The sequence below is a fragment of the Levilactobacillus fujinensis genome (assembly GCF_003946335.1).
GTDB lineage: Bacteria > Bacillota > Bacilli > Lactobacillales > Lactobacillaceae > Levilactobacillus > Levilactobacillus fujinensis.
In genome coordinates this window covers 1-57,671 of the sequence record NZ_RHNX01000009.1, presented here as the reverse complement: position 1 = coordinate 57,671, position 57,671 = coordinate 1, and the positions used below count along the sequence as shown (strand labels likewise).

Below are 57,671 nucleotides of genomic sequence, written 5' to 3'. Positions count from 1 at the left end.
CTGACATTGCTGAAGCCTTAGGTGTAACGCAACGTCCATCCGTCGAGGAAACTGCACGGGCTGGTGTCGCGGTCTTACAGGACATGATCGGCCAGTTTGACCTCCCCAATCTGCAAGCACTCGGCGGTCTAAACCCAGACGAATTTGACGCGCTATCCGAAAAAGCCATGCAAAATGATTTGACGCTTGATAATTCGAAAACGATGACGGCACCCGCTTATAAAGAAATCATCGAGCAGGCCTATTCCCTCTAATTAGAAAGGAAGTTTCTCCCATGAAAATTAAACAAATTGACGACTTATCACTGGATCTAAACGACGACACCCCAATTTACCCTGGCGATCCCGAACCCCACTTTGAAGTCGCGACAACGACCGAACATGACGGCTATAATCTATCAAGCATTCACCTCGGATCACAATCCGGTTCCCACGTTGACGCGCCCTTCCATTTTCGAGATGACGGTACGCGGGTCGATGACATGCCGCTAAGCCTATTCTTCGGCAAAGCCATGGTCATTGATGCTACGACAAAAGGTGCCAATCAACCAATTACTTTGGAAGATGTCGCGCCCTACTTAGACCAAGTAGCCACTCATCCGTTCGTTTTATTTAAGACTGGCTGGACGGACAAATACATCCATACCGAAACCTACTTCCAACACCCGTTCGTTAGTGGTGACGTTGCCGAGGCCTTGGTAGCGCGGGGCATTAAATTCTTAGGAATCGACACGATCAATGCCGATCAGACCGGTGGCACGGCCTTTCCAGTTCACGATTTGTTTAGTAATCGTAACCTCATGATCGGCGAAAACTGGGGTCACTTCGACAAAATTCAAAGCGATAACTTCTACCTAGCCGCCTTCCCGATCCGCTGGCACTGTGATGGCTCACCAGTTCGTCCCGTGGCAATCGAGGTCGCAGATGATGACTAAAAATAAGATTGGATACTACGCACGCAAATGTTTAGCCGTCGTTCCGTCAGTACCAATTTGTGCTCTAGGTGTCGATTTCTTCGTAAAGGCGGGCTGGGGGACTGATCCCCTGACCATGTGGGAGTTAGCCTTATCCTCAACGTTTAACATCTCATTGGGAATGGCCTCGCTAACTTTTGAGGGTGGTATCTTCGTCTTATTTTTCTTTCTTAATCGCAAGCTAGTCAACTTTGGTTCATTTGCCTATTGTTTCGGCATTGGACCGTGCCTAGACTTGATGTCGCCGATGGTCAATGCCATCATTCCGGCAAACCCATCGATCATGGTCAAAATCTTATGTATTGTGGTTGGGACCGCCCTAGTCTGTCTGGCACTGGCCTACTATATTCCAATGGATTTTGGCTATCAAACGTCAGACATTCTCACCCTTTCCTTGGGCGAAATCATTCATAAGGGCTATGGCATCTCCCTGACCATTGTCTACGCTATTTTATTCGGCGCGGCCTGGCTATTGGGCGGTGCTTGGGGCATCGGAACGCTGGTGGCTATCTTCGGTTACGGCCCGATTGTTGATCAGTTAATGAAGCTCCTCACACCCTTCTCACTATGGGTCGCTGAAGGCAAAGCGAGTAAAGTAAGTCCTGACATGGCTAATGAGTAGTTGCCACTTCGATGTAAAAAGATAACAGCTAAGCTAGACTGCGGCCGTAACCTACGATGTAAGCAAATAAAACGAACCCGCAACGGTGGTATCTCTGGCCAATGTTGCGAGTTCGTTTTGATTTTCATAGGGGATAATTTCCGTCGCCAACCTGCTACCAACTCCGGGAAATATCGCCCCTTTAAGTCATTTCATCAGCTACCCTGTGCGACTCAGAACGTGACCAGCCACTGCAATAGTCGCTAGTCATATTTCTTCGTTATTGCCGTAAATACCTTTCACCTGTAGAATGGATTCAACACCAGCTTAGAATTTGAAAGTACGGCTGTCAGCATACCTGAGAGGAGGCGTCAACTTGACCTCAAGTAAAAATACGCCGTCGTCAAAAAACAATGACGACATGCCCGGCTATACGATTGGCACTTTTGCAATGATCAATAAGATCAGTGCCCGGATGTTACGCCATTACGATAAGATTGGCCTTTTCAAACCACAGATGGTGTTGCCCAATGGCTACCGTTATTACTCGTCTGAACAGGTGCCAACAATCTCCTTGATCAAAAAATACCAACGTTGTGGCTTTACCTTGGCGGAAATCTCAACATTGCTCGGTGCTAGCGCAACGACGATCAAATCTCTGGCCAGGAAAAAGCAGCGTCAATTAGTCCAACAGAATATTGAACAGGACCAAGCAAACGAGTTGCTCTCAAATTTATTGGGAATAGGTCATACCCCACTGCCCAGTGATAACGTCATTGCGGTCACCCAACAGCCCGCACGGCAACTTCTCTGTGGGTCCAACGTTTGTGAGGACAACGTAGATGCCGGTTTCGACGACCTTTATCGTGCGCTCGAAAACGCCCAAGTTCACCCCGATAGCCTCCCGCTGTTACTCTGTGATCCAGAAGCCGCTGTGGAATCGTATCGTGTTGCTGTGTGCGCACAGCAGGGTACCGTTCTAACCACCTTAATCAGTCACTCCCTTCCCGTGGGCACCTACATCTCCACATCTCACTATGGTAGCTACGACGGTATCGGCGTAGCCTATGATCGGCTGCTCCAATATGCACAACACCACCAGCAAAAATTGGTAATGCCCTTTATCGAACGCTATTTCTTAGATCGGACCTATACCACCAACACCAACGATTACATTACGGAAATTTCCGTCAAAATGACCCCTTGACCTTATCACAGTGTCAAGGGGTATTCTTTTTTTAATCAAGAAAGGAGGACCATGATGAAATCGTTGAAGTTGGTGCTATGCTTCATTCTACTTCTCTTGAGTGGCTGCACGATAAACAAGGAGGCAACGCCCGTGGAACACTATTATTTTCCAAGTGAAACAGCAAAACATGAAGGAACTTGGCTGACCTGGCCCCATCGCTTCACTTATGGCCGGGCCTATCAGAATGAGATTACGCCCATCTGGGTAGCAATGACCAAAGCGTTGGTTAACGGCGAAAACGTTCACATCATCGCCTACGACGTCAAGGAACAGAAGCGTATTACAACCCGCTTGACCCAGGCGAAAATCCCCATGACCAAGGTGGACTTTACCATTTCAAAAAGTGACGACGTCTGGTCACGAGATACCGGTCCCCTGTTCGTTCGCACTTCAGCCGGTAAGCTGGCCATCGCAGATTTCAAGTTTAATGGTTGGGGCGATAAAACTGCACATAAGAATGATAATCACCTCCCCGCAGCAGTCGCCAAAGCTAAGAACCTACCGCTCCTCTCAATTCCTAACTTTGTTCTGGAAGGTGGTTCGATAGAACTGGATGGGCATGGCACGGCGATGTTATGCAAAAGTTCCGTCCTGAATCCTAACCGTAATCCTGGCATCAGTCAGGCCAAAGCAGAAACCTATTTGACGAAATATTTCGGCGTGATTCACTTTATCTGGCTTGACGGTGTTATCGGTGAAGACATTACTGACGCCCACATTGACGGCATGGCTAGATTCTACGATAGTCGGACAATTCTTACTGTGTCAAAGGCCGACTTTTATCAGCTTTACGAAGGGAGTCACCGACAAGATTATACTAAGCTCCAAACTGCGACCAATGCGCAAGGCAAGCCCTATAAATTGGTTACCCTACCAATGACCGCCAAAAAGGTGCGGGGCTTAGATTATAAGGGAAGCTACCTAAATTATTACGTGGGCAATGATGTCGTCCTTGTGCCGACTTATCACGATAAAAATGACCAGACTGCCTTAAAAATCTTCGGCCGTCTCTATCCGGATAGAAAGATTGTGGGCATTGATGTGACCGCGTTATATCAATATGGTGGGATGCTGCATTGCGTGACCCAGCAGCAACCAGCGGTCTAAAATGTAGAAAGAGCCTTGTAACTTTGACACAGGACAGGCCTATTTCAGCACGCAAAATCCACGGGTAAGTTCGCGCGGAACACTCTACTAAATGGGGCTAACCATCTTTACTTGAATCCCAGCTTTTCAGTATATCATCAGTATTCTAAGGCCAAAATATTAGTACTTCAAAATACGGCTAGACTCCCATTCAGGAAATCTAACCGTATTTATTCTATCGGCCAATTCAGTCTGAACTGGCTCTTCAGATTGGTTCTGCTCCCGTTATTCTACCGGCTGTCCATTTGCTAGGTAACATTTAGCAACCACGATCAAACCGTCAGTACACCTTCCCGTACCTGTCGATCGTGGTTAAAAATCACCCGGTCACACCGCGGGTCGGCAGCGCACGCCTGGACCCAGCCTAGTGCTGCCATTTCTTGAGTGGCACTGGTTAAGATACCGGGTAAGAGGAGCTTGGTCAAATTCAACTGGTCGTAACCCACGTCACTGGCTAACAACACGTAATGGCCATCGTCACCCGTCACCTTGATCGTCATCAGCCCAGCGGAATGTCCAGGCGTCAGAATCAGTTCAATGCGACCGTCGTTGAACAAGTCCCACGACCAGCCCAACGGACCGTGGTGTGTCTGTTGATAAGGAATCTCTGTCATCCGCAAGCCCTGCCACATCCGTTTGACGTAGCGTACATTGAACCGGGCGTTACCGGCGGCCAGTTCCCGCTCACTGACGTACACCGGTTGCGTCGGATTGACGTCCAGCAGCCCGCTGACGTGATCGGTATCCAAATGGCTCATCAACACGCAGTTGAGGTCACTGGTAAGAATTCCCCGCCGCTGCAAGTGCTCGGTCACCGACCAGCTCGCGGGCAACACCGGCTTGGCGGCGAAACGCGTTAGTCCCAACTCCTGTACAGGATGCTGCCGAACTTTCTGGCTCCAGCCGGCATCTACTAAGATGGGGCCGTTGGGGTGTTCAATCAGGTAACTGGACACCGGCAGCACCACCTGATGCTCCCGACCACGTCCTAGTCCAAGAGGCAGCCGCGAAGAGTTTCTGAACGGCGTGGCTTCGTCCACCCGCACCAGCCCCGTATGCCAGATTGAAATTTTCATCATGCTTCGCCTCCTGCGCTACTTATAAATGACCCCGCCATCAGCCACAATGGCTTGCCCAGTAATATAATCGGCTTTTTCACTCGCCAAGAAGGATACGACCTGCGCCACATCCTCGGGTTTCTCTGGCCGCCGCAACGCAATTCGTTGGGACCCTCGGGCAATCTCTTCTTCAACCGTAGTGCCGTTCTGTTCGGCATAGTTTTGTAAAATGGCGTTCATCATCGGCGTTTCAACGTAGCCCGGGCAGTAAGCGTTGACGGTAATCTGGTCGGCACCCAACTCCTTAGCAGCCCCCTGTGTCAGCGAGCGCACAGCGAATTTTGTTGCGGAATAACCACTGTGTTTTTCAGCCACGGAATAAGCCCCAATCGAGGCGGCGTTAATGATTTTTCCGTGGGAACCTTGCCGTTTAAACTGGGCAGCAGCGGCTTGAATACCGAACAGTACACCCTTCACGTTGACATCGAACAATGCCTGAAAATCATCCCCCGCCATGTCTTCCAACAAAATTTCCTTGGTGATTCCGGCATTGTTAATCATGACATCCAGCTGGCCAAAGTCCCGGACAACTTGGTCAACCAACTGGAACACGGCGTCGTGATCCGCTACGTTGACGCGATAAGCCCGCGCATTGGCCAACTCATCAGCCGTCGCCACCGCACTAGCGTAATCCATATCGGCAATCGCCACTTGAAAACCATCTGTAACCAGCTGACTGGCGATTGCCTTGCCAATTCCCTTACCGGCACCCGTAATAATCGCAACTTTTGTCATTTGAAACATCCTCCTTTAAAACTCACGTGACCTAATAATCTACAGTTGGCGCCAATCTACAACGCCAGATTCATAACTACCCGCTTCCAAAAAATGACTCAGTGGTACTTGTTTCAACGACGCAGCATAGGCGTCGTGAGCAGTCGTGAACGCATCCACCGCAATATCTTCGCTACGTTGAATGTGGGCAGCATCCCCAGGGAAAATTTTTGCTGCCAGATGAAGCGTCGGCAACGTTAACGTGTCCAGGTCGTCCAGCGCTGCACAAACGTCGTAGAGCGTGATGTCCGCCACACTCTTGTGAATGATGAAACCGCCATCCTTACTGGCAACCGATTCAATAAGACCAGCCGTCACCAGTTTGCGCAAAATCTTTTTCAAATAGGAATCGGAAACTTCCAGGCGCTGACTCAACAGTTGACTCTTCAGTGGCGCATGCGCCGTTTGGACAGCCATCATCAAGATGACGTAGATACCCTGTTCAATACTCTTACTAATTTTCATAATAGCCTCACTATTTCGCTAATAATTCATTTAATAAACTCGTCACGACGGTGTCCACTTTCACCGGCCTGAGATTGGGAACAATCACGCCTAAGACCCGTAGAAGGGGCACAAAGCGGGTCATCTGATCCTTGCGTCCGGCACCATAGACCAGCGTGGGTTCGACGAAGGCCAGTGGCGTGACGCTAGACTGAAGCTCCTGAATCAAGTCCTTTTTGATGGCAACGAACGCCTTGGGACCCAGTTTGCCGCCGATGAAACCCATAGCGGTTGGCTGGTATTGGTCCGCCAGCCGTTGCATCAATTGCGCGGGTAGCCGGTTGAAGTCCGCCAACTCTTGCGGATCATCCTTCGGACCACCGACCAGGTCGACGATATAATCAATCCGGGCCGGCAACGCGTCATCGGCTAGCTGCGGCCGTAGCAAATCCACCGCAACCCCGTGCACGTCGGAAAGATCTAAGCGGGTCGCTCCCGAGCGCGAGAGCAACCAGAATTCTGTGTCGGCATCGCGGGAACGCCACGCTTTAACGAGCTCCCGACCGATATAACCACTGCCGCCTAATAAAACGATATTTGTTGTCATGAACAGGCCCTCTTTTCTAAGACTTTTATTATCCACGGATAGTATATATCCATGGATATGGTAAGTCAAGGGATTCTTTCCTCGCAAATAAGTTTCCCTATAACTGACGGAACACGTAAACATAAGGCTAAGACAAATCTTAGTGTCACTAATTTTCAAGTGATAACTAAGCATTTTGCTACTCACCAATTTTCTACTAAGCTCACCGAAGCATTTTTTCTTTAATTCCCTAAAAGTGCTTTTTCGAAGTTCCTTTGAAAATCACCTACACCACAGCTGGTAACCTCTTTTCACTAGTGTTTGCCAACGCGTACTGGAACTCAACGACATTCAGCATCGGGCCAGCAATGAACAATGTCTTATTCATTGCTCATGATTACGAAAAACTCCCGGTCAAATACAACTGATTCTTTGGAAGGTTGCGCACTCACCCTTATTTCCATTAACCGGCTCACTTATGACTAGCTTTTTCTGCCGGTTAACGTCGTTGATAAGTCCGTAAAGATTTTTCCGTACGTTTTGGAGCGTCCTTTTTCACCATAGTATGCAAAAAATACGCTGTCCTCCCAAAGTGGGGGTCAACGTCTCTTGATTAACTTCTTGATACTTACGCAACTTCTACTCTTACCAGTACGCCAAATCCACTAACTGTGCCATTTCAACCGGTGTTTCTTGACAATCATCTTTTAACCATTGTCGCATCATCGCCCCAACCCCAGCCGTCAAAAAAGCCATCCGGTATCGGCGTTGGACAGGATTATGGGGCAGTCGCACTGCTATTTTTGTCATAAGCTTTTGAAATTCTGTAGAATCGAACAGGAAAATACCTGAGTGGCGTTGCAAGTACACTTGGTAGAAATAACGATTTTTATACACAAACTCAAATAAGCGCGTCATGACGAAAGCTAAGTTGTCCGGTGCTGCGACAAGTGCGTGATCTAGTAATTGAATCACCTGGGCCTGCTGGTCTAATTGAATTTTTTCGGCTAAATCATAAATGTCCTTGTAATGAACGTAAAAAGTACTGCGATTAATGTGCGCATGCACACATAGCTGCTTGACGTTCATTGGTTGCCGTACCGTTCGTTGTGCTAGCATTGTTAGAAACACGGATTTAATGTGCGCTTCAGTCTCTTGGGCGCGTTGGTTGTGTGCTGTATTCATGGAACCGTTCCTTTCTGATTTCAGGCATGCTATTGTCGCTTTGACTGGCTCCTCAATCTCTAGTCACGACTGCCATTATCCCAACACCCGTTGGCAGATTGTTGATTGCTTTTCCCCGTCACCAGCGTATACTACCACTCCGAGCCTATTGAGAGAAGGAGTCTTTTAATGACAAATCGTCAACGCACGTTAATTTTTCTAGATATCATGGTTACAGTCGTCTCGGGATCGGCTTTAGCCACTGCCTTAAGCACGGCCCTGCCCGTGATGATCACCCAATTTCACGTTTCAGTCACCACGGGCCAATGGCTGACTAGTGGTTTTTCCCTCGCGATGGGGATTGTGATGCCATTAACCGCATTCTTAATTACCCGGTTCCCAACGAAACCGCTCTTCATTTCCGGGATTTCCCTGTTGATTGCGGGGATGGTCGTCTCGGTGATTGCTCCTAATTTTACCATTATGATGATTGGCCGGGTCATGCAAGCACTCGGTACCGGTCTCTTGAGTGCAATGGCGCAAGTCATTCTACTGGCCATTTACCCGCCAGAAAAGCGTGGATCAATTATGGGCTGGTACGGGCTGTCCATCGGGGCGGCTCCCGTCCTGGCACCAACCCTGGCCGGAATCCTCGTCGACACCTGGGGTTGGCAATCTATTTTCTACTTAATTATTGGTCTGTTAACGGTTGCGTTAATCATGGCGCTGCTCGTCTTTAAAAATGTCTTGGACGTCCGCAAGCAGAAATTTGATGTCAGCTCATTTGTGATTAGCGCCATCGCCTTTGCCGGCCTCACCATTGGCATTGGCAACGTCGGCACAGCGAAGTTTGTCTCCGTCACTGTCCTGTTACCCATTGTTCTGGGGCTACTAGCTGGTGTGCTTTTTACACGAAGACAGCTTAAACAAACCGATCCTTTTCTGGACTTAACGACCTTCAAAAACCGTAATTTCAGTCTCGCCGTCATCGGTAGTGTCTTACTCTACTTTGCAATGATGGGGTCTTCAATTATCCTACCGTTAATGGTCCAAACCGTGCAAGGTGCTTCCGCCACGGTAGCCGGACTAGTCACACTACCAGGTTCCCTAGCAATGGCCATCATTAGTCCCTTTGTCGGCCGAATCTATGACCGTTTCGGGATGCGACGGCTGTTTATTGTGGGCGGAATCAGCCTGGTTCTCAGTAACCTGGGCATGGTCCCACTTGGTGTCCACAGCTCACTGATTACTTTTGCGGCCTGGAACGTGCTCCGAAGCGTCTCTATTGGCTGCCTGATGATGCCACTGGTGACTTGGGGGATGGCTAGCTTTACGCCAACACAAATGGCCCACGGCACTGCACTAATCAATGCACTCCGAACGATTGGTGGCGCCATTGGTTCCGCAATCTTTGTTGGCGTCATGAATTTCGTCGCTAAAAATACGAGTCAGTTGGCCGTCAGTTCCGCTCTGATGCGTGGGGTCAACGTGGCCTACCTGGGAATGGCGGTGGTGTCAGTCGGGTTACTGGTCGTTGCCTTCCTAACGCCCAAACGTACGTCGACAACGGCACCGTTAGATTAATTTTTCATCTGCAAACAGTCAGTTATTGGGTGCTTCCCCTTAACCACGAAAGGACTTCACTTGTGCATTGCACCCCTCAAGGATTGGCCGTTCTTTTTGAAGATATTCGGGTCTAGTATTAGTGACTGATTAGCCGGCGTCGGTATTTTCCGTTAAAAAAAGCCAGCCGGTATCGACGTTGATCAGACAATTAAGGGACTGGACCGATGAGGATTTCCTCAAAGGCCCAGTCCCTTAGTTATTCGGTAACATCATCATTCAATAATATAATCTAAAATAGCAAACAATGCCCGTTCATTTTTTCCAGACACCGTTACCCGTAAAATATCTTCGGCGGTCTGATTCAGCACCGATCCCTTGATATAGGGAAAATCATTGACGACCATCTCGCGCACATTGTTCTGGCGGGGTTCAACGTGAAACTGAAGCCCCACAACCCGGTGATTCAGCACAAATCCCTGGTTACGAACTGCCGCACTCGCAAATAGCCACGTCGCCTCGGTCGGAATCTCAAACATCTCTTCGTGCCAATGCAACACATTTAGATTGTCTGGTAGATTCGGAATCACTGACGATTGCCGATATACCGGCACCCAACCGACTTCCTTAGTCGGCGCTTTGCTGACCGGATAACCCAGGGCTTTCGTAATTTGCTGCGCACCGTAGCACGCGCCAAACATGGGGACATCGCGCGCCAACAAGTCTTGAATGAGCACCCGTTCGGCTTTGATCCACGGCAAATCATCGTTAGGACTCATTGGCCCACCCAAAATAATCAGCATGTCTGTTTCTACTGCCGTGGGAAGTTGGCCGAACTGATAGGGATGATACGTAAACAACGCATGACCGTGCAATTCGGCCCAAGTCGCAATGCTCCCGGGACCTTCATTTGGTGTATGTTGCAAAACATTTATGCGCATAAAGAACCTTTCCATCACCGGCAATGTTGGTCATGGGTATCGCCTGCAAATCCCCAAGATACAGGTATTGTACCACGCTCTTTGGAAGAAAGACAGATTACTTTTAACTTTGCATGGCGTTAACTTGCCCATCACAAAAGGCTAGATTCCCAACAGGAAATCTAGCCTTATTTGTTTGCTTATTATTTTGATAGTCGATTGACTGTAATCAACCGGTAATTGTGGGAATTGACTGTCAGTTGGCTTTTCCTCCTCTGATTAGCCACGTAATAGTTCTTACCACGCTGCTCAACCAAAGAGTCCGGATCACGTAAGATGGCCTGTACCCATGCCTCAGTCTCACTGTGTGACCAGTCAACTGAGAGCTTCTTGTTCACCCGCTGATACACCAACTCGGTATAGCAGACGTTCTCACTGATTTTTACCAGTAAGGCCCTCTGGCTAGCTGGCGTCCGCATTTTCCGTCACAAACGTATGCTTGTCATCCAGCACGTACTGGAACTCCACAGCGTTCAACATCAAGCTAGCCTTGAACAACGCCTTGATGCCCTGCTCATTACTCATGACCACAAAGAACTCCCGGTCGGTGCCACTCACGCGTTGGAAGGTCTCATACTCCCCCTTGAAACCTTCCTTACGAAACAGCGCGATAATCTTCATCATTTCAATCTGGGTGACTTCTTTTTCTGCCAATGCAATCTCTTTTCTTTATGCTAAATTTTCGGTCAAAAGTGGCCCGCCTAGTGACCGCTAGTGACATTTTTCCCCATGAAAAAGCCGCCTCTACATTCAAGGCGGCTTCAACGAATCAGGGAATTACTTACCCATCTTCGTCTTGCTAGTCATGTTTAACTTATCATCGAAGTCGTAGACAACTGGTTCGCCGGTTGCCATTTCAAGATCCATGATGTCATCATCAGAGATCCGTTCGATGTATTTGCTTAAGGCACGTAATGAGTTACCGTGAGCGGCGATGATGACGTTCTTGCCATCAAGCAACTTTGGGGCAATTTCATCTTCCCAGAAAGGCATAACGCGTTCCAGGGTAACCTTTAAGTTTTCACCACCGGGCACGATGTTAGGGTCCAAGTTAGCGTAACGTGGGTCCTTAACGGCTGAACCTTCAGCGTCTGCATCCAAGAGTGGTGGCAAAACGTCGTATGAACGACGCCAGATGTGAACTTGGTCGTCGCCGTACTTTTCAGCGGTTTCCTTCTTGTTCAGGCCTTGTAAAGCACCGTAGTGACGTTCGTTCAAACGCCAAGTCTTGGTTTCTGGAATCCAGAGTTGGTCTGATTCTTCCAAAACGTAGTGTAACGTCTTGATTGCGCGCTTGAGAACTGACGTGTAAGCGTAGTCGAATTTCATGCCAGATTCCTTGATCTTTTGACCAGCGGCCTTGGCTTCTTCAACACCCTTTTCACTTAAGTCAACGTCAACCCAGCCAGTGAACTTGTTTGCTAAGTTCCATTCACTTTGGCCGTGGCGAATCAATACTAATTTTGCCATCACTGATAACCTCTTTCTGTCGTAGAATACCTTGTCATTTTACACCATCTGTCGCTAAATTTCAGCTCAATTGTGCAGTTCTTTACATGTAACCGTTTTCTTCTGTGAAGACTCCCATTTTAACCGCAAAAGCGGCCTAACCACATTGGCTAGGTCGCTACATCTACTACTCATCTTTTTCGTTGCCCTGACCGTGTTTCTTGCGGTATTCTCGCAACTTCTGCACATCCACGTGCGGCGTTGGGTGCAGGCCATGAACCGGCCGAACGCCCAGAATATCCAGGAAGAACGTGAAGATTGGGACCCCGACGATCAAGCCCCAGACGCCAAATAATTGTTCGCCCGCCAACAACACGACGAACGTATAGAAAATTGGCAATTCCGTTCTGCTCGACATAAATTTCGGATTCAACACGTAGGCTTCCAACGCATGGACCACCACGATCATAATCAAAATATAAATAACGTAGCGCAGGCCGCCGACCGAGTACCCCAAAATGGCTAACGGGATGATCGACACGATGACCCCGGCCACTGGAATCAGGCTCAGCACGAAAATCATGATGCCCAACGTTGCTAATTGCGGCATCCCCATAATTGCCAGCACAATCGTCGTAATGACCGTGTTGCACAGTGCAATGAAGAATTGCGCTTCCAGAACAACCCCGAACGTGTTGACAAATTTCGTGGCAAAGAAGCTCACGTCGGAGAAGAACCAGCCATAGGTACTGGTCAGGAACCGTTTGGAGAACTCACCCATCTGCTTACTTTCAATAGTGAAAAAGAAACTCAAGATCATCGACATGAAGAGTGTGACCCCAAACGACCCAATTGTCGAAATGTAGGTCAGCACCAATTTTGCCCCATTTTGTAGTTGACTAACAATATCTGATGTCTTGATATAATTGGTGACGTAACTAATAACCTCGTTGCCATCATTCGCCGGATTCTGATAGAACTTGTATAAACTTTCAATCCCGGTAATCGACGACTTCAAAATCTGTGGTAAATACGTCGTCACCGCACCATAGAGAAGGCCCAGAATCAGAATGTACGTGACCGCCACGATAAGTGTAGGTGGCAGCTTCACAAACTTTCGAATTCCCTTAACCAATTGTAGGACTAAAAATGTAAAAATAAACGTCAACAGAATCATGTTCATTTCGGCTCTAATCAGCCACAACACGAAGATAATCAGCGCCAACACGGTAAAGCGCCGGAGCTGAACATTTTCAACAAAGCGTTGCCATAAACTCACTTGTGAATCTCCCCCATCCAATTATCTCAGCAATAGCTTCATTATACCCTATGCCGTCCGTTTTCCTTAGTGTTTTCATCGGTCAGTTAAATCTAAACCAGGCTAAAGGTTGAAAGCCAAAATGTTTGCGTTACTCTTGCGACAGTAGAAATTGTCACGGCTAAATTAGTGAGAACAGCCGCACTCCGGCTATCGGCCATATCAGACGGTCGGTCCTAACAGGGCTTATAGAAAAAAAGAACCCAGCCACCGCCAGGTTCTTCCGCATGTTTAACTATGATTCGACTCCCTCTAAAACTGCCGACCGCTGATTGCCGAACGTCAACTGTAAGTCGTCCAGTCCCAGGGCCTTGTGGATGATGGCCGAAGCCCCACCCATTAAGGATGCTTCCTTCGAGTTCTTCGTTAAGAGTAACGGCGCTTTCCGTAAGATAGCCATTTGGCTCACGTAGTCGCGAACCTTATCCATCAGTTCTGGCAACAGCTCCAAGATTGGCGCGTTGACCACGATGGCGTCTGGGGCAAACGTATTGGAAAGATTCCCCAGCACCTTGGCTAAGTAGTACGTAAATTCATCTAAAATGGACAGGAGTTCTGGTCGATGACCTAAATAATCCCGGCGAATCCGGTTCACATCTACGCGGTCTAGCTTTTGATAGGCCATGATCCGCTGGAGCACTGCTCCCTCAGCCACATAATGGTTGACTGTCTCTACATTTTCCTCACGGTAACGGTCGGCCATTGGACAGGTTCCAATGTTACCTGCTTCACCGTTATGCCCACGATACAGCTGTTCTTCCGTAATGATCCCGGCTGAGACTTGGTCGCGAATCGTTACGGAAATGAGGTTACGATACACGCCTTCGCCGGCAAAGTCCCGTTCATAAATGGCGGATTCATTTGCTAAATTTTCCAAGACAACTGGCACTTGGAACTTGTCGCTAAAGTACTTTGCGAGATCAAAGTTCTTAAACCCTTTCAATGAGGCGGCTAAAATCTGATTTTCATAAATAACACCGTCTAGTCCAAAGGCAATCCCTAGCAGCCGTGAATCACTGGCCGCCATAGTATTCGCGATTCGTTCATCAATCATGTCGAGCACCGTCGCGAGATCTACGTCGCGGGTCGACACACTCTCATAATTTTCCGACCGGCCATCCAACCGACTCGTCACGACTGAAAATCGTGACCGTAAAATATTGATGCTGATAACATAGCCATACCCCACGTTTAGCAATGCCATCACTGGTTTCCGTCCGCCGTTACGGGTGCTGACACCGTGACCAACCTCACGGATCAGCCCTTCATGTAGTAACTGGCTATAAATATCAGAAACCGTCACCTTGTTCAAACTCAGATTACGCGAAATTTGACTACGCGAAATGGGTCCGGCGTTGACAATCTGCTATAAAACTTGTTTCTCATTGGTTGTACGCATAATGTGTTTGTTGATAATCATAATTTTCTTGGTAACGCCACGCCCCCAACAGCTTCGTGGTGATTCGGGAATCAAATCAGTTTTAGGTCGCCCCATCCCCCAAGATTGGTGCTCACCCGCTATCGGGAAGGCTGCGTTACCTGACCCCCCTTGTAGAATTTCTGATTCTACATACATAGTAAATCACCCTTACCAATTTGGGATAAATAACGACTCGTGAAATTTATGGTCGTTTTTAGCCTAAATATTCGGGAAATCGTTGCTATTAATGGTTTTATCCCGTCAAAATCATACACATACCAATTAATTTTATTGTTAAGATTATTAATCTATTTGTTTGCTGACTTTACCTTCATGTCAAATTTTGTGACCATTTCGTTTAATATGGTTAGTTCGCCTTCCTAATTACAACTTTATCTGGACTTTTAGGGGTGATTTATGTTGTGGGCAATAATCTTTTAGACAAGCTGTGGAAAATTCTAGGTTAATACCAGCTGATTCGCACTATTTTACCAAGGATCACACTTGCTATGGGAGACAAGAATGTCCGGCTTCTCGCGCACTTTTAAACCATCCATGTTGATAGCTCCCACTATTTTCATAGCCGCCGCCCTCCTCCAGCGCTACTTATTTTCCCGCTGATATCGATTGGACGTCCTAATTCTCCCATCTATCTGTAAGGACTGCTATGAACATCACGCAGCCGTCACGAACCGTTTTACCTGCACCACTCTCCAGATTTCATAGCTAATAAGGCGTCGAGGCTCTGGCAACGCAACCCCAAGAATCGATTGTCAGCCACTCCCAACCCTTTAAAACTTTCAATCTAAAAAAACAAGCCCACCTGCTCAGTGAACTTGCTTTTCAATTATCCTACTTCAAATACTGAGCCGTGTACTTCGTCAGTGACATGTCCTTCTTGTTCGCTTGTTGAATGGCAACCCGAACGTCTTGGTCACTCATGGCATCGGCTTGGCCACCGGCTGCGTTGATCGTCTTTCTTGCATTGTTGATCTGTGCTGCCGTGATCGTCTTGCCGTTCAATTCCTGTTGGCTCTGCGTCACAGTGTATTCGTTGCTACCAGAGTATGCACTCGCCGCTGACTGTTCGGAAGAGGTCAGTGAGGCGCTCGAACTACCGCTCGTTGCGTTATTACTACTAGAGTCATCACTACTGCTACTCGTCGAGGAATCACTGCTGCTGGCTTCCGTGACCGAGCTGGATTGTCCGGCATTGTTAGCCTTCCGTAATTGCAGTGCTTGATCATACAACCCCTTGTAGTAGACTTCACGGAACTTCGCGTTCGTAAAGAGTTCGTCCAGCGTCGTGTTGGATTGTCCGTAGTTCAACGCCTTATTTTGCCCTTGCGCCTTGGTCAGGATCTTCTTGAACTGCTTGTAGTTGGCCCGAATCAACTTGATCTTCTTGACTTGCTTCGTTGCCCGCGTCACTAAGACGCTGGACCCACCAGCCGTGTCCTTGACGGTTTGATAGTGCTTTTGGGCAACCGCAAAGTGCCGCGCATCCAGCGCATTTTCACCGGAAACGTAGCGTTGCGTCTGCGTTAAGTATTTTTGCGCCGTCTTATCATTTAATCGCCGTTTCAATGCATTCTGGAAATAACTTTCGGCTTGTGTGTAATGTTTACTTTCAATGGCAGTACGCCCGTTGGCCATTGCCGCTTGGTACTCTTTGGTTGTCGCGTGATGATTTGAATACGCGTAACCACCAATCAGCAGTGCCACAACGATTGTTGCCACGACCCATACCCATTTTTTCAAAGTGAAAGACCCCCACTGGTTAATTGTAGCTACATTATACCATGCCTCCTCGCCGAATCGACGATTTTAGCCACAGGGAATCGGTCAAGCGGAAGTTTAACCGCTTACATTGAAACGTCTCCTTACACTATCCCTCCTAGGAGGCGTATAATGGCTGAGTATAATTCGTTTTCTTTGTGTTCAAAATTTAACAAGAAAACCGGAAAGGACTCCTGACATGCTTGAAAAAACATTTTACAAAACGTTTCTAAGCCATACCTTCAACATCCCCGTCCGCGTTAACTACTGGGACGGCAGTAGCGATGTTTACGGGACTGGCACTCCTGAGATCACCATCACCTTTCACGAGGCCATTCCGGTCAAGGAAATCTCCCGCAACGCGTCTATCGCGCTGGGAGAAGCTATTATGGATGGCAAGATTGAAATCGATGGCAGTATTGAGGACCTGCTGACGGCTGCTTACGAAAATGCCGACAGTTTCTTCCATAATAAGAAGTTTATCAACTTTTTGCCCAAGCAAAAGCACACGGAAAAGGAAAGCAAGGCCGACGTACAAAACCACTATGATATTGGGAATAACTTCTACAATCTGTGGTTAGACGACACCATGACTTATTCCTGTGCCTACTTTGAAACGCCTGAAGATGACCTCTACACGGCACAAATGAATAAGGTTCACCATATCATTAAGAAGCTTGATCCCCAACCTGGGAAGACCCTCTTAGATATTGGCTGTGGCTGGGGCACGTTGATGCTGACGGCTGCTAAGGAATACGACTTGCACGTGACAGGGATCACGTTAAGTCAGGAACAGTATGACTATGTCAACCAGAAGATCAAAGACGAAGGCCTCGAAAATGTCGCTGAAGTTCGTTTGGAAGACTACCGTGAACTGGGCAACGAACAGTGGGATTACATCACTTCCGTTGGGATGTTCGAGCACGTTGGCCAAGAAAACTTAGGTCAATACTTCGAGTGCGTTCAGAAGTATCTGATGAACGATGGGGTCGCTCTAATTCATGGGATAACTCGTCAACAGGGTGGGGCCAACAATGGCTGGCTCAACAAGTGGATCTTCCCCGGTGGCTACGTTCCCGGCTTGATTGAAAACACCACGCATATCATTGAAAGTGGTCTGCAGATCGACGACATGGAGCCACTACGTCGTCACTACCAAAAGACCGTTGAAATTTGGGACAAGAATTTCAATGAACACCGTGATGAAGTGACCAAGATGTTCGACGATCGGTTCGTTCGCATGTGGGATCTTTATTTACAAGCTTGCGCAGCGTCCTTCAAATCTGGTAATATTGACGTGATTCAGTATTTGATTTCTAAGGGCCCTTCAGCCCGGATGTTGCCAATGACCCGTGACTATATGTATACGGACAGTCATGCCGAGGTAACTAACTAATTCAAATGAAGTCGTGCGACCGCGGATTGCGCGACGGAAAAGACACCAACTGACGGATTGATCACCGTTGGTTGGTGTCTTTTTTACGGGGAATTATAGGCTGAATAACAACATTAGCCTTCCTTTGGCACCATTCGTCCTTTATTTTTTTCTCGAATCTTAGTAAAGTCCCCAGCAACCGTTGGGGTCTGGTAAACCCAACATCGTCATGGTCCAGTACCCGCTTTAGTAGCAAACAAATTTACAGGTCTTGTAAATTCAAAAAGCTCTCCGTAGATTCCCAATCGAACCTACAGAGAGTTTTTTACTTTAGTCCAAGTCCAATTCTTTCAAAGTATCCCGCCACGACAGATTCGTCATTGGCCGTTTTGCCACGCGTTCAGTTGGCCGGCTCTCCAGGCTAACTGCAACCACCTGCTTAATGTAATCCTCATCATTGATGCGGTGCAGGCGCGTATAGCTCTCTAACCGTCGTTCTGTTTCCTTATCTAAACGAATCGAAATTGTTTCTGCCATTATGCATGGTACCTCTTTTCTGCGGCCAACCATAGGCTTTTTTATAGGATAGGTCAATTAAAAAGATTGCAACGCTGTCCTTAAAGCCAAAACTAAATTTGCTTATCGCCATTAAGAATAGCACGCATTAAATCCGGCATAGCTTGTATCTGTGCCATTAGTTGATAATTCATCATTTTCCCCAAAAAAATTTTTTTAACCTGCAGAAAACTTGCAGAAAACCTGCAGATTAAATATCTCGTTAACCCCTGGTATGACAGCTTTTAGGATATATCATCACTTCAAAATCTGCAGAAAACCTGCAGAAAACGCTCACACATCAGCAGCTAAATCGGTCAGTACTTTATATAAAAGAGCCAGACTAGATTTACTCTAACCCGACTCTACTAAATTTATTCATTTTAATCACGCAATAAACATCGATAACAGGAACACCGCAACCAACCCGGTAATCACCGAAAGCGCCATTGATCGCGTTCTGTAGGCGATAATGACCACCACGACGGCCGCCAGCATTTCTGAAAAATGGTTTAAAATCAGCGCATAGCTCGCACTGTCGATGAAGACATCTTTAACGACCAGCGCCGTAAACAGCGACACCGGCACAAACTTCATCCATTCGTTGAACCATTCGGGAATTGCCCGTTTGGTGAATAACATTAGGGGTAGAAAGCGCGGCACAAAGGCAACGCAAAAGCCCAAAATGATCAACCAAAAGTGTTGCGTACTGTTCCACGTATTAACTGCACTCATATAGCGTCTCCCGTATCCTATTCGTCCGTATTTTCAACCGCTGACTTCTTTGCGCCCGGCCCCCGTAGTTTCCACAGCCAATGACTGTCGGGTAAATGCTTCCGCAAAGTCGTCTCTAAGTAGAATCCAATCAGCGAAGCAATGATCGTCGAAATGACCAATCCCAACGTACTCTTGGTCAGCATCATACATACCGCTGCCAGCACGCCAGAAATCAGGCAGATCACAACCGTCAACCGGTTCTTGATCTGCATCACGATCATGTACAAGAAGAGCGCCGTCAGGGCAAAGTTTACAATTCCCAAGTCAATCTTCAATGTGCTGCCGATCAAGCTGCCGACAACGTTACTGACAGCCCAGAACAGTAAGGAGTAGTGTTCCACCATCAAGGCTTCCTTACCCGTCCATTTTTTATCAGTGGCGAATTTTAAGTAGTTAATCGCATAGTTTTCATCGTTTAAAGACACCGCAAAAATAAATAGAAAATGATTGGGTTGTCCCTTTAAGTAAGGCGATAAACTCGAACTCAGTAAAGCATACCGTAGCTCCAAGAAGAACAGCATCAAAACAATTGAAAGTAATGGGGAATTAATGGTCAACATCGTGGCAATTAAAAATTGTGCCCCACCTGAAAAGACCATGATTGACACTAATCCAGTCAGCAAGGTATTAAATCCTGCCGCGTGTAGCAAAATCCCACAAGCCAGCCCAATTGGGATATAACTCAAGTTAAGGGGCATGGCAACCCGCAGTGTGGACCGCCATAAGGGTTCATTGGGATCCGTAACCTGCTTGGGGTTTGGCCGTCGTTTATTCAAGAATGTTTGCCTCCGTCGAATACTCTGAGATATGAATCAGGTTAACGGGTTTACCCATTAGCCATAAAACCACACGATGATATTTTAACATGTTTCAAGTCATTTTCATATAATAAGTCTAATATTTATCAAGCTGTATCCGGGATTTAACCCGGTTTGCTTCTCCCTTTGTGAAAAAATTCAGTCCGCTTTCATAAGACCGATACCGCCTACAAATGCTTCCCGTAAACTTCTAAATCAGCCGAGAAGCCGGCCATCTCAGCGATTGCTGGTAAGTGGCCCCAGTGTGCGTACCCGGCCCTTTCAAACAATCTGCGACTTGCCTGATTATGACCAAATATCCGTGAAATTATTGTCGTAATTCCCAGCTTGGCCGCCTGATCTTCTGCCCAGGCCACCGCTTGCCGACCTAGATGTTGTCCCTGAGCGGTATGGGTCAAATAAAGGGCTATTTCGGCCGTATAACGGTACCCTGCACGATTGCTATAAGGTTCCAAGCCAATGAATCCAACGACGTTACCAGCGCTCTCAATCACCCATAACGGAAAGTGGTCATTGGAGAACTCCGCGAACCAAGGTTGGCGTTGACTAACTGTCACTGACGTCAGGTCGGCAGTGCTTCCTTTTGTGGCAATGGCCTCATTATAGATGGCCACGATACTCGCTTGATCAGTGGCGGTTGCAAAACGAAATGTTGCCAGCATACTAGTTCCTCTTTTCTCCTACTGAGTCCCATTATACGCAAAAAGGCCAAGCGCTTCCGGTCCAATTTAGTGATTTTGTCGCAAAAAAAGAGCCCGGATTTTCATCCAGACTCCTCATTACTCATTTTATGAATGGTTATGTGCGGTTGGGTCTTCAACCTCTTGTAACTTTTGGTTGTCGTCCAACTGCGACTTGCCCATCAGGTGCTTTCGTTGCAACCAAACCATCGTTGGCCATAACAGCGCTAATGACAGAATCGTGAACAGCGTCAGCATCCAAACGGCCTGACCAACTTCACCCGTCATCCCTGACGTAATGGCTTCACGGAATCCGAGGATCGAGTAAGTCATTGGCAAGAATGGGTGCACCACGTTGTAGAAGTGGTTCGTGACTTCCATTGGGAAGGTCCCACCGGAACCACCAAGTTGGAGCATCAGGAGAACCATAGCGATGAAACGACCAGGGTTATCTAGCAGCATCGACAGGAACATGACGATAAACATCGACGCCTCCGCGAAGAACACGGAAACCAGAATCATTTGACCTGGATTGTCGACCGTCAAGCCACCCAACATCATGAGTACTGGTTCGACAAGTCCCATTGCCAGTGCTTCGAAGGCACCAATAGAAACTTTACTGAGGAACCAGCCCGTAGCAGTCCCGTCTTCACGTGAGACCTTCCGAATTGGGAAGGCAAAGTTGAAGACCAGAGTCCCAACGTAGAGGGCAACGGACAGAACGTATGGTGCTAAGGCGTGACCATAGTTTGGCACGTAGCTGTAGTTTTCATGCTTCAGTTTCGTTGGTGCAGCAAACATGTCGGCCGTCTTATTTGTCAGTGGTTGGGCTGCAAGCTCATCAGCACCACTCTTCAAGGACTTCGCTAAAGTACCGCTCCCGTCCTTAAGCTTGTTCGCACCACTAACCAGCTTGGCACTGTTGGCATTTAACTTAGCGGACCCGTCAGCCAGTTGGTTAACCCCACTGGTCAAGGTTGGTACGCTAGCGTTCAACGTGGTCAAACCAGAGCTCAATTGACTTGCCCCTTGGTTCAGCTTGTTCGAGTTGCTCGTCAACTTGTTGCCGGCAGCAGTCAGCTTTGGTGTGTTGGCGTTCAGCTTAGAACCAGCAGCGGAAAGTTGACCCGAACTAGAGGTTAACTTCGAGCCAGCAGCATTCAACTTACCCGTATTGGCATTCAACTTGTTCACACCGGCAGCGGCCGTTTGTAAGCCACTGTTCAGCGTCGTTGCACCACTAGAAACCTGCTTAGAACCGCTCTTCAAAGCAGCCCCGTTCTTAGCTAATTCGGCAGTTCCGTTCAGAATCTGCGTAACCCCATTAGTTAAGGTTGGTACTTGGCTATTCAGCGTGTTCAATCCATTCTTCAAGGTCGTTGACCCGGCGAAGGCTTGGTCGACACCGGATGTGTACGCCTTAACACCGTTAGCTAATGTGTTCACACCGGACGTTAAGGTCGTTGAGCCACCGTTGACTTGGGAATTGAGTGATTGTACACCCTGAGCAAATGCTGATAATTGTTGCAGTGTTCCTGAAACATCGGCCTGGCCCAGTTCACTCATTACCTGGGTTAATCCTTCAGACACTTTGGCAGTAGCCGTAGCAAGTCCTGCCGTAACAGCAATCAACTGTGCATCCTTAGAAGTTGGCGTAGCTGCTTGAGCCGATGCCGTTGTTGTACTGGTACTCTTAGTTGAAATCGAATCTGCAGAACTCTTAGCAGTAGCCGTTTCACCAACTAGTTTATCCGCCAAAGCAGAGACTTCTGAGCTATTATCTTCCTTACCTGCCGCAGCCTTTAAAGCAGCAGCGGTACTTGAAGCTTCTGCCGCCGCATTTTGTGCAGAGTTGACAGAGTCACTATTAGCTCCAGAGGTCGTTGTTGTACTTGACTGGGATGGCGTTGCAGCGGCTGCCTTAGTTTGACTTGCTGCTAATGCCTTAGCTTGTTCAGCCAAAGTAGCAGCCGTCTTGGCACCATCACTGATTTCAGTCAATCCATTAGTCAAAGTAGTCAATTGTCCGGCTGCTCCAGGATTAGTAGCAGTACCATCACCTTGGAGTTGACTCATCATCTTATCAGCAGCTGCACCTAACTGGCTAACACCATCTGATAAAGTCTGTGCTTGCGTGGCTAATGTATTGGCACCTGCTGTTAAATCAGACGAGTTACCACTCAAAGTCGACAACCCAGAATTCAATGAAGAACTCCCGTCGTACAACTGTGAAACGCCACTAGCCAGCGAAGTTGCCCCACTGCCTAATTGCTTAACCCCAGTATTCAGCGTGTAAACCCCGTCGACGTACTTGTAGACACCAGAGTTCAGGGTGTTCGCACCATTGGCGAGCTTCTTAGTCCCAGCCGTCAGTTGTGGCATGCCAGCACTTAACTGGCTAACACCACTCGTGAATTGGTTGACACCACTGACATATTGGCCAGTTCCACTGGTGTACTGGTTAACCCCGGCAGTATATTGGCCGACACCAGACGTGTACTGATTAACCCCAGTTGCGTACTGACCGACCCCTGCCGTGTAGGTGCTTAACCCACTCTGCAGCGTCTTAGAACCAGACGACAACTTTTGAATACCAGTTGCTAAAGGCGTCACGGAGGTCTTCATTTGTTGCAGACCACTGTTCAGCGTCTTGACCCCAGTCGTGTAGGTGTTCAGACCGTCAGTCAACGTGACCGTTCCGTCTTTCAACTGGCTCGATCCTTTGGCCGCCTTATTCATCCCTTTACCGACCGCGTAGATCTGCTTAAAGGTTGCTTGGGCGTAAGCCTTCGTCACCTTCGCACGAATTTCGCTGTTCAGCTCGTCCGAACCAACATCACTCATCACCTTCGCGATGTAGTTTGCAGACGCGTTGGTTTTATAAGTAAAGGTCATTTTCTTTGGGTGCTTGTCCAAGGCCGTTGCTGCGTTGGCCGAGAAGTTCTTAGGAATCGTGATGACCGTGTAATACTTGTGGTCCTTTAATCCCTGCGCCGCCGTTTTGGCAGAAACGAACCGCCATCCCAATTGCTTATTTTTCTTCAAATTGGTGATGGTCTGGTCCCCAACATTTAACTTTTCCCCTTGGTAGGTCACAGGTTTATCCTGATTAACCACCGCAACGGGTAACTTTCCAGTCTCGCCATATGGATCCCAGACTGACTTCAGAAAGAAGATACTGTAGAGAAATGGAATAAACATAATGGCCAATACGGAGATCAAGATCAACCGATTGTGCCGAATGTAGTTCCATTCACCTTTTACCATGTTCACGAATGCCAACTCCCTTTATCCTCAAAATATCCTTAAAAATGCATGTCTTAGGCTAATATTAAAAGTATCTTCGCACATTAATACTTGACTTGTCAAAACAATAACAGGCCATAGACAATCTTTAGAAAGCGTCACCAGCCTTGTCCCCCATGCATTTAGACCACTTTGAAATTTATTTTTAATTTTTATTGCCTATCAAGTTCAACTCATATTCCGATGATATGTCCTAGCATACCGGCGAGGTCTGTACTTAGCTTTGATTAAAATCAAGTTGGGGCAACACTTTCTACCATTATACTGGGGTGCAGAAAAAAAGCCGCTACCCTTATCGGTAACGACTTACAAATTCAACTTAGAATAACGAAACGATTGCGCGCCACATCCGCACAAAGATATTGGCCTTTTCTACGGCCTTGGTGACCTTAACGGGTACCTTGGTCGTCTTAGTATTGCCTAAGAACCCTAATTGGTCGCCCTTCAGCGAGATATTGGCCGTCCCCACCTCGGTGTTCTTAGCAACTGGTGCCTCCAACGCCTTGTTCTTCGTCAATTTCGACTTTAACGTGGTCGTTGCAGAAATATTGCTGGCGACTTGGTCGTCACGAATCCACAATTTAACACTGTCTGACAACACCGTCTTGGCCGTCTTCTCTTTAGCGTCATTGGTCTTCACGGTCTTAGCGCCCTTAACTTGGTCGCCGGCCTTGTAGGTTACCGTCTTGAAGTTATTGTAGACGTAAGACATCATCTTCTGCGTCTGTTGGAAACGAGAAGCGTCAGTCTCTGACTTGTGCGCGGCATGCAAGACCACAGTCACGATACGATTCCCATTGTTGTTGGCAGTCCCGGTAAAGTTGGCCCCGGCAGCATCGGACGTTCCCGTCTTCAAACCGTCAACGTGAAGTTTTGAGTAGGATGCCGTTAAGCCCTTCAACATCCAGTTCCAGTTGTCCATCTTGGTTGCGTCCTGCGTCCCCTTTTCAAACCACATCTTAGTGATCTTCGTGGTCTGTAAAACTTCCGGGTACTTGTTCAACAGTGCGACGGCTAGCTTAGCTTGATCGGCCGCTGACCATTCATTTTCAGCGGAACCTTTAACGTTACTGTAACCGAGATTACCGACCTGTTTGTTGGTCAACCCACAAGCGTTATAAATCTTAACGTCGGTCATGCCGAGCTTCTTCGCCTGTGTCTTCATCATGTTAACAAAAGCGTGCGGCGTGCCCGCTACTGCAACTCCCAAGGCTTCAACGGCCCCGTTAGCCGAATAGATCAAGGAAGCTTGGTATAGCGCCTTGACTGTGTACTTGTGGCCCGCTCGCAAGGGAACGTTGGACAGGTTTGTGTTCTTTGCCACTTTGGCAATATCCTTGCTAATCGTAATCTTTTGGTCCCATTTCAGCTTACCGCTGTGCACCGCGTCCAACACGATGTAGATGGATAACAACTTCGTCATGGAAGCGACCGGTAACGTCTGATCACTGTTCTTGCTGTACAGAATCTGACCGGTCTGGGAATCAACGGCGATTCCTGCCTTGGCCTTCAGGTTGACTGTGGTACTGGTACTCTTGGTGCTGGCCGCGTGCGCCGTAATCGTTGACGTCACTGCCGTACTCAGACCACCTGCAAACAACGTTACCGCTGTCACTAGGCCCATCACAACTTGCTTTAAACGTTTCATTCTCGAAAACTCCTCTATCTTATGTAGTACCGGCGAACCGGTGCCTGTTTCAAAATTAAACTGGGGTTAACCTGCTGCACCGCGGCCGCAAAGGATTCCGGCTACTGTTGGGAGACACATTGGACTGAGAAACGATCCGCTCGCCCACTTTGAAGCCACGCCAAAACCGCTCAGTCTCAGTTTAGAGTTGGCAACACATACGCTATTGCTTAGTCCAAACTTCCCGGTGCCTTCAATCGTTGCGGAATTTGTAACGGCACATCGTGTTTGACTGGTAAATGAATCACGAAACTGGTCAATGCATCGTCGGACTCGACGTAAATGTAGCCACCGTGTAACGCCACAATACTCTGCGCAATGGCCAGGCCCAGTCCCGTGCCGCCGGTTTCCTTGGAACGGGACTCCTCGACGCGGTAGAACCGCTCGAAGATCATTGACAACGACTCTTTCGGAATCTTCGGGCCATCGTTCGTGACGCGAACCTCTAGTTCGGCATCACTGACTTGTTTGGCAACTAAATTAATATGCTTGCCACCATCCCCGTATTTCAATGCGTTAGAGACTAAGTTGTTAAAGACTCGGACTAATTTCTCCGGATCAGCTTCCATCATCAACGTCTCGGGGGTACTGGTTGCACCAATCGTCATGCCCTTCTTCTGGCCTTCCAGTTCAAAACTGGCCGCCAATTGTTCCAGCATCGCTGCCAGATCAATATTAGTCAGGCTCAATGGCGTATCCGTTTGCCGAACCTTCGTATATTCAAATAGATCATCAACTAACGACTTCATCTGTTTTGACTTCAAAAACGCTGTATGGGTGTATTTCAGCAAGTCGTCCGTTGAGTGGTACTGCTGGTCTTCAATCAATCCCAAATAACCAATGATCGACGTCAGTGGCGTTCGGATATCATGACTGACATTGGTGATCAGTTCGTCCTTGGACTTCTCAATCGCCCGCTCCTCATCCATTGAATGAATGACGGAATCAACCAGTGCGTTGACCGAATCGACCACGCGTTGCACGTCGCCACTGACCCGAAACGGAATTCGATGATCAAAGTGGCCGTTGGCAATGTAGTGCAGCTCTTCAATAATATGATGCAGCTGCATTTGCCGGTAGCGCCGAATCAGCCGCCACCAGACGACTAACGCATCACCGATGACCATCAGCCCAATGAAGAGATTTTCCCAACTCCATAGCTGAAAGTGATTGGGACCGAAGACGACGGACCGTTTGATAATGAAAATCCCGTCACGTAGCCCGGGGTTACTCTCGATAGCCTGAACGATCAGGACCAGCAAGGCCAGATTTAACATGAACAATAGGATGACGGTCACGACGCCTTCCATGAACAGCGCGCTCTTCTCACGCGTGGTTAACTTCATATTGTGGCCCCCCAGCAACACTTTAACTTGTTACATTGATTAGTGTGACTCAATCTTGTACCCCACACCCCAAACAGTTTGAATGACTTTTTCACCGTTCGTGGCATCTTCAATTTTATCCCGTAAATGGCTCACGTGAACCATGACAGTTTTGGCGGAAACAATACTTTCCTGACGCCAAACGCGCTCGAAAATTTCGTCGGCCGAAAAGACCCGGTTGGGGTGACTCGCCAACAAGTAAAGAATTCCGAACTCAAGCGCCGTCAATGAGATCGTCTTACCGGCAATTGTCTTGACCTCGTGAGAATCCTTGTTGATGGTCAGTGTGCCAATGTCCAGAATATCGGGACTGTCATCGGTCACTTGGTCTTGACTCCGCCGCAACAACGATTTGACCCGTGCCATGACCTCTAAGGGGTTAAACGGCTTGGTCACATAATCATCGGCACCGGTAATCAGGCCCTGGATCTTATCCATATCGCCGGTCTTCGCAGACAGAATCAGAATTGGAATTTGGGAATCTTTCCGTACTTCCTTCACAACCTCGATGCCACTCATCTCAGGCATCATAATGTCCAAAATCATCAGGGCAATATCGGGCGTCGTGTGTAATTTGGTCAGTGCTTCCTTACCGTTGTAGGCGGTTAAGGGTTCGTAACCTTCGTTTTTAATGTAGATTTCAAGTAATTGCGCAATTTCTTTATCATCATCGACAACTAAAATTTTCATATTGTGCTAATCTCCTTTGCCAGTTAGGCAATTCCACTGGCCGTCTTCCCCGTGGGTTTAAGTTCATTTTAACAAATAACCCTGGCGATGCGGCCGGAAAACCCGAACCTTTAGTCGGGCGTAAGGCACTTTACCATTCCTTAATCTTACACTATTTATCGTCGTCTAGCCAACCTCAAGTTTAACGATGACTTAACGGGTCAGCTTGTGTTTACCAGCCCCTTACCGAACGGGGAAAACAGGCTAAAACGTAACGACTGGAATTCTGGATCCACTGGCTTAGTAGAAAACTAAACTTGACGATTCGGTATTTTCGCGGCTTCAAGTTGTGTTCGCACCGATCCAGCCCATATCTGTCGGCCGGTAAGGCGATGCCTACACTAAGTTGCCAAATTCCAGTCTCAATATCGCTGCGAAAACAGTCACAACAGGTTTTTGGGAACTTTCAGTCTTCAGACCGTCATTCAAAAAAAGCCGGCCCAGAATTAGCTTCCGTGTCGACCAAGATTAATTTATTTGTAGTTAGGTGCTGCTTTGGTGATTTGGACGTCATGTGGGTGGGATTCAATCAATCCGGCGTTGGAGATGCGGACGAATTGGGCGTTGTCGATCAAGCTTTGAATCGTTGCGCTTCCCGTATACCCCATCCCGGAACGCAGGCCACCGACCATTTGGAAGATGATATCATTGACGCTACCCTTGTATTCCACGCGGGCTTCAATACCTTCTGGCACGAGCTTGTCGGCTTCATTGACGCCACCTTGGAAGTAGCGGTCGGCTGATCCGTGAGACATGGCGGCTAAGCTCCCCATCCCGCGGTACGTCTTGAATTTCTGCCCGTTTTCTTCGATAACATCGCCAGGGGCTTCGTCGGTCCCGGAGAACATGGAGCCGAACATGACGGCGTTCCCACCGGCAGCAATCGCCTTGACGATATCGCCGGAGTATTTCATCCCACCGTCAGCAATGATGGGCTTGCCAAACTCACGCGCAACCTTCGCCGAATCATAGATGGCGGTCAGTTGTGGCACCCCAACACCGGCAACGACCCGTGTCGTACAGATGGAACCAGGGCCGATACCCACTTTAACCACGTCAACACCGGCTTCAAATAGAGCCCGTGTGCCCTCACCCGTGGCAACATTTCCAGCGATCAGCGTGGCATCTGGTAATTGCTTGCGAATTTGTGCGACCTTCCGCAACACACCAGCTGAATGACCGTGCGCCGTATCAATGATGATGGCGTCGGCACCGGCGGCAAGCAAGGCGTTGGCCCGGTCAAACGTGTCAGAAGTTACCCCAACGGCTGCGGCGACTAATAAATGATTAGTGTCGTCAACGGCTGCGTGTGGGTACTGGCTGGCATCGTTTTCGATGGCTTTCACGGCAGCAACCATTTGTGCTTGGTCCGTGGCACTCATGTTCTTGTGAATGACCCCCAGGCCCCCGTTACGCGCCATGGCAGTCGCCATCTTGGTTTCCGTAACGGTATCCATGGAAGCACTTAAAAATGGAACGTTCAACTTCAAATTTGGCGCTAATTGGGTACTCAGATCGACTTCATTCGGCAAAACGTGGCTTTCGGCTGGTATTAGCAAAACATCATCAAAAGTAAATCCTTCTTTAGCAAACTTCGTGTCCCAATTAGACATAGTTGATATCGCTCCTCTTATTTTTCAGTCTCAGGCTCGGCTAGGAATCCTGGGAGATATTGTTTCTTAATTTACCAGTCTAGGCCACTTTGGTCAAGGGCTCTCATCAAACTATAACGGTATATTGAAAATAGTTGGTGTTACGCGTCTCCTGCTGCGGTGTCGCATTAGAACTGAAATCAAGGGCAAGCTCCCCATCACGTCAGTCCTGAGAGCCCCCGCTAAACTCGCTAAACGCGGATATCACTGACTACCAGCGATGTCGCCTGCCACGACCAGCACCCCACTGGACGGCATATGTGACCGACGCAGTGATGCAGAATAATATTTCAACCAGCCCGAGACGGCCCTACGCCTTCTTTTGGAACAACCAATAAGTAACGTTGGTGCCCTCGAAGAGCTGGGTGTGATACGCAATAGCACGATAGTTACGATCCAGTGTCTTCGCCAATTTAGCCGTACCTGGATTCAGGTTACCACTGGTAATGCGCCCACTCCCGCCCTGCCACTGTTTGATCGACTTGCCAGCGGGCGTATTAAGAACGACCCATTCGACCTGATGCCGTTTAATAACGTTGGTTTGGTCACGTAATATCTGTGGGTCGGCCGACTGGGAAATGTTGTAGTTTTGAAAATAGTACGTCGATGGGACCGCACCCGACGTGGTGTAGAAGCCCATGTCGATCGACCCGTAATTTAGCAGTGTCAGTTTTTGGTCGGCCGGCGTCCGTTGCCGCATTAATTTACCAAAAACGACCTGCGCGGGCTGCTGTGGCTTAGTGGTCGCCTCTTCCGTGATCGCCGTATTATTCGGGAATAGCCGTGAATTGGTCACATTGTTGTTGACGCCCAGGACCAAAAACAAGCTCAGCGCGATCGTCCCCAAGATAGCAAACGGCTCGTCCCCATTTGGCAACGGAACCTGCCTGAAAAATACCTGGCCGAAGTAGACTAATGGTAGCACGAAGAAGGCAAAATAAATTAATTCATAATACTGGTAGATCGACCCCAACTGGTAACCGTACAGCGCCAGCAACGCACTCGCCAGGCCAACCGCCACGTAGAGTCCCCGCGTGAAATGGTGATGAAAGACCGCTGGTTGAAACAAAATCGCCAACGTGCCCAAGACACCCAGCAGAAAAAAGAGGATGTTGCTTAAGTAAAACTGCGCCAAAATCGACGTCGACTGGATCAAGTTGGCAAAGAAAGCGACCGACGAGGTGAGGTAGACGTGCGTGTTGAACAGGAAGTAGACCCGAATGAACGCGCCCAGTGACTTGGTCAACAAGAAGTACGCCAGCCACGGCCCCGTTGTCACCACAAACCCCGCGGCACTCCAGCCAATCAATTTCCCCAGATCCCGCCAGCGTTTGTGCACCAGAAAATACACGCCCATGGCGAGATAGAACATGATCCAAGCGCCCAGCAACGTGTATTTCGACAGCAGGACCACGCCGACCAACGCACCCTGTGCAAAGTACCACCAGTGATTGGCGTGAAAATTATGCCGATCCAATAGGACCAGTAAATAAATCAATGATAGTAAGAATGGCAACGTGAAGAATTCGACCGTATCGCCATAATCATAGTACGGGTGGTATAGGAACAACATTGGCGATAACAACGCCACCAATAATGCTGGCAGGGGCGCTAATCGCAACAATTTTCCCAGCCGGTATGTCAGGTACATCGCAGCAACCAGGGTAAGCACCTCGTAGCCAAAAATTAGGATAAAACTACGCGACGATACCAGATATGCCAGGCCATGCAAAAAGTATACATAAGGTCCCTTCTGTTCAAAAATAGCCTTGTAGGGCACGATACCGTTCATCATCGCCTTGCCCACCGTAAAGAACGCGTTGTTGTCCGGTGAATCGTCCACGTAAAAGGCTGGCGACGTGTACGAACAGAACAACATGATAAACGTGCCCACGATGGCCAGCAAAGCGAGGTGCTGGGCGTCACGGCTTCGTAATTTTTGACCCAATCCTCTCATAGGTGCCCCTCCTTAATTTGTTTCATAAACAATCAATCTGTGGGGATAAGAAAAGGCGTGGTCCCCGCCACGTCTTTTCCAGTCACTATTTTGTAAAATTCATCACCGGTCGGCGCTAAAATTTACACTGAGAAACGGCCCTAAAGTGTCCGCATCCAGCAGGCTGTTCAAACCGTCTCCAACTCACTGATAGGACGTCAAGCTTGGCATTTGTCAATTCAAGAATTAACTTGACGTTCAGCTGTTACGGGTTGAATACGTGCTATCCATCCCAGATTCAACGTCTTCAATTCGTAGCGGTCGTGAGGCTGTAACGACTACTTCTTGTAGATGGTATAACGAATCGTGTAAGTCTTGTAGCCCTTATCAGCTACGGCAAACTTGAAGTAGGTTGCCTTCTTAGCAGCCAGCTTGTCGGCTTCCTTCTTGGTTAATTTGATCTCGAAACGACCGGTCTTCTTAATCTTGAAAGTTAACACCTTTTTGCCCTTCTTGGTCAATAAGGTAACCTTAGCGCCCTTACGCCCCTTTTGGAACAAGATGGTGCGGCTGTACCGCGCGTAGTGTTTGCGACCGCGAAGTTTCTTGGAAGCGGCTAAGGTTTTCTTAACTGGCTTCTTGGCTGGCTTGTTAGTCGGCGTTGTTGAAGCAGACGTTGACGTTGCGGTCGAACTAGCAGAGCTACTGTTCGTTGCATCGATGACGGCACCACTATTATCAGTCGTCGTGCCGGTACCGCTATTCGTATCGGCTGACGTATCACTGGCCGTGGAATCGACAGAGTTGCTCGCACTCGTTGTCCCAGTCGTTGGAACCGTCCGGCCACCGCTCTCAGCGCCGGTCACGGAACTACTGTCGGCCGGCGCGCCAGAACCACTGGTTGAGTCGACCACCGCACTAACGGCCCCACTGCCGCTACCGCTCAAAGCGTTGGCGTTGCCGCCGTCAGCGTTTGCCGAAGTCGCAATGACACCGGCCGTTGACAGTGCCGCGACTAACCCTAAAACATACCCAAAAACGCGTTTCATACAAAATCCTCCCCACAGATCATGATAGTTTTCGTCAAATCACTAAGGGACTTGACTACTTGCTGGCATCATAGAACCGTGGTTCATGCGGGTCAAGACACCCCTTTTCATAAGTAAGTTAAATTTGGGATATAGTCTGCTGTATAAATAATTTTTATAAACGGATAGCTAGCAAACAAACTCTAGGGATTATCGTCTACTGGTAAAATGTGCTTATTCATTTTATGTATAGAGTTCCCAAATTTAACCGCCAATGAAATTTCAGCTTGTGTTCCTAACCTAACCAAAGTCCCTTTGAAGCTTGAAACTAGGCGGCCTAATCCACTCACCACCTAATTGGCTGAACGGTTGTTGGACAAGACGTTGTGGCTGGACAATGATTAAGCTCACGTATCTAGCCATGCCTTAATAAGCCATCTGGTCATGCTGTATTCACTACTTCTTTTAATGAGACGATTACCATATCGTTTACCTTTCTGCTCCAACGTAAGGCTGTAACACTCATTTTGTGCTTTAAAACCATGCTACAACTAACTTCCGTCAAAAAAAGCATCGCCAGGACTCCCTAAACGGAAAATCCAGACGATGCCATTGCATCAAAATTAAATATGGACCAAGCCAGCCAAGTTGGCGGCTGGCAGAGACGACCATGAAAAATTTAACCGAAGAAGCCCCCACGAATTGGGTAACGGCGACGCATCCAGAACATGGCTGCAATGGATAAGGCCCCCAGGATGATACTTGGCCAAGCACCGATGACTGGGTTGATGATTGGTGGCAGGAGTTGGGCTGCGTAGAACAGCAACATCCAGACCACGAACCCTAATAGCACGAACAGCGCACGAATCCAGCCGTTGTACTTGTGTTTGATCTTTGGATCGAACATCCGTGGCATGATTGGTAAAATGAACCCGGCAACCAAGGCACTGATCAAGATGGCCGTGATTCCAACTGGGCTACTAGTCTGCAGTAATTTCGGACTGAAGAGATACATCAGCCCAAACATCAGGTTGAAGATCATGAAGAACGTCAAGGCATTGTACACCATGTTTGGCCAGTAATCCGGTCCCCCAATAACGGCATCAGGATGTTGTGGACCTTCCACGACCACCTTGATTTGACTGTCGATATCACCGTAAAGGTTCTTCGCCGTCTTCCCGTTCTTTTGGCCATCGACCAGTTCGTTGACCATCTTTTGAACGGCTTCTGCCTTCTTTTCTGGTGAGAGCTTGGTCTTGTCTAAGGCCCGGTTGAAACGGAACATGTAATCGGCATTTCGCTTGGTTAACCCAACGTTGTCGAAGACCGCCCGTTCGTTCGCCGCAACGTCATTACGTTTTTGGTGAACGCCCGCGTTACGCGGTTGTTTTTTGTTATCACTCATTTATTATCTGTTTCCCTTCTAAACGTTGAAGCGGAATTCGACGATGTCGCCGTCTTCCATCACGTAATCTTTACCTTCAACCCGCAGCTTACCAGCTTCCTTAACGGCAGCTTCGGATTCGTATTGGTCTAAATCATCAAAGGCCATCACTTCGGCGCGGATAAAACCGCGTTCGAAGTCGGAATGAATAATTCCGGCCGCTTGTGGGGCCTTTGTGCCGGCCTTAAACGTCCATGCACGGGTTTCCTTACCACCAGCCGTAAAGAACGTTTGCAGGCCTAAGAGATGATATGAGGCCCGAATTAGGCGGTTCAAGCCGGGTTCCTCAACGCCTTCAGCTTCCAAGAAGTCTTGCTTCTCGTCGTCATCCAACTGCGCGATTTCTTCCTCGGCTTCGGCGGCCACGGCAATGGCTTCGGCGCCTTCCTTAGCAGCGTAGTCCTTGATGACACCGAAGTACTTGGAATCTTCGGGGGCAGCCATGTCGTCTTCAGCAATGTTAGCCACGTAAAGCACTGGCTTGGATGTCAGCAAGAAGAGGCCCTTCACGATTGGGGCTTCGTCTTCGTCAAAGTCGATTGCGCGGACAGCGCCACCCTTTTCAAGTACTGGCTTGATCTTTTCCAAGACGGCCAATTCGGCTTTGGCTTCCTTATCGCTCCCCTTGGCAGCCCGTTCAACCTTAGCTAAACGCTTGTTAACGGCTTCCAAGTCGGACAAGCCAAGTTCCAAATTGATGGTCTCGATGTCGTCGATAGGGTCGATCTTACCGGAAACGTGGGTAATGTTGTCGTCGTCAAACGCCCGCACAACGTGGACGATAGCGTCGACTTGGCGAATGTTTTCCAGGAATTGGTTTCCTAGACCTTCACCCTTGCTGGCACCCTTAACGATTCCGGCAATGTCGGTAAATTCAAACGTCGTTGGGACGACCTTCTTGGCTGGAATCAAAGCTTGAATCCGGTCTAGGCGACTGTCTGGGACTTCAACCATCCCGACATTGGGGTCGATCGTGGCAAAGGGATAGTTCGCCATTTCGGCACCGGCCTTGGTAATCGCGTTAAATAGAGTTGACTTGCCGACGTTCGGCAGACCAACGATTCCTGCAGTTAATGACATAGCAATTATTCACTCTTTCTATTTATCGGCATCGGTTTGATGCACCAATACCTTTTTTAATTTCTTTTCAAACTCGCGGCGTGACAACATGACCACGTGACCGCAATTCGTACACTTAATCTTGATGTCCGCACCCATCCGGGTAATCTCCCAGCGGTTCGTGCCACAAGGGTGCGGCTTCTTCATTTCAACCAAATCACCTAAATCATACATGGCAGGTCCTCCTTCAGGGCTGACGGCCGGTCCTTAGTCCGACTGAATGTTCAGCAAGTCCAAGATACGGTTCAGATCATCATTTGATAGATATTCGATCTCGATATGACCTTGATGATCCTTATTACCTTCATTGATAGAAACCTGAGTGCCGAAGTGTTCCTGCAACTGGTTTTCAGTTGACCGAAGGAATGGCGACTTCTTCTTGGCCGGCTTCTTAGCAAGTTTCTTAGCAGCCCCGTTGAGCTTGTTGACCTCGGCTTCAACGGCCCGGACAGTCATGCCTTCGCTAACAGCCCGTTTTGCTAAAGCAACCAGCTTGGTCTTATCCTTCAAGGAGAGCAACGTCCGCGCTTGTCCCATGGACAGTTCGTTGCGTTGTAGCATGTCCTTAACGGCTTTCGGCAGGCCGAGCAAACGCAGGTAGTTGGCGATGTATGGCCGACTCTTGCCTAATCGTTCGGACACTTGTGCTTGGGTCAACGTTAACTTGGTCATCAACGTATCGTAGGCCTCGGCTTCTTCTAAAGGCGTCAGGTCTTCTCGTTGTAGATTTTCTAGGACCGCAATTTCCATCATTTGTTCTTCAGTAACCTCCCGGATAATGCCCGGAATGGTACTCTTTCCGGCAATCTTAGACGCCCGGAAACGCCGTTCACCAGCAAGAATCTCGTAACGTTGAATCTGTTTATCAGGTTGACGGACGATAATTGGTTGAAAGACCCCAGTCTTCTCGATGGAAGCCGCCAAATCATTCAACCCTTTCGTATCAAACTTTTGCCGGGGTTGATACGGGTTAGGCCGAATGTCGGCTAACGTCAAGTCAACGACGGTCTCTTCACCGGCGTCCACGCCATTTTCAGCAAACAGCGCATCAATTCCCCGACCTAAACTTTTCTCTTTCTTACTTGCCATGGGCAGCTAGCACTTCCTTTGCGAGTTCGGTGTAAACTTCGGCGCCCTTAGACTTCGGCGCATAATCAATAATTGGCATGCCGTGACTCGGTGCCTCCGCTAACTGAACGTTGCGCGGAATAATCGTGGCGTAAACCTTGTTTTGGAAATACTTCTTCACTTCTTCGTTGACCTGCTTGCCTAGGTTCGTGCGGGCGTCATACAACGTCAACAACACGCCCTCGATCTTCAGGTCGCGGTTAAAGTGTTTTTGAACCAGCTTGACCGTATTCAACAATTGCGTCAGCCCTTCCAGCGCGTAGTATTCGCTCTGAACGGGAATCAAAATAGAATCGGCAGCCGTAAACGCGTTGATCGTCAGTAAGCCTAACGAAGGCGGACAATCAATCAGAATGTAGTCGTAGTTGTCGCGAACTTCATCCAACGCAGCCTTCAAGCGCGTTTCCCGTGCCATCATTGGCGTTAACTCGATTTCAGCCCCGGAAAGTTGGATGGTTGCGGGAACGATATCCAATCCCGGGTGTTCCGTGTGTATAATGGCCTCTTGAATCGGCGTTTCGTTGACCAAAACGTCGTAAACTTCCCGTTCAATGGTGGCCTTTTGAATACCAACCCCACTGGTTGCGTTCCCCTGGGCATCGGTATCGACCAGCAAAACTTGTTTGCCGGCACTCGCCAATGCAGCTCCCAGATTAACACCGGTCGTGGTTTTACCCACGCCGCCCTTTTGGTTGGCCAAAGCAATGATATAGCCCATATGTCGTTTCACCTCTAGCTTTCTTTTGGAATGTCAATTGTGATGCGATAACCGTTTGGGGTCTCTTCTTCCTTTGTGGTCAGCGCCATTCCGGCATCGGTCACCATCTTGACTGATTGCCGAATAGTGTTTACCGCCACGCGGGTATCGCCGGAAACGCCGTGCTTGGTAACTTTGCGCCGGTGTTTCTTAGGTTTCTGTTGTTTAGTGATCAGTGCTTCGGTCTCCTTGACCGTCAATTTATCATGAACGATCTTTTTGACGAATTCGGCCTGCTGTTCTGCCGGAACTGCCAACAACGCGCGGCCATGCCGTTCACTGATCTGGCGATTTAAAATGGCGTTGCGCACCGGTTCACTGAGCTTGAGAAGGCGCAGCTTATTGGCCACGAATCCCTGACTCTTACCAATCCCCTCGGCCAGTTGGGCCTGCGTCATGTGGTTCAAGTCCATTAGCTGACGGTAGGCGTGTGCCTCTTCAACGGCGGAAAGTTCCTCGCGTTGCAGATTTTCAATCAAGGCCATGGACGCCGTTTCATCGTCATTCATGACCTCAATAATGGCGGGTACCGTTTCCCATTTGAGGCTAGAAATGGCCCGGAATCGCCGCTCACCAGCAATAATTTCGTAATGATCCGGCTCGTACTCCCGTAACACGATAGGCTGCAGGAGGCCGTGTTCTTCAATGGTCTGAGCCAACTCCGCGATGGCGGTTGGGTCAAACCGTTGCCGTGGTTGGAACCGGTTGGGAATGATCTGGGCAACCGGAATCATCACCACGTTTTGTTTCACGGGATGTGCCGGTTGTGTGGCCTTTTCCCGATTATTTCCAAATAATGAAAATGGCAATTATCTTACCCCCATCCCATTAATCTTCTAACGGCTCCCGGTTGGGTGTGCCGGCTTTACGCGGATATCGCTTGGGCGTCTTGCGCACTTTATCGATGACCACGATGTGCCGTGGGTCGTTGGATACTGGCAGATTGAAGGCCTCATCCGCTTTGAGCTTACCGCCCAGTGTGGTGATCGCTGTTTGACTGACTGCCAGCTCATTTTCAGTTTGGGCCGCCTTCAAGGCAACGAATTGACCGCCAACCTTAGCAAGTGGCAGGCACAGTTCGCTCAACACGGACATACGGGCCACGGCCCGGGCCAAGACTAAGTCGTAGCTTTCGCGCGTTTCGGCTCGCTTGCCACCAAATTCTTCGGCCCGTGCGTGATGGAAGGCTACACCAGTCAAATTAAGCTTGGCGGCGAGGTCATTTAAGAACGTGATGCGCTTATTCAGCGAATCGACGATGGTCACTTGGAGCTGTGGAAAGACGATTTTGAGCGGTAATGATGGGAACCCGGCCCCAGCACCCACGTCACAGATGCTGAGAGGCTCTGTACGCATGGTAGGCACGTAAAAAGCAGGGGTCAACGAGTCGTAGAAATGCTTCAAGTAGACATCGGGCTCCGCGGTAATCGTGGTTAAATTAACATGTTCGTTGGTCGCAACTAAAAAATGATAATAGTCAGCGAATTGTTGTTCCTGTGTTGTGGTTAATTGGATGCCTTGCGTGGCTAGCGCGGCACGAAACTCTTCTGGATTCATACACACTCTCCCAGTTCACTTCTGTGAAACACAATTGTTTCACGTTTGATTATACTTTACCTTACTTACTAGCGAAACGCAACCGAACCACCACGGGTTGTGACCTTCGGGGTGCGATTATTTTCGCTGTGACGTCGTTTCCTATTATACCGAAAACCGGCGTCACATGAAACGCTTATTCCGGAGTTAACCTAAATGGCGACAAAACTGGCTTGTAAACTTCCGACTGGCACGTAAGGTTGAAAGTTCAAAAACGCTTGTTAGACTTGTTATACTAACGATATTGCGACTAAAATCAAGCAACAGTGTCCAGTCATCGGCTTACATCGTGGGACGACCTGGGAGACGCCTGATTTTGGCGGCTTTCAGACGAGCCGGAAGCCCGTTCTTTGGCTGCCCACAGCAAGCGGAATTTCTGACAGCCGGAGTGCGACCAGCGCCCACTAATTTAGTGGTGACAATTCTCACTGTTGCAAGCGTAATACCGCAAATATTTTAGTTAACTTTCAGATAGCATTAAAAAACGTCACCGTCACCGCAGATAAACTGGTGACCATGACGTCATTTGTCATTTTTAGAATGGGACGCTATCGTTGGTGCGGTGTTGGCCGGTTAGCCTGGGGCGGTGTTTGGCAAAGCCAGTATTGCCAATGGTGATCGTATCAATGACCGGCTGACCGAGGAAGAGCGGATGACTGGTGACACTGGCCATTCCGCGTTGGATAGTAATAATGTTATAGCTCACGCCATCATGAACTTCGTGGTGGTGCAGGTCTTGACAGTCAATATACGTCGTCGCCGACCCCACGCAGGTAACTGGAATTGAATTATCCACCAGGTAACTGACACCAAAGTGCAGGTGACCGGTGAAGATGCCCCCAATGTTGTGTCCGTGCAGAATCGCCAAGAGCTCCCGGTTATTTTGTAAAATGGCGTAGCGCATCCCCCGTAATGCCGGCGTATCCAACGGATGATGTAGAAAAATGAAGGCCCGTCGCCGCGGCGCCAAATGGAGATTCTTATTCAGCCAGTCGAGCTGTTCACGCTCTAACCAACCAGCTTCTTTATTGGGTTCCCATTTAGAATCCAGAAAGTAAAAGTCCATGTTTTGGTACACCTGCTTGTAGGCGTAATAGGGCTGATGTTTTTGCTCTAAGTATCCGATATTGAAGGCTTCTCGATCATCCTGATCGCCCAAGATTACCTGAATGGGAGCCCCAACGCGCTGTGATTGTTGTTCAAAATACGTGTGAAGCCGCGCATAATCACTGCTAGTTCCGCCCTGTAAAAGGTCACCACTCACCACAATCAAGTCCGGTTCTACCCGATGCGCGATGATATCGTCAAAAATACGTTGTAACTTGGTAATCGGCGCAACCTGTTGATGATACTGCGGTGACTGCGCCGGTGCCGTTAATTGTGGATCTGATAAATGAACAATTGTAAATTTATTCATGCCCCCGTTGCCCCCATCAAATAAAATCACGGTCCCCGGGAACGGTCCACCCGGCGACAGTTAAACCCTACTATCACTAAGTTAGTTCTAGCATAGCGAAGTTTTGTAAATTATTGGTGTGGTCTGCGTCAACATCTTGTAAAGTTTCCGCAAAGGATGAGCAAGGGACGGCTTCAAGCATTCGCGTACCGAGCGATCCCCAGCTTCACCAAACTTGTTAATTCACCTCTGGCCTAAACAAAATAGCGCCACAGCCCCCAGCGGAACCGCAACACTATTTCAACCGTCCCTAGTAACCGAATCACAGTTCGGCCCGCCAGAAGATTTATTATGGGTGCTTAGGTGGTCGGGAAAACCATAACATCGGTAACCAAGTAATAATAAGTAAGATCAACGTATCCGTATCCATGGCAGACATACGATCATCCTCTTCCCCTTGATATACGCTCATCATAGCAAATCCATGTATTATTTCTGTATTGAATTCTTTCAGAACTTGTAAAGGTTTCTATATACGGCCGACTTCCTTTATGTCTGCCCGTTTTGGCAAGCTTCATCGTAAGCAGTTGTTTGTTCGAAATTTGAAGTTAACTGGCCCAGTAACCACAAAAAAATCGCCCCCACCATTGCTAGTGCGAGCGACTTAATTTTAAATTTTATAGCTTAAGCGCGAGCCTAGTTCTTAATCGCCCGAACTTCTTCAAGGAACCACTTGTTGAAGGCTGCGGCGTCGATGTCGACGGAAACCTTGGCGTTGGTCTTGCCATCATGGTAAGCACCACGGATGTCACCAACCGTTTCCCCAATAGCTGGGCCATCAGTCACAACATCGATCCACATGTCTTCCGTCTTGATTGCTTCTGGGTGAAGTAGGTAGAAGATAGTGTTCACATCATGCATCGCGATACCGGCGTCACTGTTGTCACCATCGTTAATGATGATGTCATGCAGCATCTTCCCAGTTTCGCTGATCTTTGGTAACTCTTGGATACTGTCATGTGTCAAGAGCGCCTTCATCGTAATGTCCAAGCCAACCATAACGATTGGAATACCGGACTTGTAAACGATAGCGGCTGCATCTGGGTCGGTGAAGACGTTGAATTCAGCAGCACTGGTCATGTTACCCTTGCCTAAAGCACCACCCATGGCAACGATCCGGTCGATGTGGCTCTTAACTTCTGGGTATTCTGAGAAGAGCAACGCAATGTTCGTGTATGAACCGGTTGGGACCAACGTGATTGGGTCAGCACTAGCCATGATTTCATCATGTAAGGCTTCAACGGCCGTCTTGTGCAGTGGCGTTGGTAAGTCAGTTGGAAATTCGTAGCCAGGCATCCCTGAAGCCCCGTGAATCCGGGCTGCGTCTTCGAAGTCCTTGAACAATGGTTGTTCAGCACCAGCAGCAACTGGAATGTCCTGGTTAAAGAAGCGAACGATCTTCAAGGCGTTGATGGTGGTCTTGTCGACAGTAACATTACCAGCAACCGTGGTGATCAACTTCAAGTCGATGTTAGGATCGTTGATTGCCATTGTCAAAGCAGCTGCATCGTCAATACCTGGGTCTGTATCCATAAGAATTTTAATAGTCATGTTAATTTCCTCCCAATGAAATGAATTCAATTTTTAGTGCGGTCAGTAACCGCTTACGTTTAACCCTTGGTCAAGCTCCTACTAGAGCATGGCACTGAAGACCAAGTCGAGTAGGAACAAAACACCTAACAAGTACACTGGCCAGGGCAATTCTTTTCCTTTGCCCAAGGCCAGCTTCATAATCGGGTAGCAAACGAAGCCAAACGCTAGCCCGGTCGAAATACTGTTCGTGAACGGAATCAGCACAATGATCAGAAAAGCTGGGAACCATTCAGAGAAATCAGCCATCTTAATGTTACCAATGGCAGCCATCATCAACGCACCGGTAATAATAATGACGGGCGCGATGGCGGCAGATGGGACATATGCCAGCAGTGGCACGAAAATCAGTGATAAGGCGAAGAGAACTGCGGCAGTTAATGCCATGATTCCCGTCCGACCCCCACTTTCAATCCCCGAGGCACTTTCGGCAGCAGCCACAGTAGGACTGGTCCCTAAGAAACTCGACAAGAATGTGGTCACCGAACTACCTTCGAAGGTCTTCTTGAACTTCTTCTGATCGGGCAACAACCCCTGTAACAGGCCCATCGACTCAAAGACCAAAATCATGGTCATTGAGAAGGCGGCGAGAATAAAGGGCGTGGTCAACCAATTGGAGAAGTCGTTTTGGAAGACAATCTTGTGATATTGACCCAGCCGTGCCAAGTCAACGGTTGGTGTGTCGGCATCCTTCACCCCCAAGAAGAAGGCTAACAAACTCGTCGCGATAATCGCGATGAAGAAGTTCCCCTTAATCTTCCGGATGAACAGAATCAAGCTAAGCACTAAACCAAAGAGTGCCAGTAATGGCGTTGGTTTAGTCAAATCTCCCAGGACAATCAGGGAGGACTTTCCGGCAACGATCAGGCCCGCTTTTTCCAGGCCGATTTCGACCAGGAAGAGCCCAATCCCCGCAGTTATTCCACTCTTTAACGACTCCGGAATGGCCTCGGAAAGAATCGTGGAAATCTTAGTAAAGGCGATCAGCATGTAAATGAAACTGGCGACCGCCGCAATTCCCAACGCTTCTTGCCAACTCAAGCCCATATTCACGACGATCGTGTACGTGAAGAAGGCGTTGACGCCCATTCCGGGAGTCAAGATGACTGGTGCGTTCGCCCAGAAGGCCATAATCAAACAGCCGATCACGGACGAAAAGATGGTAGCAAAGACACTTAAATCGGTCGGAATCCCGGCGTCTTTAAGAATCAACGGGTTCACGATGATAATGTATGAAATGGCGAAGAAGCCAGTCACACCTGCGATCAGTTCGTTGCGGACGACATCCTTATGTCGCAGCGCTTCTCTTAGCGTCATACCATTGGCTAAGTCCACCTGCGTTTGTTGCTTATCCATAAAAATCCCTATCTTTCGGTGCGCCAATTCTCGACGCACAGACTTCACGGGCTTTGCAACCGAATGGTCTCAAACACCCGGCTGGGTTTCACTCCCCCAAGGAAGGTCGGCACCCGTACGGACCGAACGGGTTATCCCGTCAGCCGCTAGCCACCAGTGAAGTGGCCATCGCAGCCTACCTCAGCTTGAGGCAGTTCCGCATTTTTTGACACAGATAGCCCAGGAAGCAAACGCCCCTGGGCTATCAATTTTAAAACCCACAGTTACCTGCGAGTACTCATTTTACCAAACGAACAAACCAACGATCCCGGCAGAAAGCAAGGAAACCAAGATCCCAGAAAGTAACATGTAGCCAACGTTCTTAGAAATAAGTTCGTTGTTTTCACGGTCGACGATACCCTTGAAACAACCGATAATCATCCCAGTAGTTGAGAAGTTAGCGAATGAAGTCAAGAAGACAGTCAAGATGGCACGGTAGTGATCTGAGAATGCGTTCGTGTTGATTGTTGAAGAAATCTTACCCATAACAACGAATTCATTCGTAACCAACTTAGTACCCATGTACTGTGCAAAACCGAAGGCGTCGTGAACGTTCAGACCCATTAACCAAGCAAATGGGAACATGATGATCCCTAAGATATGTTCCAAGGATAACCATGGGTTGAACAAACCAAGCAACTTGTCAATCAAAGCAGCTAAGGCAACGAAAGCGATAACGTTAGCAGCGATGATTAAGATCAAACGACCGGCACCCATGATAGAGTCACCCAAGAATGAGAAGAATGGTTCCTTCTTGCCATCGTCTTCAACGTCACCGTCTTCAACAGCAGCGGCACTTGAGCCACCAACTTTAGCAATGGTATCTTCTTCAGGGCTGATTTCAACAGGGTTCAACATGTTGGTCACGATGATGGCGTTCAAGATGTTAATTGGAACGGCCGTCAATACGAATTGACCAGGAACCATTTGAGTATATGCACCCAGAATGGAAGCAGTGATACATGACATGGACATCATGGCAAGGGTCAAGTTACGTTCCTTACGCATGCTCTTTAATTGTAATTGTGAAACGGCTAAGGCTTCAGTGTTACCTAAGAACATCATTTCAACAGAGAAGAATGATTCGAACTTAGGTTGACCAGTAATGAAGGAAAGGCCACGACCAACCCACTTGATGATCCAAGGCAATACCCCGATGTAAGTTAAGATATCGAACATTGGAACAACTAATAAGATTGGCAGCAATGAACTGGTAACGAAGTTCATTGACTTAGCAGTACCACCAAAGTCAGGCGTTACCCAGTTAGGTAAGGCGAAGACGATCCCTTGGTAGGCAACTTGGACTAACCAGTTGAACCCATCAGCGGCACCCTTAACGATGTCTTGTCCAAGAGAGAAACTAGTGAAGAACCAAGCCAAGACTAAGTTAAGAACTAAGACAATGGCAGTTGACTTCCAGTTGATTTTTTTCTTGTCCTTTGAGAACAAGAAAGCGATTGCGAGGTAAACAATTACCCCTAAAATATTGACTGCGACTAGCATTGGTCAAAATACCTCTTTCCGATATTATTCTTTGATGTATGGCCGTTTGTCATACAAAAGTTGACTCGATGTTGATGCAGAAATTATGTAGTGCATAACTTCTGTTACGAACGATAGCAGTTCGTAACAGTTGGATTTCAGCGGCCACCAGGGAATGGTGAAATTAAGCGGTGAATAATTGATGAATCGGTTCCTGATGTGCGCTGACCTTTGCAACCCAACGGTTACCCCCTGAGACTGATGCTTACCCACCCCCTTTCAAGGTTACGTCCTATTGCGTAATTTCATTCAAAAAACTATGTCCGGCCGCGTGTCCCGCCAAGCCGAAGTTTTCCAATACCGTTGCCCCGACATCGGCTAGCGTCCGCCGAATGCCCAACGCATGGGTACTCGGTCGCGACGGGGAGTACGCCAGTAGCGGCAAGTACTCGCGGGTCGGCGTGACGGCAATGGTTGGATCGTCGGCATGCGTCGCGGTAATAATTAGTAAGTCATTGGCGCCCATGTCGTGCATGAGCTGCGCCAAGTAGCGATCCGCTAACATCAGCGCTTCTCCAAACGCTTGCGTATTCTGGTGCTCACCGGCGAAACGGAACTCCGGTAAAAGCACGTAGGTCAATCCAGACTCTGGCTGAGAAAGACGGTCATATAGGATACGAAACGCATCCTTGTTGGCTCCCAGTTGAACACGCTCTGCTAAGGACTGCGTTTCCAAGTAACTTAGAAACGGTCCAGCAACCGTGACCGTGTAGCCAGCAGCCGGCAAGGTATCGAAGACACTCTCCGTTCGGGTGGCACCGTTGTAGTCCCACATCTCACGAAGTCCGGTTGCCCGCCGATTGGTCTGCGCGCTCACGTGCAGGCGGCCGAAGAACCCGGTTGGAGTTTCCACGGGGTCAATCCCGGGCAATGGATGGTCAATCCGAATATTACCAAGACCTAACTGCTGTAATGTTGGAAGATTTAGTTTATCAGCCCAACTAACCGCCACATGACCCAGCGTGTCAGCGCCTACCGATTGAAAGCGATTTGCGTCTGGAGCTTCCCCCAGACCCAAGCTAGCAAAATCAATCACGAAGATGCGATGAAAGGCCACCATTTCTCACTCCTTAGGTCAATATTGAGAATTAAACCTCCCCAATATTTTTTCGGTCTAGTAATAATATACCTTTTCCGAACCGGCCTGTAAATGGTCGATTTAAGAAAATCGTAAAAACTCTATTTCCGAACATTGCGGGTGTTAATGGTTGTCAAAATGCCGACCGGTCCGTAAGCAATCAAATTTCCCACTTTATTTGCTAAAAGGATTTACCTTTGAAAATAATCCCCGTCGGCCGACCCCTAAACGGTTGCTGGTAGCCCTACCAGCCCGCTTCGGTGGTGACCGAACGGTTATCAAAGTAATCCTATTCAAAATGGAAACTAACTTGGTTGACCCGAACGACTAAGACTCCTTACGCCATAAAAACGGGCTTCAAGTATGGGATGACAACTCACTTGAAGTCCGCTAACTCTCGGAAAGGAGGTTGTGATTACTAAATTTCCGTTTCGTAATCATTTTAATTCTTAATCGCCTCATAACTAGATATTCCCACTGACTGACACAGCCGTTTTTTCATTCTGAGTAATTTCAGACTGTCGTTTCAGCACGTTTCCAAAATCTTAATTCCTTCATTACCTCAACTGATCGACACTTTAACGATTCTTTTTAAAATCCTTGTGCGACCATGCTAACGCAACATCCGAGCTCTAGCTACTACCTGGAACTGTTTACAAGTCTTAAAACAAGTATGCTTACGTGAAGCACTAAGCTAAAACACTATTCAATTGTCTTGCTACCAGAAACCTGATACTTGAATCTTACCAGAGTTCGTTAGAAGGTTTATCGGAGTTGTCCTAAATCTTTCAGTTTCTCGGTGCTACTTACTAGTAAAACCTAACTTACGTTCAAAACGGAAATCGGTTTCATTAACATTGTATCAACTAGATCAACTGGAGCTTTGAATCACAACTCTTAATTCCTTTCCGCAACATAATAGTAACATGACCTGTAAGCGTTTGCAATAGAAATGCCAAACTTTTTTGCTCATTTTTGAACATGCTTGATCTCGCAGGTTCGACTAGTATCCAAATCCCGCTCATACCATGGTCTACTGACCGTCGCCATAATTTTTTTGCAAAAAAAATACCGCTGGCGATAAAAGACCGCTAACGATATTTCCGCAACGTATGAATCAATTTCCGGCAAATCCATGGGTTCTTGTTTGGAGGAAAAGTTTCACAGAATGAGCGTAGTAAAATTGATTCCAAAATTAAGATTTTACTCCCCCGAGCCTATGCGGAGTTCTTCTCACGCACACCATAGTTATACCGCGAAATGGCTCGAATTGCACCCTTTTTGTCCGGTCGATTTGCGGCAGACAACGGTCGAATGCCGGAGTTCAGGCGTTTATATGAAGAAAACTTTTTATCCTAGTTTTTAATACCAGGCCGGCTTGTCACCATCGGTATTCGGCTTGTTGACCCCTAGGGAGTCATGGACGGCTTGTGTTGGATCGGCTACCAGGCTCGTGACCAACGCCGCAATGCTCTTCCGCGAGACTTCGGTCCCCTTGAAGGCCTCACCCTTGTGTGTCGTCTCATAAGCCACCTCATCATGATTGGTGAGCCAAGCTGGACGAATGATCGTGTAATCCAGGTCGGACGCTTCAATGACCTTGGCAGCGGCCGCGTAAGTCTCCAAGTAGCCACCATCCAGCATAGAGTGGTTCCACTCCCCGTACTTGCCAGGCACTTCGTCATAAATTCCTAACGTAGAAATCCAAATCAGGCGCTTGATCTGGACAGCATCCATGGCAGTCACAACCGCCTTGGCTTCAGCTTCGATGTTGTGACCAGCTAAGTTGGCGTACACAACGTCGGCTCCCTTAATCGCTGCCTCAATGTCGGCCGACTTGCTGGCATCGCCATCGACAACATCGACGCGATCACTGGCAGCATTAGCTAACCGCTTGGCATTACGGAGGAACAACGTTAAGTGGTTCTCCGAATCCTCTAGCAATTGGATCGTTGCTAACTTGGCAATATTCCCGTTAGCACCTAAAATAACAACATTTGTCATCAAAAATCCCTCGTTTCGTTTTAGTTTACGGTTATACTGTAATACTCACAGTTACATTTAGCAAGTCAAACGGTCCGACATTACTTTTCTTAGTGTCGCCAAAGCCGTTACCCCGCTATTGGCGGCCAAAATAAAAAGCACCGTGGCGTTATGCCTCAGTGCTTCTTCTCAAGTCATTAGATTAACATCAACGTGACGCCCTTGATTGGTGTCAAGCTATCGCCCAAGTCGCCGAAGACCAATTCCTTCTTGAAAACGGGTTGATCGAGTTCGGTTAAGTTCGTTTTCTCAATGGTCAGATGATAACGGCCATGCCGATCACGCGTGAGTTCGTAATTGACGAATTCTTGTTCTGGCGCATAATCCGCAAAACGAACGGCGTAGTGGCCGAGTTGGTGGGAAACGACCAGGCGAATCCCAGTTTCATCTCTAAATATATGCAAAATTGTTCACTCCTAAATTGGTTAAAACTTTTACTGGTGCGTGGCAATTAAAACAAAAAGGAAGAGCCGCCAGCGCGCCCCTCCCTCAATATCGTCATTTAAGCGATCAAAGATTTAGGGCAACCGCCGCGACTTTCGACAACCACGGTCCGTTAAACCCATGATCAGCTAAAAATGCGCACAGTGATGTCAGCCTCACCAAACCACGTTTCGTTTGGTATCACCAGAATTAAGTCCTCTATGTACTTTGATTGTACCATACTTGCTTAGAAAAAATTAGGGCCGGCCAAAACTCGCCGAATTTTAACTGATTTCTGAATGTTTTGCCTTGCACTTCCGGTAGAAATGCCGCAATATTAATAACTAGAAGATTCAATTATTAATTGGATAATAATTAATACAATGGAGGCACTGACATGGCAAATACCAAAAATAGTCAGGCAGCAAAAATTCGGCAACAAATCATAACGTGGTTACAGGACGATCAAGAAACGGAAGTCGTTTCCGCAACTAAATTTCCCGGTATCCGTGGTATCCGAGCAGTTAAGCTTCGCCAAATGCTAGGCGCCTTAGGCTTTGCATCCTCAGTTGTTATGGGTGCCGTCTCTGCCGCGCCATCGATCGACCGGCGCATCAAGAAGGCCGCATTGAAACCCCGTGAAGTCTATTACTACTTTGACGCCAACACGGAAACTCCTGTCAATACACCGGCTACCGCGCCGATTGCTACGACGCCAGTACCAACCGCAACTGTCGCAGTTACCAAACCAGTCAGTGTTAACGCACCAGCAGCGACTGGCTTAACGGCTACTGATGCCTTCACGCGGATTCTAGCCAGCAACCGTCAACTGTCTGTCGACCTGAATGCTCTGCTGACAGATGCACAGCAACAACGGCCGCTCACCGACCTCGACTTGGACTTCCTGACGAGCTTTTCTGCACAAGTCGCCAAGCAAGCCGAACTTTTGCAGACCTTCACCACGCAGTCACGAATTGACCAGTTGCGGCATTAAGTCGTTAACTTATTAACTAATTAGCAAATTCTTTTAACCAGTTTGGCTTTTTTTGCGAAATTTGCTTGACATTTCGGCACTCGACCTTTACTCTGTTATAAATTACTTTTATGGGGGACGATTGCTTATGGCATTGCACGAAAATAATCGGGTGTTTTGTGAAAAAACTGAACTTTTCTCTGACTCTTTTTACGGCACTATCACCAAGATCTACGAACACTCCGCGCTAGTTAAGGTTGAGCCTGAACAACTGAACAAGAAGGAAACCGATAAGATCGATTCATTCGGCGACCTTGTTGTGATTCGGCAAAGCGAACTACAACTAGTCGACGCCGCAGGTAAGCCCCTGAAAGAACCAGTCGAAGAAGAACCACTTGAAGCGGCTGAATAATTCTTATCATGGTTTAAACGATCAGCATTCCTTTGTGGATGCTGATTGTTTTGTTATTAATTATTAATAGTTGCGCTCATCTGTTCAATGGGAGAGTTACCTTAACGCAATACACTAACCAGTGACAATATTGTCTAATTAATCCATTTCGGCTATTTAATTATAGTCCGTTTTAGGGCTTCAGCTGACACTATTGTAGGAACAAAGGTCAGCCTGCATGGTCACAATTTGTTTCATTTTAAACCTTATCACATAACGAACGGGCCTGAGACAACTTCATCCCAGGCCCGTTCGCCATTTTTCACACGCATCACCACTGATGGTGTACTGCGACACAATCAGGTTGTGTGCTGTGAACTCTACTCCGCCGACGTCTCAATAATATCTGCCAGTTGCCGCATTAATGCCGGTAGTTCATCAGACAGCACGTCACTGACGTGTTCTTCAACACGCCGTCCCCGCGGCGTAATCTGGAAAACGTGATACCGTCGGTCGGTTGGCAACGTTTCATCTTGAATGAACCCCCCGTTCAACAGTCGACTGATCTGAATAGAGACCATCGATTGCCCAACGTTTAGGCGACGAGACAGTTCGCTCGTGCTGATTTTCTCAGACGCAAGCTCGTGTAAGATGCGGTACTGCTCAAACGTAATTGCATCTCCAGTGCTGGGCCGTTTAATAAAGGGTCGTAGCAGCGAATTCAGTTGGTGGATTCGCTCCACGTCCACGGCCAGTTTATTGGCTTCCATCATGACACTCTTCCTCCTCGTGACCACTGACACCCATGCCGCGGTTGCCAGTTCGTCTTTAACATAGTCATCATACATATTGGCCGCTTAATGGCTGATTGTCACAGCGACTAAGTGACCTCCCCAATTATCCTATCATAGATAACCGACTATATTATAAACAAATCACATCTTGGCCAAATTTGCTATTATATCACTTATATTTAATGGTGCCAGCCTTGGTTTAACGGGGATTCGTTAGGAATCGAGCGGCGGCTCCGTGCCACGTTGATCGTCCCGTAAAACTTGCCAGAGGGCCTCTTCATCGACTACCCTGGCTGCATTGTGCTGGGTTTTCTTCATGTAAGCGGTTAATAATTGCTTGGCAAAATATTGGCAGTAAGTCAGACCCGCCACGCGAACCGGCCGATCAATCATCGGACCGGCTTGTGGCGTCTGCATGAACTGCGCAACCAATTGTTGCCGCGACCGCTGTACTTGAAGCACATCATCCCAGCTCTTGCTCAGGCGGGTGGTCGAGTCCCGGATAATCATCTCCATCCTAACTGTCAAGGAGATCCGGCTCTCCTCTTTTTGGGCAGTTGTGTTGACACTCTGCAGATAGTGGCCATTCAGCCAGCTATAGTATTTGCCATATTGAGAGCGTTCCGTTGCAAACAGTAGCAGATCACCTAGCACAAATGGCGTTGGACTCGTCAGCTTTAAAAAGTCCTTCTCCACGTGGCAATCAAACCAATCAACCCCAGCACACTTACTCAACGACTGAATCAGTGCACGGGGTGTTCGCTCAGTGCGATAAAAACCAGCCGTTGTCCAAACGACAGTATCTTCGGCATGGTCGCTAGAACTATAATTTTTCAAATACAAGAGCGTCGACCAATCAATCTCGACTTGATCACCAGGAACAAATATTTTCACATCTGCCGGCTGTAAATCTGTGAAATCAACCGCCTGCTCCGCTTCAACTTTTTCCTGATACGCCGTCGTTAAACCATGGGTCAACGAATTAGCCATCGACTATCTCCTCCTCAGGACGATTGAGGTGTGTGATAACTTAACATGGCCCCTTGTTTGCCCAGCTATAGATTCTCACAAAAGCCGAATAATAGCAAGAAAGACAGCCTGATTTTTAAAATTGATTTTTACACTGTATTAGCTATATTTTGCGGATATTAATGGGTTTTGGTGGAAACTATCGCTAAAAATATCACGAACTATAAATATATTAATATAAGTTTTATTCGATTTTTCTCATAAAACTAGTCGAAATTGTTACCTGAATTTCATGCAATCCGTTAGTTAACTTGCTATACTCAAAGTAATGAGGAGGCGACGTGCGTATGCAAAAATATCGACATCCGTTGGGCGAAACACTCCGTCAGATGCGACTGATTTTAGCACCTGGCGCGATGCCCGACGAAATCTTAGCCATGGTTGATCTGCCGACCTGGTACTTACTTGAATTGGAACGGGGCCACATCACCCGACCCAACCCGGACACCCTAACGTTGATCTACGACTGTTACCAAATGACTGCAGATCAAGTTGCTAATTTTCGGATGGCCGTAAACTTAAAGGCAGCCATCACCAAAATTATCACCGCGAAAGAAGCTACTGGACAAACGTATCAGCGTCAGAGCAAATTACAATGGCCCAGCAGCGATCTGTACGCCACGGAACACCCCGTTGTGAAGATGGAAGACCCCGCTGCTCGTAACAGTTACGCGGATATTTTACGTTGTGTGCGTAAACGCATCGAGTGGTGTCCGCTCCTGATTACCAGCTTCTACTATCGGATATCCCCAATGGCTTACTGGCAAATGGAAGCCGCCCAATTGCCCGCAACTAACACGGTCATTCAGATTCTCTGTCAACGCCTGAATGTGACCAATTTAGACAGATTCATTTACGCTGAGGATTTATACACCACGCTGTGTCGCCACTTAAACTTGTCACAGCAAGACATCCCGGCGCAATTACGTTTACCTATGGGGAACGACATTCACTGAATTTTAAAACCCACTAACAAGAAATCAACTTGTTAGTGGGTTTATTAATTGTTTGAGATAATGGTTAATTGCCGAATCGTTTAAACTTATTTTGAATGTGCGGTGAACTAACTAAACCAGTTAATGCAAGGAACCAGGTAACTCCCCCAGACGCCCTTGGTATCTCCGAATTTACAGTACTGAAACGTAGGACAAAAGGTAGCTGACTCCGCTTACGGCTGATAACCAAATAATCTAAGCCCAGGATTATTCAGTTATCAGCCGTAATGCTCGCCAGCTAATCTCCTTTTATCCCACTCTTTTTAGATAAGTTTAGTTAGTTATTCGTAAAGTAGTCACTTGAGCCCGTAGTTGCACTTGAAGTGGTACTTGAAGTGGTACTTGCAGGAGACGTCCCCGTCTTTTCACTAGCTGTGTAGAATGCTTTCGTCGTATTTCCAAAAGTCCCAGCTAACGTGCTAGACAATGTGTATTCTGTGTAGTATTCAGTCGTAGAACCGGACTTCGTGTAATTCGGTGTGTACAGCGTTGACAGGCTTGCACCCTTCAAGTAACTTGTCACATCAGCAGCCGTAAAGGTCAGCCCCTCAGTACCAGTGAATGCAGCACTAACCGTTGGGAAGACGACCGTATTGCTAGCAGCCGTTACGCCTGTTTTGTAGGCTGTTAACTCGGTCGCGGCAGCTGATAGGTCACCGTTACCACTAGTTTGATAAAAAGCGATTTTAGACGTTGTGTCTTCATTCTTTACTACAGCTAAACTAATCGTATCACCCGTCTTAGCTGCCTTCAGAGCCGCCACGTTAGTTGAATCAGTCGCCGTGTAAGTATACCCCGTTCCAGTCAGCAAGGCATTACCCCAGCTACTAGTGGCCTTACTCGTCACGTCAGTTCCCACTGCAGTCCCTGTAGCCGTTGAAACGGCACTCGTACCATCTGCCTTTAGATCAGCTAATGTGGTCGACTTAACCGTTGTTCCAGAAGTCGTCGTGAAGTTGACTTTGACGTCAGTCTTGTCGTTGAAGGTATCAGCTGTTGGCTTGGTCGTTGTAACGGCCTTTGCGTAAATCCAACCGTTAACGGATGGGTTAGCAGCATCTTCCACGTAGTAATACAAAGAACCTTCGCGGGTCTTGGTTGCAGCCTTAGTGATGGTCAAGGCATCATTAGCGAATGGGGTCGTATTCTTAACCTGCTTAGACGCCTTGTACTGCGTATATTGTGGTGCATCCCAAGTTACGTTACTGGTACCAGCCTTGGCAAAGTAAACCGTTGTGTTTGAAGGCAACGTTGCTGACTTGGTCGTTGTGGCCGTCTTGATACCACCAGCAAAGGTTGTGGCCTTCTTACCACCGTAAATGTACCCTCGATATTTTCCATTCATAGAAACTACCTTGTAATAAACAGTTCCCCTATTGGTTACGGAGACTGAGTAGGCCCGGAAATAGTCAGTGGATTTCTTAGAAGTTGCTAACTTCTTCATTGTCGCCTTAGATGCAACGACTTTAGCCCCTTTCACAGTGCCCGGCTTTGAATATAAAGCACTCGTCCCTGTTGCCTGAACATTACGTTTAGTCCCAGCCGTCTTCAGTGTTTTACTGGAAACAACTTTAGCCTTGCTAGCTGCATTAGCAGTTGTGGCTACCGTTGCAACGGCTCCAAAACTCAGAGCAGCTAAACCCAAATAAAGTGATTTCGCTAATCTTGATTGCATAGTCGATGTCTCCTTTTAATAGATAAAGTTATAATTCGATAACGGCCTTTAGTATACCAAACTAATACTCGAATAACGCGTATTTAATCAAATTTAACCTACCTTAAACAGCGATATGACGGGGATAATCACACTTTTAACGTGTTTAGCACAATCGAAGTTTAACCCAAATTAAACCCCCTCAAGTGCAATCAGGCTTGAGGGGGTTTATGACTAGATCACTTGTAGTAAGGCCTCGTTTGGAAGCACATCTTAGATGAAACTAAGCCATCCAATTGTTATTGGAAGACGTATTATCCACGGCACCAACCGTTAAGGTCGCGTCAAAGCTGGCAGTCACATTACCACCAAAAACGGCTAGCCGGTTGTCACCAGTAAAGTACTTGTTGCTAAACGTAAACGTGTAGTGGTAAGCCTTGCCATTTGAAGCGTAGAAGGTCTTAGCACCAGTAATTTGAACTTTACCAAGTTCCGTTGAAAGACCTGCCAAGTTAGTGGTCATTTGTTGTCCCTTCTTACCGGAGAGCAACGAAATCCCTGCTGGTGATAAACCAACGGTCGTCTTAACATCGGCACTTGCTAAGGCATTACCGGTCTTCAATGCGCCGCTAACTTTAACTTCTGCGCCATCAATCTTGTCGTTGACTTCGCCGACCTTCAATTGAACCTTAGAAGTAGCAGCCTGTTCAACGTTAACGTAAACTGTGTTCCCATAAGTAGCCGCATTAGCTAGCGTATCAGCTGACTCGCCTTGAACTAACTTGTAGCCACTAGGTGCTGAGCCAGAGATAAAGGCAGCCAACGTCATACCAGCTACGTTAGTTGGTAATTTAACTTCTTCCTTTGACTTAGCTGGGGTAATTGGCTTGGCCGTAATGGCGCTATTACCATTGACAGTAGCGACCGCGGCAGACTTTTTAGCTGGCGTCTTGCTCGTATCTGGCTTGCTCTCGGCTGGCTTTGTAGCTGCTACAGTTGGGTTAACAACGTCTCCTGCCTTAGTCTTGGCAGTGGTCGTGATCCAAGTAGCAGTGCCAACTTGAGTTGAACCATTACGGTAGACAATCTTCACACTGTTGTCGTTGGTTGCTTCATCTTCAGCAGTGGTTAGGGTCAAACCACCTAAGTCCTTGCTGGAAGCATCCTTGTAGCCTTCACCTGCAAAGACCCAGCCAGAGATACTTGGATTAGAGGTACTCGTCACGTAGTAATACAGCGAGCCTTCTTTGGTCTTCGTCTCAGCCTTAGTTACCTTGAAGGTATCCTTCTTAGAAGAACCGTATAAGCTAACCTTATGTGCCTTATAAGTCGTATACTTTGGCGCTGACCACAGTGTGTTCTTTTTAACATCCTTCAGGTGAAAACCAGTTGTCCGAGTTGGCACTGTGGCCGTCTTCGTCGTTTCAGCAACCTTGATACCATCAGCAATTGTGCCTTGAACCTTACCACCGTAGATGTAACCACGGTATTTACCGTTCATAGAAACAATCTTGTAGTAGACCGTTCCCCGGTTCGTAACGTTCATGTGGTAAGCCCGGAAGTAGTCCGTTGAGTTCTTAGATTCTGCTAACTTCTTAACCATAGTCTTAGAAGCAACAACTTTTGCGCCCTTAACCGTTCCCGGCTTAGAGTAGATGGCGTTAGTCCCCGTAACTTCAACGTTCTTACTCCCATTAGGAATAGCAGTACTAGAAACGATCGTGGCCTTAGAAGCAGCATCTGCCGTAGTTGACATGTTGGCAACTGCTCCGAAGCTCAGAACAGCGGCACCCAAATACAATGACTTCGCTAAACGTGATTTCATCAATTTTCTCCCCTAAAAATTTAGTAGTTGAACATCAATTAGTATAGCAACTGACCGGCTAAAAATGGAAGAGTATATTTAAAATTTCCTATGTAAATAGTTATTGTGGGTTATTATCATATCTTTAAAAACCGATGTTATCTCAACAAAATTGTGGACTCAAGAATCTCTTCATGCCAGAAAATAATTTAATAAATATGAGAGGTATTCTCATATCCAAGTAAAACATACTAAGATTAAATGGTCTTACGGAGCTAATCCTAGTATGTTTACTTAACCCAGATCATCATTCTTCTTACTAACCTGATACCACTTCTTATCTTGATTACGTTCATTACCATCAGCATACTTTATGTTCAACACCTTCAGGTACATATAGAAGTCTGGAAATAAATCTTCGCTACGGTAATAATAGGATTGTAGTTTCGCTCTGATATCGTTAACAGCCGTTTCCAAGGTTTGAGGCCCACGTGGCATATTGATACTGTCACCATCTGGCAGGTTAGCATCCCTTATATCCGATTCAACTTGATTCTCAATATAACGTATGCTAACACACACTCTGGGAATCTTTTTTTGACCAGACAGTTCGTCCAAATCTAGCTTATCGAAATTCAGAAAAGCTCCTTTTTGAACTGAAATACGCCGATTTTGCTGACGCTTTGTTACCTCTTGAAATAAGGTATTCTTCCCATCCTCGCGCACAAAGAAAACATCAAGCTGAGGCTCATTTCCCGTTCCATCATAGCCATCAACCATAAATAAAAGAGATATAAATGGATTTTCGCTAACATCTACTAATGGCGTTCCCAGACCATAATGTTGTAATTCAGCCAGATTTGCTGCCCTTTTATCTTTTTCTGAAATCGGAAAGTAGGCAACATCCTCTGGAAACTTCTGAGCAATTGATTTGTAAATCTGCTCATAGTTACGTCTGAAGTCATTACTATAGCCACCACGACCACTTCTGAATAGAGAAGGTCTTAGTTTCCAATTTCCAGGTTGTCCACGATAGACCGTCTTATACCCAACTGGAATCCAATCATTTATTTGATCAATTATTTCCTTGAGCGTGTAGAAAACAGACCAGGACACGTGATCTTCCGTATAAGTATGATTTATTTCAAACTGTCTAAAGGCTTTCTTTAGATGACTACGTAAATCCTTGAGCAAAACACTGTCATGCTCTCTAGAATCTACTTCTATTCCTTTTAGCAAATAAATTAAATTGTCATCAAATTCCGTATTTGTAATTTTCAAATCAATGTTCAAAGTATCAAACACGTTCTCAGCTTTGTACAGATCGTTTTTAGATTGATAGTTATCGCTCACGGTCACTCACTTATCCTCAACAGGTACAAAAATACCCAAATTGTCCATTCGATACTTCATTGCCATCGTTGATACTTTTAATTTTCGTGCAACATCACTGATAATACTTTTTACATTCTGATCAGTTAGTCGCCTTTGGTCATAATTATTCTCCTTAATAGACGTGTTAACTTCAAGAACGACCATTGATTTTGGCATTAAAAACTGTGCCGCAAACGTATTCGCAAACACTTCATCTTTTCGATCAGCAACTGAATAGTCATTGGAATCATCATTACGATTAGCATGTCGTACATTCTGCATTGCGTGACCCAACTCATGTGCCATTGAGAATCGTTGTCGTTCCTTATTTTCAGAACTATCAATCAAGATGGTATTTCCAGAAATCTTTCCACTCCCATCCATCTGCTTATTAAATTTCACATTGAATTTAAGTTCTTCTAAAATGTGTTCAATGTCAATATAATCTTTCACTTCTTCGTTAGGGTCAAGTTCTGCATCTCTATTAAGCGAGTTTAATCGCTTAATAAACTCTGACTGTCAATAGCGGCGTAAAAATGTTGGAAAATGGCGGTTTGAAAATGTAGGTTTTTGGCGGTCAGTTTGTTGCTTTTA

At 47.6% G+C, this 57,671-nt stretch carries 54 protein-coding genes (1 of these 54 running past the window's edge); 10 read left to right on the top strand and 44 right to left on the bottom strand.

The features are described from left to right. The 5 genes from EKM89_RS05145 to EKM89_RS05125 all read left to right on the top strand — a co-directional run. Nucleotides 1-254: the final stretch of an iron-containing alcohol dehydrogenase gene (locus EKM89_RS05145; RefSeq protein WP_125686328.1), read on the top strand. 898 nt of this gene lie to the left of the window's left edge; only the last 254 of its 1,152 coding nucleotides appear in the window; its start codon lies off the left edge, out of view; the stop codon is at nucleotides 252-254. Nucleotides 255-274: 20 nt separating this feature from the next. Further along, complete coding sequence (locus EKM89_RS05140; protein WP_125686326.1) at nucleotides 275-934, top strand: cyclase family protein; 660 nt, start codon at nucleotides 275-277, stop codon at nucleotides 932-934. Beyond that, a complete protein-coding gene (locus tag EKM89_RS05135; protein ID WP_225421819.1) occupies nucleotides 924-1,595 on the top strand; it encodes a YczE/YyaS/YitT family protein in 672 nt (223 codons plus the stop codon). Before EKM89_RS05140 ends, EKM89_RS05135 begins: the two co-directional genes overlap by 11 nt. A gap of 355 nt (nucleotides 1,596-1,950) precedes the next feature. Continuing rightward, a complete protein-coding gene (locus tag EKM89_RS05130; protein ID WP_125686325.1) occupies nucleotides 1,951-2,781 on the top strand; it encodes a MerR family transcriptional regulator in 831 nt (276 codons plus the stop codon). 132 nt (nucleotides 2,782-2,913) lie between these two features. After that, nucleotides 2,914-3,930, top strand: a complete 1,017-nt coding sequence (locus EKM89_RS05125) for an agmatine deiminase family protein (protein ID WP_225421818.1) — start codon at nucleotides 2,914-2,916, stop codon at nucleotides 3,928-3,930. Nucleotides 3,931-4,241: 311 nt separating this feature from the next. Here EKM89_RS05125 and EKM89_RS05120 read toward each other — a convergent pair whose 3' ends face one another. The 5 genes from EKM89_RS05120 to EKM89_RS05100 all read right to left on the bottom strand — a co-directional run bounded on the left by EKM89_RS05120 (nucleotide 4,242) and on the right by EKM89_RS05100 (nucleotide 8,076). After that, on the bottom strand, nucleotides 4,242-5,048 hold the full coding sequence (locus EKM89_RS05120) for an N-acyl homoserine lactonase family protein (RefSeq protein WP_125686321.1): 807 nt from the start codon (nucleotides 5,046-5,048) through the stop codon (nucleotides 4,242-4,244). Nucleotides 5,049-5,063: 15 nt separating this feature from the next. Continuing rightward, complete coding sequence (locus tag EKM89_RS05115; protein WP_125686319.1) at nucleotides 5,064-5,822, bottom strand: acetoin reductase; 759 nt, start codon at nucleotides 5,820-5,822, stop codon at nucleotides 5,064-5,066. 39 nt (nucleotides 5,823-5,861) lie between these two features. Beyond that, a complete protein-coding gene (locus EKM89_RS05110) occupies nucleotides 5,862-6,326 on the bottom strand; it encodes an Rrf2 family transcriptional regulator (protein WP_125686317.1) in 465 nt (154 codons plus the stop codon). A 10-nt stretch (nucleotides 6,327-6,336) separates the two neighbouring features. After that, complete coding sequence (locus tag EKM89_RS05105; protein ID WP_164510510.1) at nucleotides 6,337-6,912, bottom strand: NAD-dependent epimerase/dehydratase family protein; 576 nt, start codon at nucleotides 6,910-6,912, stop codon at nucleotides 6,337-6,339. A 624-nt stretch (nucleotides 6,913-7,536) separates the two neighbouring features. Further along, on the bottom strand, nucleotides 7,537-8,076 hold the full coding sequence (locus EKM89_RS05100) for a TetR/AcrR family transcriptional regulator (protein WP_125686313.1): 540 nt from the start codon (nucleotides 8,074-8,076) through the stop codon (nucleotides 7,537-7,539). Nucleotides 8,077-8,244: 168 nt separating this feature from the next. On the opposite strand from EKM89_RS05100, the gene EKM89_RS05095 reads away from it, so the two are divergent. Next, nucleotides 8,245-9,639: an MDR family MFS transporter gene (locus tag EKM89_RS05095; protein WP_125686311.1), complete on the top strand. Its 1,395-nt coding sequence runs from the start codon at nucleotides 8,245-8,247 to the stop codon at nucleotides 9,637-9,639. Nucleotides 9,640-9,893: 254 nt separating this feature from the next. Here the strand turns inward: EKM89_RS05095 and EKM89_RS05090 are convergent, their stop codons facing one another. From EKM89_RS05090 to EKM89_RS05060, 8 genes are all read right to left on the bottom strand, one after another. Next, the gene (locus EKM89_RS05090) at nucleotides 9,894-10,559 is read right to left on the bottom strand and encodes a type 1 glutamine amidotransferase (RefSeq protein WP_125686309.1); all 666 of its coding nucleotides are present in this window, start codon (nucleotides 10,557-10,559) and stop codon (nucleotides 9,894-9,896) included. A 182-nt stretch (nucleotides 10,560-10,741) separates the two neighbouring features. After that, complete coding sequence (locus EKM89_RS05085; protein ID WP_125686307.1) at nucleotides 10,742-11,017, bottom strand: DUF3781 domain-containing protein; 276 nt, start codon at nucleotides 11,015-11,017, stop codon at nucleotides 10,742-10,744. Then, a complete protein-coding gene (locus tag EKM89_RS05080) occupies nucleotides 11,001-11,252 on the bottom strand; it encodes a hypothetical protein (RefSeq protein ID WP_125579977.1) in 252 nt (83 codons plus the stop codon). The genes EKM89_RS05085 and EKM89_RS05080 overlap by 17 nt, the downstream gene beginning before the upstream one ends. Before the next feature lie 123 nt (nucleotides 11,253-11,375). Beyond that, a complete protein-coding gene (locus EKM89_RS05075; RefSeq protein WP_125686305.1) occupies nucleotides 11,376-12,068 on the bottom strand; it encodes a 2,3-diphosphoglycerate-dependent phosphoglycerate mutase in 693 nt (230 codons plus the stop codon). A 166-nt stretch (nucleotides 12,069-12,234) separates the two neighbouring features. Next, entirely contained in the window at nucleotides 12,235-13,326 is a 1,092-nt protein-coding gene (locus EKM89_RS05070) for an AI-2E family transporter (protein ID WP_125686303.1), read from the bottom strand. A 274-nt stretch (nucleotides 13,327-13,600) separates the two neighbouring features. After that, complete coding sequence (locus EKM89_RS05065; RefSeq protein ID WP_225421817.1) at nucleotides 13,601-14,668, bottom strand: ROK family protein; 1,068 nt, start codon at nucleotides 14,666-14,668, stop codon at nucleotides 13,601-13,603. Between the two features lie 63 nt (nucleotides 14,669-14,731). Next, nucleotides 14,732-14,941: a hypothetical protein gene (locus EKM89_RS14180; protein ID WP_225421816.1), complete on the bottom strand. Its 210-nt coding sequence runs from the start codon at nucleotides 14,939-14,941 to the stop codon at nucleotides 14,732-14,734. A gap of 696 nt (nucleotides 14,942-15,637) precedes the next feature. Continuing rightward, nucleotides 15,638-16,546, bottom strand: a complete 909-nt coding sequence (locus EKM89_RS05060; protein WP_125686301.1) for a hypothetical protein — start codon at nucleotides 16,544-16,546, stop codon at nucleotides 15,638-15,640. 217 nt (nucleotides 16,547-16,763) lie between these two features. Here EKM89_RS05060 and EKM89_RS05055 point away from each other — a divergent pair, with 217 nt between their 5' ends. Then, the gene (locus tag EKM89_RS05055) at nucleotides 16,764-17,960 is read left to right on the top strand and encodes an SAM-dependent methyltransferase (protein WP_125686299.1); all 1,197 of its coding nucleotides are present in this window, start codon (nucleotides 16,764-16,766) and stop codon (nucleotides 17,958-17,960) included. Between the two features lie 309 nt (nucleotides 17,961-18,269). On the opposite strand, the gene EKM89_RS05050 is transcribed toward EKM89_RS05055, so the two are convergent. The 25 genes from EKM89_RS05050 to EKM89_RS04930 form a co-directional block, all read right to left on the bottom strand. Next, a complete protein-coding gene (locus tag EKM89_RS05050; RefSeq protein WP_125686296.1) occupies nucleotides 18,270-18,476 on the bottom strand; it encodes a hypothetical protein in 207 nt (68 codons plus the stop codon). A 405-nt stretch (nucleotides 18,477-18,881) separates the two neighbouring features. Beyond that, nucleotides 18,882-19,229 carry an AzlD domain-containing protein gene (locus EKM89_RS05045; protein ID WP_125686294.1) on the bottom strand — a complete coding sequence of 116 codons (348 nt, stop codon included), beginning with the start codon at nucleotides 19,227-19,229 and terminating at the stop codon, nucleotides 18,882-18,884. A 17-nt stretch (nucleotides 19,230-19,246) separates the two neighbouring features. Next, complete coding sequence (locus tag EKM89_RS05040; protein ID WP_125686292.1) at nucleotides 19,247-20,047, bottom strand: AzlC family ABC transporter permease; 801 nt, start codon at nucleotides 20,045-20,047, stop codon at nucleotides 19,247-19,249. Between the two features lie 209 nt (nucleotides 20,048-20,256). Further along, nucleotides 20,257-20,751 carry a GNAT family N-acetyltransferase gene (locus EKM89_RS05035; protein ID WP_125686290.1) on the bottom strand — a complete coding sequence of 165 codons (495 nt, stop codon included), beginning with the start codon at nucleotides 20,749-20,751 and terminating at the stop codon, nucleotides 20,257-20,259. 126 nt (nucleotides 20,752-20,877) lie between these two features. Beyond that, the gene (locus EKM89_RS05030; RefSeq protein WP_125686288.1) at nucleotides 20,878-24,042 is read right to left on the bottom strand and encodes a YhgE/Pip domain-containing protein; all 3,165 of its coding nucleotides are present in this window, start codon (nucleotides 24,040-24,042) and stop codon (nucleotides 20,878-20,880) included. Nucleotides 24,043-24,394: 352 nt separating this feature from the next. Then, nucleotides 24,395-25,723 (bottom strand): serine hydrolase, encoded by a 1,329-nt coding sequence (locus EKM89_RS05025; RefSeq protein ID WP_125686286.1) that lies wholly within the window; start codon nucleotides 25,721-25,723, stop codon nucleotides 24,395-24,397. 209 nt (nucleotides 25,724-25,932) lie between these two features. Then, nucleotides 25,933-27,108, bottom strand: a complete 1,176-nt coding sequence (locus EKM89_RS05020; RefSeq protein ID WP_125686284.1) for a sensor histidine kinase — start codon at nucleotides 27,106-27,108, stop codon at nucleotides 25,933-25,935. A gap of 39 nt (nucleotides 27,109-27,147) precedes the next feature. Continuing rightward, nucleotides 27,148-27,837: a response regulator transcription factor gene (locus tag EKM89_RS05015; RefSeq protein WP_048732979.1), complete on the bottom strand. Its 690-nt coding sequence runs from the start codon at nucleotides 27,835-27,837 to the stop codon at nucleotides 27,148-27,150. Between the two features lie 512 nt (nucleotides 27,838-28,349). Next, complete coding sequence (gene guaB, locus EKM89_RS05010; RefSeq protein ID WP_125686282.1) at nucleotides 28,350-29,489, bottom strand: IMP dehydrogenase; 1,140 nt, start codon at nucleotides 29,487-29,489, stop codon at nucleotides 28,350-28,352. A 349-nt stretch (nucleotides 29,490-29,838) separates the two neighbouring features. Then, entirely contained in the window at nucleotides 29,839-31,485 is a 1,647-nt protein-coding gene (locus EKM89_RS05005) for a teichoic acid glycosyl transferase (protein WP_125686279.1), read from the bottom strand. Between the two features lie 317 nt (nucleotides 31,486-31,802). Beyond that, nucleotides 31,803-32,513 carry a hypothetical protein gene (locus EKM89_RS05000; protein ID WP_125686277.1) on the bottom strand — a complete coding sequence of 237 codons (711 nt, stop codon included), beginning with the start codon at nucleotides 32,511-32,513 and terminating at the stop codon, nucleotides 31,803-31,805. 658 nt (nucleotides 32,514-33,171) lie between these two features. Then, complete coding sequence (locus tag EKM89_RS04995; RefSeq protein WP_125686275.1) at nucleotides 33,172-33,897, bottom strand: DUF1129 domain-containing protein; 726 nt, start codon at nucleotides 33,895-33,897, stop codon at nucleotides 33,172-33,174. A gap of 18 nt (nucleotides 33,898-33,915) precedes the next feature. After that, nucleotides 33,916-35,016, bottom strand: coding sequence for a redox-regulated ATPase YchF (gene ychF / locus EKM89_RS04990; RefSeq protein WP_125686273.1), 1,101 nt, complete (start codon nucleotides 35,014-35,016; stop codon nucleotides 33,916-33,918). An 18-nt stretch (nucleotides 35,017-35,034) separates the two neighbouring features. Then, nucleotides 35,035-35,229 carry a DUF951 domain-containing protein gene (locus EKM89_RS04985; protein WP_125686271.1) on the bottom strand — a complete coding sequence of 65 codons (195 nt, stop codon included), beginning with the start codon at nucleotides 35,227-35,229 and terminating at the stop codon, nucleotides 35,035-35,037. A 33-nt stretch (nucleotides 35,230-35,262) separates the two neighbouring features. Then, a complete protein-coding gene (locus EKM89_RS04980) occupies nucleotides 35,263-36,144 on the bottom strand; it encodes a ParB/RepB/Spo0J family partition protein (protein ID WP_125686269.1) in 882 nt (293 codons plus the stop codon). Next, nucleotides 36,134-36,901 (bottom strand): ParA family protein, encoded by a 768-nt coding sequence (locus EKM89_RS04975; RefSeq protein ID WP_125686267.1) that lies wholly within the window; start codon nucleotides 36,899-36,901, stop codon nucleotides 36,134-36,136. Before EKM89_RS04975 ends, EKM89_RS04980 begins: the two co-directional genes overlap by 11 nt. A 14-nt stretch (nucleotides 36,902-36,915) precedes the next feature. Beyond that, nucleotides 36,916-37,749, bottom strand: coding sequence for a nucleoid occlusion protein (gene noc / locus EKM89_RS04970; RefSeq protein WP_125686265.1), 834 nt, complete (start codon nucleotides 37,747-37,749; stop codon nucleotides 36,916-36,918). Between the two features lie 19 nt (nucleotides 37,750-37,768). After that, nucleotides 37,769-38,497, bottom strand: a complete 729-nt coding sequence (gene rsmG / locus EKM89_RS04965; protein ID WP_125686263.1) for a 16S rRNA (guanine(527)-N(7))-methyltransferase RsmG — start codon at nucleotides 38,495-38,497, stop codon at nucleotides 37,769-37,771. Nucleotides 38,498-39,071: 574 nt separating this feature from the next. Next, entirely contained in the window at nucleotides 39,072-39,953 is an 882-nt protein-coding gene (locus EKM89_RS04960) for a metallophosphoesterase family protein (RefSeq protein ID WP_125686261.1), read from the bottom strand. Nucleotides 39,954-40,628: 675 nt separating this feature from the next. Then, a complete protein-coding gene (gene rihC, locus EKM89_RS04955; protein WP_125686259.1) occupies nucleotides 40,629-41,543 on the bottom strand; it encodes a ribonucleoside hydrolase RihC in 915 nt (304 codons plus the stop codon). A gap of 81 nt (nucleotides 41,544-41,624) precedes the next feature. Beyond that, nucleotides 41,625-42,938, bottom strand: coding sequence for an NCS2 family permease (locus EKM89_RS04950; RefSeq protein WP_125686257.1), 1,314 nt, complete (start codon nucleotides 42,936-42,938; stop codon nucleotides 41,625-41,627). A gap of 282 nt (nucleotides 42,939-43,220) precedes the next feature. Continuing rightward, nucleotides 43,221-44,480 carry a NupC/NupG family nucleoside CNT transporter gene (locus EKM89_RS04945; protein ID WP_125686255.1) on the bottom strand — a complete coding sequence of 420 codons (1,260 nt, stop codon included), beginning with the start codon at nucleotides 44,478-44,480 and terminating at the stop codon, nucleotides 43,221-43,223. Nucleotides 44,481-44,751: 271 nt separating this feature from the next. Next, a complete protein-coding gene (locus EKM89_RS04940; RefSeq protein ID WP_225421815.1) occupies nucleotides 44,752-45,579 on the bottom strand; it encodes an alkaline phosphatase family protein in 828 nt (275 codons plus the stop codon). Nucleotides 45,580-46,959: 1,380 nt separating this feature from the next. Continuing rightward, a complete protein-coding gene (locus tag EKM89_RS04935) occupies nucleotides 46,960-47,601 on the bottom strand; it encodes an SDR family oxidoreductase (protein ID WP_125686250.1) in 642 nt (213 codons plus the stop codon). Nucleotides 47,602-47,777: 176 nt separating this feature from the next. Continuing rightward, the gene (locus tag EKM89_RS04930; protein WP_125686248.1) at nucleotides 47,778-48,044 is read right to left on the bottom strand and encodes a hypothetical protein; all 267 of its coding nucleotides are present in this window, start codon (nucleotides 48,042-48,044) and stop codon (nucleotides 47,778-47,780) included. A 416-nt stretch (nucleotides 48,045-48,460) separates the two neighbouring features. Here EKM89_RS04930 and EKM89_RS04925 point away from each other — a divergent pair, with 416 nt between their 5' ends. Both EKM89_RS04925 and EKM89_RS04920 read left to right on the top strand, forming a co-directional pair. Further along, nucleotides 48,461-49,057: a hypothetical protein gene (locus tag EKM89_RS04925; protein ID WP_125686246.1), complete on the top strand. Its 597-nt coding sequence runs from the start codon at nucleotides 48,461-48,463 to the stop codon at nucleotides 49,055-49,057. Nucleotides 49,058-49,184: 127 nt separating this feature from the next. Beyond that, nucleotides 49,185-49,448 carry a hypothetical protein gene (locus EKM89_RS04920; protein ID WP_125686244.1) on the top strand — a complete coding sequence of 88 codons (264 nt, stop codon included), beginning with the start codon at nucleotides 49,185-49,187 and terminating at the stop codon, nucleotides 49,446-49,448. A 359-nt stretch (nucleotides 49,449-49,807) separates the two neighbouring features. Here the strand turns inward: EKM89_RS04920 and EKM89_RS04915 are convergent, their stop codons facing one another. Together EKM89_RS04915 and EKM89_RS04910 are read right to left on the bottom strand one after the other, a co-directional pair. Continuing rightward, nucleotides 49,808-50,200 (bottom strand): MarR family winged helix-turn-helix transcriptional regulator, encoded by a 393-nt coding sequence (locus tag EKM89_RS04915; protein WP_125686242.1) that lies wholly within the window; start codon nucleotides 50,198-50,200, stop codon nucleotides 49,808-49,810. Between the two features lie 234 nt (nucleotides 50,201-50,434). Continuing rightward, the gene (locus EKM89_RS04910) at nucleotides 50,435-51,211 is read right to left on the bottom strand and encodes a hypothetical protein (protein WP_125686240.1); all 777 of its coding nucleotides are present in this window, start codon (nucleotides 51,209-51,211) and stop codon (nucleotides 50,435-50,437) included. Between the two features lie 326 nt (nucleotides 51,212-51,537). Between EKM89_RS04910 and EKM89_RS04905 the strand changes: the two genes are divergently transcribed. After that, on the top strand, nucleotides 51,538-52,206 hold the full coding sequence (locus EKM89_RS04905; protein ID WP_125686238.1) for a hypothetical protein: 669 nt from the start codon (nucleotides 51,538-51,540) through the stop codon (nucleotides 52,204-52,206). Between the two features lie 316 nt (nucleotides 52,207-52,522). Here EKM89_RS04905 and EKM89_RS14355 read toward each other — a convergent pair whose 3' ends face one another. The 4 genes from EKM89_RS14355 to EKM89_RS04885 form a co-directional block, all read right to left on the bottom strand. After that, on the bottom strand, nucleotides 52,523-53,920 hold the full coding sequence (locus EKM89_RS14355; protein WP_125686236.1) for a hypothetical protein: 1,398 nt from the start codon (nucleotides 53,918-53,920) through the stop codon (nucleotides 52,523-52,525). Between the two features lie 262 nt (nucleotides 53,921-54,182). Then, nucleotides 54,183-55,724: an S-layer protein gene (locus EKM89_RS04895; RefSeq protein WP_125686234.1), complete on the bottom strand. Its 1,542-nt coding sequence runs from the start codon at nucleotides 55,722-55,724 to the stop codon at nucleotides 54,183-54,185. Nucleotides 55,725-55,997: 273 nt separating this feature from the next. Next, nucleotides 55,998-57,062, bottom strand: a complete 1,065-nt coding sequence (locus EKM89_RS04890) for an FRG domain-containing protein (protein ID WP_125686232.1) — start codon at nucleotides 57,060-57,062, stop codon at nucleotides 55,998-56,000. After that, nucleotides 57,063-57,530: an ImmA/IrrE family metallo-endopeptidase gene (locus tag EKM89_RS04885; protein WP_125686230.1), complete on the bottom strand. Its 468-nt coding sequence runs from the start codon at nucleotides 57,528-57,530 to the stop codon at nucleotides 57,063-57,065. It abuts the gene before it with no gap. Between the last annotated feature and the right edge of the window lie 141 nt (nucleotides 57,531-57,671).

What these genes read in the sequence shown, in the direction of transcription:
- EKM89_RS04915 (WP_125686242.1), bottom strand. Translation starts at nt 50,200, where the DNA reads ATGATGGAAGCCAATAAACTGGCCGTGGACGTGGAGCGAATCCACCAA.
- EKM89_RS14355 (WP_125686236.1), bottom strand. Translation starts at nt 53,920, where the DNA reads ATGCAATCAAGATTAGCGAAATCACTTTATTTGGGTTTAGCTGCTCTG.
- EKM89_RS04975 (WP_125686267.1), bottom strand. Translation starts at nt 36,901, where the DNA reads ATGGGCTATATCATTGCTTTGGCCAACCAAAAGGGCGGCGTGGGTAAA.
- EKM89_RS05095 (WP_125686311.1), top strand. Translation starts at nt 8,245, where the DNA reads ATGACAAATCGTCAACGCACGTTAATTTTTCTAGATATCATGGTTACA.
- guaB (WP_125686282.1), bottom strand. Translation starts at nt 29,489, where the DNA reads ATGTCTAATTGGGACACGAAGTTTGCTAAAGAAGGATTTACTTTTGAT.
- EKM89_RS05110 (WP_125686317.1), bottom strand. Translation starts at nt 6,326, where the DNA reads ATGAAAATTAGTAAGAGTATTGAACAGGGTATCTACGTCATCTTGATG.
- EKM89_RS04920 (WP_125686244.1), top strand. Translation starts at nt 49,185, where the DNA reads ATGGCATTGCACGAAAATAATCGGGTGTTTTGTGAAAAAACTGAACTT.
- EKM89_RS05100 (WP_125686313.1), bottom strand. Translation starts at nt 8,076, where the DNA reads ATGAATACAGCACACAACCAACGCGCCCAAGAGACTGAAGCGCACATT.
- ychF (WP_125686273.1), bottom strand. Translation starts at nt 35,016, where the DNA reads ATGTCATTAACTGCAGGAATCGTTGGTCTGCCGAACGTCGGCAAGTCA.
- EKM89_RS05000 (WP_125686277.1), bottom strand. Translation starts at nt 32,513, where the DNA reads ATGAAACGCGTTTTTGGGTATGTTTTAGGGTTAGTCGCGGCACTGTCA.
- rsmG (WP_125686263.1), bottom strand. Translation starts at nt 38,497, where the DNA reads ATGAATCCAGAAGAGTTTCGTGCCGCGCTAGCCACGCAAGGCATCCAA.
- EKM89_RS05005 (WP_125686279.1), bottom strand. Translation starts at nt 31,485, where the DNA reads ATGAGAGGATTGGGTCAAAAATTACGAAGCCGTGACGCCCAGCACCTC.
- EKM89_RS04980 (WP_125686269.1), bottom strand. Translation starts at nt 36,144, where the DNA reads ATGGCAAGTAAGAAAGAGAAAAGTTTAGGTCGGGGAATTGATGCGCTG.
- EKM89_RS04895 (WP_125686234.1), bottom strand. Translation starts at nt 55,724, where the DNA reads ATGAAATCACGTTTAGCGAAGTCATTGTATTTGGGTGCCGCTGTTCTG.
- EKM89_RS05120 (WP_125686321.1), bottom strand. Translation starts at nt 5,048, where the DNA reads ATGATGAAAATTTCAATCTGGCATACGGGGCTGGTGCGGGTGGACGAA.
- rihC (WP_125686259.1), bottom strand. Translation starts at nt 41,543, where the DNA reads ATGACTATTAAAATTCTTATGGATACAGACCCAGGTATTGACGATGCA.
- EKM89_RS04985 (WP_125686271.1), bottom strand. Translation starts at nt 35,229, where the DNA reads ATGTATGATTTAGGTGATTTGGTTGAAATGAAGAAGCCGCACCCTTGT.
- EKM89_RS04935 (WP_125686250.1), bottom strand. Translation starts at nt 47,601, where the DNA reads ATGACAAATGTTGTTATTTTAGGTGCTAACGGGAATATTGCCAAGTTA.
- EKM89_RS04910 (WP_125686240.1), bottom strand. Translation starts at nt 51,211, where the DNA reads ATGGCTAATTCGTTGACCCATGGTTTAACGACGGCGTATCAGGAAAAA.
- EKM89_RS05020 (WP_125686284.1), bottom strand. Translation starts at nt 27,108, where the DNA reads ATGAAGTTAACCACGCGTGAGAAGAGCGCGCTGTTCATGGAAGGCGTC.
- EKM89_RS04950 (WP_125686257.1), bottom strand. Translation starts at nt 42,938, where the DNA reads ATGGATAAGCAACAAACGCAGGTGGACTTAGCCAATGGTATGACGCTA.
- EKM89_RS05115 (WP_125686319.1), bottom strand. Translation starts at nt 5,822, where the DNA reads ATGACAAAAGTTGCGATTATTACGGGTGCCGGTAAGGGAATTGGCAAG.
- EKM89_RS05075 (WP_125686305.1), bottom strand. Translation starts at nt 12,068, where the DNA reads ATGGCAAAATTAGTATTGATTCGCCACGGCCAAAGTGAATGGAACTTA.
- EKM89_RS05015 (WP_048732979.1), bottom strand. Translation starts at nt 27,837, where the DNA reads ATGAAAATTTTAGTTGTCGATGATGATAAAGAAATTGCGCAATTACTT.
- EKM89_RS04940 (WP_225421815.1), bottom strand. Translation starts at nt 45,579, where the DNA reads ATGGTGGCCTTTCATCGCATCTTCGTGATTGATTTTGCTAGCTTGGGT.
- EKM89_RS04945 (WP_125686255.1), bottom strand. Translation starts at nt 44,480, where the DNA reads ATGCTAGTCGCAGTCAATATTTTAGGGGTAATTGTTTACCTCGCAATC.
- EKM89_RS05055 (WP_125686299.1), top strand. Translation starts at nt 16,764, where the DNA reads ATGCTTGAAAAAACATTTTACAAAACGTTTCTAAGCCATACCTTCAAC.
- EKM89_RS05045 (WP_125686294.1), bottom strand. Translation starts at nt 19,229, where the DNA reads ATGAGTGCAGTTAATACGTGGAACAGTACGCAACACTTTTGGTTGATC.
- EKM89_RS05035 (WP_125686290.1), bottom strand. Translation starts at nt 20,751, where the DNA reads ATGCTGGCAACATTTCGTTTTGCAACCGCCACTGATCAAGCGAGTATC.
- EKM89_RS05085 (WP_125686307.1), bottom strand. Translation starts at nt 11,017, where the DNA reads ATGCGGACGCCAGCTAGCCAGAGGGCCTTACTGGTAAAAATCAGTGAG.
- EKM89_RS04960 (WP_125686261.1), bottom strand. Translation starts at nt 39,953, where the DNA reads ATGAATAAATTTACAATTGTTCATTTATCAGATCCACAATTAACGGCA.
- EKM89_RS04925 (WP_125686246.1), top strand. Translation starts at nt 48,461, where the DNA reads ATGGCAAATACCAAAAATAGTCAGGCAGCAAAAATTCGGCAACAAATC.
- EKM89_RS04995 (WP_125686275.1), bottom strand. Translation starts at nt 33,897, where the DNA reads ATGAGTGATAACAAAAAACAACCGCGTAACGCGGGCGTTCACCAAAAA.
- EKM89_RS05090 (WP_125686309.1), bottom strand. Translation starts at nt 10,559, where the DNA reads ATGCGCATAAATGTTTTGCAACATACACCAAATGAAGGTCCCGGGAGC.
- EKM89_RS05140 (WP_125686326.1), top strand. Translation starts at nt 275, where the DNA reads ATGAAAATTAAACAAATTGACGACTTATCACTGGATCTAAACGACGAC.
- EKM89_RS05025 (WP_125686286.1), bottom strand. Translation starts at nt 25,723, where the DNA reads ATGAAACGTTTAAAGCAAGTTGTGATGGGCCTAGTGACAGCGGTAACG.
- EKM89_RS04905 (WP_125686238.1), top strand. Translation starts at nt 51,538, where the DNA reads ATGCAAAAATATCGACATCCGTTGGGCGAAACACTCCGTCAGATGCGA.
- EKM89_RS05135 (WP_225421819.1), top strand. Translation starts at nt 924, where the DNA reads ATGATGACTAAAAATAAGATTGGATACTACGCACGCAAATGTTTAGCC.
- EKM89_RS05050 (WP_125686296.1), bottom strand. Translation starts at nt 18,476, where the DNA reads ATGGCAGAAACAATTTCGATTCGTTTAGATAAGGAAACAGAACGACGG.
- EKM89_RS14180 (WP_225421816.1), bottom strand. Translation starts at nt 14,941, where the DNA reads ATGTATGTAGAATCAGAAATTCTACAAGGGGGGTCAGGTAACGCAGCC.
- EKM89_RS05105 (WP_164510510.1), bottom strand. Translation starts at nt 6,912, where the DNA reads ATGACAACAAATATCGTTTTATTAGGCGGCAGTGGTTATATCGGTCGG.